42 protein-coding genes (2 of these 42 running past the window's edge) are annotated in these 57,671 nt (G+C 67.8%); 22 read left to right on the top strand and 20 right to left on the bottom strand.

From position 1 onward, the window contains the following. The 5 genes from NI1_RS07985 to NI1_RS07965 all read right to left on the bottom strand — a co-directional run. Positions 1–7,691: the 5' portion of a non-ribosomal peptide synthetase gene (locus NI1_RS07985; RefSeq protein ID WP_067816266.1), read on the bottom strand. It extends 36,895 nt beyond the left edge of the window; 7,691 of the gene's 44,586 nt are visible here — the first part of the coding sequence; its start codon is at positions 7,689–7,691; its stop codon lies beyond the left edge, outside the window. A 305-nt stretch (positions 7,692–7,996) separates the two neighbouring features. Beyond that, positions 7,997–8,755, bottom strand: a complete 759-nt coding sequence (cobM, locus tag NI1_RS07980; RefSeq protein WP_067816263.1) for a precorrin-4 C(11)-methyltransferase — start codon at positions 8,753–8,755, stop codon at positions 7,997–7,999. A gap of 285 nt (positions 8,756–9,040) precedes the next feature. Then, positions 9,041–9,466, bottom strand: coding sequence for a PPOX class F420-dependent oxidoreductase (locus tag NI1_RS07975; RefSeq protein WP_067816260.1), 426 nt, complete (start codon positions 9,464–9,466; stop codon positions 9,041–9,043). 490 nt (positions 9,467–9,956) lie between these two features. Further along, a complete protein-coding gene (locus tag NI1_RS07970) occupies positions 9,957–10,592 on the bottom strand; it encodes a LuxR C-terminal-related transcriptional regulator (protein WP_067816257.1) in 636 nt (211 codons plus the stop codon). After that, positions 10,589–11,782, bottom strand: a complete 1,194-nt coding sequence (locus NI1_RS07965; RefSeq protein WP_067816255.1) for a sensor histidine kinase — start codon at positions 11,780–11,782, stop codon at positions 10,589–10,591. Before NI1_RS07965 ends, NI1_RS07970 begins: the two co-directional genes overlap by 4 nt. A 92-nt stretch (positions 11,783–11,874) precedes the next feature. Between NI1_RS07965 and NI1_RS07960 the strand changes: the two genes are divergently transcribed. The 3 genes from NI1_RS07960 (at position 11,875) to NI1_RS07950 (ending at position 14,615) form a co-directional block, all read left to right on the top strand. Next, complete coding sequence (locus NI1_RS07960) at positions 11,875–12,924, top strand: ABC transporter permease (RefSeq protein WP_067816252.1); 1,050 nt, start codon at positions 11,875–11,877, stop codon at positions 12,922–12,924. Between the two features lie 25 nt (positions 12,925–12,949). After that, a complete protein-coding gene (locus NI1_RS07955) occupies positions 12,950–13,675 on the top strand; it encodes an ABC transporter ATP-binding protein (protein ID WP_067816249.1) in 726 nt (241 codons plus the stop codon). 118 nt (positions 13,676–13,793) lie between these two features. Further along, positions 13,794–14,615: an endonuclease domain-containing protein gene (locus tag NI1_RS07950; protein ID WP_245663126.1), complete on the top strand. Its 822-nt coding sequence runs from the start codon at positions 13,794–13,796 to the stop codon at positions 14,613–14,615. Positions 14,616–14,676: 61 nt separating this feature from the next. On the opposite strand, the gene NI1_RS37030 is transcribed toward NI1_RS07950, so the two are convergent. Together NI1_RS37030 and NI1_RS07945 are read right to left on the bottom strand one after the other, a co-directional pair. Continuing rightward, positions 14,677–15,090: a DUF4254 domain-containing protein gene (locus tag NI1_RS37030; RefSeq protein ID WP_245663164.1), complete on the bottom strand. Its 414-nt coding sequence runs from the start codon at positions 15,088–15,090 to the stop codon at positions 14,677–14,679. 140 nt (positions 15,091–15,230) lie between these two features. After that, entirely contained in the window at positions 15,231–16,367 is a 1,137-nt protein-coding gene (locus NI1_RS07945; RefSeq protein WP_067816244.1) for an epoxide hydrolase family protein, read from the bottom strand. 63 nt (positions 16,368–16,430) lie between these two features. On the opposite strand from NI1_RS07945, the gene NI1_RS07940 reads away from it, so the two are divergent. Next, positions 16,431–17,393 (top strand): helix-turn-helix transcriptional regulator, encoded by a 963-nt coding sequence (locus NI1_RS07940; RefSeq protein ID WP_067816240.1) that lies wholly within the window; start codon positions 16,431–16,433, stop codon positions 17,391–17,393. Between the two features lie 37 nt (positions 17,394–17,430). Then, positions 17,431–18,453, top strand: a complete 1,023-nt coding sequence (locus tag NI1_RS07935; protein WP_067816236.1) for a TIGR03617 family F420-dependent LLM class oxidoreductase — start codon at positions 17,431–17,433, stop codon at positions 18,451–18,453. A 6-nt stretch (positions 18,454–18,459) separates the two neighbouring features. On the opposite strand, the gene NI1_RS07930 is transcribed toward NI1_RS07935, so the two are convergent. Genes NI1_RS07930 through NI1_RS07905 form a run of 6 tightly spaced genes read right to left on the bottom strand, consistent with a single transcriptional unit; the run spans position 18,460 to position 26,564 of the window. Then, the gene (locus NI1_RS07930) at positions 18,460–20,352 is read right to left on the bottom strand and encodes an acetoacetate--CoA ligase (protein ID WP_067816234.1); all 1,893 of its coding nucleotides are present in this window, start codon (positions 20,350–20,352) and stop codon (positions 18,460–18,462) included. 12 nt (positions 20,353–20,364) lie between these two features. Beyond that, entirely contained in the window at positions 20,365–21,174 is an 810-nt protein-coding gene (locus NI1_RS07925) for an HpcH/HpaI aldolase/citrate lyase family protein (protein WP_067816231.1), read from the bottom strand. Beyond that, a complete protein-coding gene (locus NI1_RS07920; RefSeq protein ID WP_067816228.1) occupies positions 21,171–21,656 on the bottom strand; it encodes a MaoC family dehydratase in 486 nt (161 codons plus the stop codon). The genes NI1_RS07925 and NI1_RS07920 overlap by 4 nt, the downstream gene beginning before the upstream one ends. Beyond that, positions 21,653–22,813: an acyl-CoA dehydrogenase family protein gene (locus NI1_RS07915; protein WP_067816225.1), complete on the bottom strand. Its 1,161-nt coding sequence runs from the start codon at positions 22,811–22,813 to the stop codon at positions 21,653–21,655. Before NI1_RS07915 ends, NI1_RS07920 begins: the two co-directional genes overlap by 4 nt. Then, entirely contained in the window at positions 22,810–24,972 is a 2,163-nt protein-coding gene (locus tag NI1_RS07910) for an acetyl/propionyl/methylcrotonyl-CoA carboxylase subunit alpha (protein WP_245663125.1), read from the bottom strand. Before NI1_RS07910 ends, NI1_RS07915 begins: the two co-directional genes overlap by 4 nt. A 5-nt stretch (positions 24,973–24,977) precedes the next feature. After that, positions 24,978–26,564, bottom strand: a complete 1,587-nt coding sequence (locus NI1_RS07905; protein ID WP_067816218.1) for a carboxyl transferase domain-containing protein — start codon at positions 26,562–26,564, stop codon at positions 24,978–24,980. Between the two features lie 95 nt (positions 26,565–26,659). On the opposite strand from NI1_RS07905, the gene NI1_RS07900 reads away from it, so the two are divergent. Next, positions 26,660–27,265, top strand: coding sequence for an SACE_7040 family transcriptional regulator (locus tag NI1_RS07900; RefSeq protein WP_157535005.1), 606 nt, complete (start codon positions 26,660–26,662; stop codon positions 27,263–27,265). A 24-nt stretch (positions 27,266–27,289) separates the two neighbouring features. Here NI1_RS07900 and NI1_RS07895 read toward each other — a convergent pair whose 3' ends face one another. The 3 genes from NI1_RS07895 to NI1_RS07885 form a co-directional block, all read right to left on the bottom strand. Continuing rightward, entirely contained in the window at positions 27,290–28,492 is a 1,203-nt protein-coding gene (locus NI1_RS07895) for an MFS transporter (protein WP_067816212.1), read from the bottom strand. 65 nt (positions 28,493–28,557) lie between these two features. Next, a complete protein-coding gene (locus tag NI1_RS07890) occupies positions 28,558–29,034 on the bottom strand; it encodes an RrF2 family transcriptional regulator (protein WP_067817903.1) in 477 nt (158 codons plus the stop codon). Positions 29,035–29,122: 88 nt separating this feature from the next. Next, positions 29,123–29,575, bottom strand: coding sequence for a MarR family winged helix-turn-helix transcriptional regulator (locus NI1_RS07885; RefSeq protein ID WP_067816209.1), 453 nt, complete (start codon positions 29,573–29,575; stop codon positions 29,123–29,125). A gap of 103 nt (positions 29,576–29,678) precedes the next feature. On the opposite strand from NI1_RS07885, the gene NI1_RS07880 reads away from it, so the two are divergent. Continuing rightward, positions 29,679–30,038 carry a DMT family transporter gene (locus NI1_RS07880; protein ID WP_067816206.1) on the top strand — a complete coding sequence of 120 codons (360 nt, stop codon included), beginning with the start codon at positions 29,679–29,681 and terminating at the stop codon, positions 30,036–30,038. Between the two features lie 38 nt (positions 30,039–30,076). After that, on the top strand, positions 30,077–30,397 hold the full coding sequence (locus NI1_RS07875; protein WP_067816203.1) for a DMT family transporter: 321 nt from the start codon (positions 30,077–30,079) through the stop codon (positions 30,395–30,397). Positions 30,398–30,424: 27 nt separating this feature from the next. Here the strand turns inward: NI1_RS07875 and NI1_RS07870 are convergent, their stop codons facing one another. Next, positions 30,425–30,868: an SRPBCC family protein gene (locus NI1_RS07870; protein WP_067816200.1), complete on the bottom strand. Its 444-nt coding sequence runs from the start codon at positions 30,866–30,868 to the stop codon at positions 30,425–30,427. Positions 30,869–31,092: 224 nt separating this feature from the next. On the opposite strand from NI1_RS07870, the gene NI1_RS07865 reads away from it, so the two are divergent. From NI1_RS07865 to NI1_RS07810, 12 genes are read left to right on the top strand one after another with little or no spacing between them, the layout of a single operon-like run. Further along, positions 31,093–31,317 (top strand): hypothetical protein, encoded by a 225-nt coding sequence (locus NI1_RS07865; protein ID WP_067816197.1) that lies wholly within the window; start codon positions 31,093–31,095, stop codon positions 31,315–31,317. Next, entirely contained in the window at positions 31,317–31,505 is a 189-nt protein-coding gene (locus NI1_RS07860; RefSeq protein WP_067816194.1) for a hypothetical protein, read from the top strand. Before NI1_RS07865 ends, NI1_RS07860 begins: the two co-directional genes overlap by 1 nt. A 10-nt stretch (positions 31,506–31,515) precedes the next feature. Then, positions 31,516–32,358, top strand: a complete 843-nt coding sequence (locus tag NI1_RS07855; protein ID WP_067816191.1) for an MlaE family ABC transporter permease — start codon at positions 31,516–31,518, stop codon at positions 32,356–32,358. 1 nt (position 32,359) lies between these two features. Next, the gene (locus NI1_RS07850) at positions 32,360–33,223 is read left to right on the top strand and encodes an ABC transporter permease (protein ID WP_067816188.1); all 864 of its coding nucleotides are present in this window, start codon (positions 32,360–32,362) and stop codon (positions 33,221–33,223) included. A 5-nt stretch (positions 33,224–33,228) separates the two neighbouring features. After that, positions 33,229–34,293 carry an MlaD family protein gene (locus NI1_RS07845; protein ID WP_084522780.1) on the top strand — a complete coding sequence of 355 codons (1,065 nt, stop codon included), beginning with the start codon at positions 33,229–33,231 and terminating at the stop codon, positions 34,291–34,293. Further along, on the top strand, positions 34,290–35,312 hold the full coding sequence (locus NI1_RS07840) for an MlaD family protein (RefSeq protein ID WP_067816185.1): 1,023 nt from the start codon (positions 34,290–34,292) through the stop codon (positions 35,310–35,312). Before NI1_RS07845 ends, NI1_RS07840 begins: the two co-directional genes overlap by 4 nt. Continuing rightward, on the top strand, positions 35,309–36,292 hold the full coding sequence (locus tag NI1_RS07835; protein WP_067817900.1) for an MCE family protein: 984 nt from the start codon (positions 35,309–35,311) through the stop codon (positions 36,290–36,292). The genes NI1_RS07840 and NI1_RS07835 overlap by 4 nt, the downstream gene beginning before the upstream one ends. Continuing rightward, positions 36,289–37,398 (top strand): MCE family protein, encoded by a 1,110-nt coding sequence (locus NI1_RS07830; protein WP_067816182.1) that lies wholly within the window; start codon positions 36,289–36,291, stop codon positions 37,396–37,398. Before NI1_RS07835 ends, NI1_RS07830 begins: the two co-directional genes overlap by 4 nt. After that, positions 37,395–38,546, top strand: a complete 1,152-nt coding sequence (locus NI1_RS07825; protein ID WP_067816179.1) for an MCE family protein — start codon at positions 37,395–37,397, stop codon at positions 38,544–38,546. The genes NI1_RS07830 and NI1_RS07825 overlap by 4 nt, the downstream gene beginning before the upstream one ends. Then, positions 38,543–39,721 carry an MCE family protein gene (locus NI1_RS07820; protein WP_067816177.1) on the top strand — a complete coding sequence of 393 codons (1,179 nt, stop codon included), beginning with the start codon at positions 38,543–38,545 and terminating at the stop codon, positions 39,719–39,721. Before NI1_RS07825 ends, NI1_RS07820 begins: the two co-directional genes overlap by 4 nt. A gap of 12 nt (positions 39,722–39,733) precedes the next feature. Beyond that, on the top strand, positions 39,734–40,450 hold the full coding sequence (locus NI1_RS07815) for a hypothetical protein (RefSeq protein ID WP_067816174.1): 717 nt from the start codon (positions 39,734–39,736) through the stop codon (positions 40,448–40,450). 56 nt (positions 40,451–40,506) lie between these two features. Continuing rightward, a complete protein-coding gene (locus tag NI1_RS07810; RefSeq protein ID WP_067816171.1) occupies positions 40,507–41,724 on the top strand; it encodes a TetR/AcrR family transcriptional regulator in 1,218 nt (405 codons plus the stop codon). A gap of 115 nt (positions 41,725–41,839) precedes the next feature. Here NI1_RS07810 and NI1_RS07805 read toward each other — a convergent pair whose 3' ends face one another. Then, positions 41,840–42,127, bottom strand: coding sequence for a hypothetical protein (locus tag NI1_RS07805; RefSeq protein WP_067816168.1), 288 nt, complete (start codon positions 42,125–42,127; stop codon positions 41,840–41,842). Positions 42,128–42,384: 257 nt separating this feature from the next. Between NI1_RS07805 and NI1_RS07800 the strand changes: the two genes are divergently transcribed. Together NI1_RS07800 and NI1_RS07795 are read left to right on the top strand one after the other, a co-directional pair. Beyond that, positions 42,385–45,840, top strand: a complete 3,456-nt coding sequence (locus NI1_RS07800; RefSeq protein WP_169815551.1) for an ATP-binding protein — start codon at positions 42,385–42,387, stop codon at positions 45,838–45,840. A gap of 122 nt (positions 45,841–45,962) precedes the next feature. Further along, positions 45,963–47,732 carry a hydroxysqualene dehydroxylase gene (locus NI1_RS07795; protein ID WP_067816162.1) on the top strand — a complete coding sequence of 590 codons (1,770 nt, stop codon included), beginning with the start codon at positions 45,963–45,965 and terminating at the stop codon, positions 47,730–47,732. A 443-nt stretch (positions 47,733–48,175) separates the two neighbouring features. Here the strand turns inward: NI1_RS07795 and NI1_RS07790 are convergent, their stop codons facing one another. Together NI1_RS07790 and NI1_RS07785 are read right to left on the bottom strand one after the other, a co-directional pair. Then, on the bottom strand, positions 48,176–48,391 hold the full coding sequence (locus NI1_RS07790) for an MbtH family protein (protein WP_067817897.1): 216 nt from the start codon (positions 48,389–48,391) through the stop codon (positions 48,176–48,178). A 102-nt stretch (positions 48,392–48,493) separates the two neighbouring features. Then, positions 48,494–57,671: the end of a non-ribosomal peptide synthetase gene (locus NI1_RS07785; RefSeq protein WP_067816159.1), read on the bottom strand. 9,938 nt of this gene lie beyond the right edge of the window; only the last 9,178 of its 19,116 coding nucleotides appear in the window; its start codon lies off the right edge, out of view; the stop codon is at positions 48,494–48,496.

Genomic DNA, 57,671 nt, shown 5'->3' with positions numbered 1-57,671 from the left:
GCATAGGAGAACTCGGCGGACATGCCCGCGTTCTCACCGCGCGCGTCCAGGGTCTCCTGCAAGGTCAGCTGGAGATCGAACTTGGCCAGCTGGGCATCGTATTCGATGCCGTTGACCGACAGCCCGGGCAGTTCCAGGCTGGCCTGCCGGGTGTTCTGGAAGGTCAGCATGACCTGGAACAGCGGGTGGCGGGCCTGCGAGCGCGCCGGGTTGAGCACCTCGACCAGCCGCTCGAACGGCACATCCGCGTGCGCGAAGGCGTGCAGGTCGGTGTCGCGGGTCTCGGCGAGGATATCGGCGAAGGTCTTCTCCGCCTCCACCTCGGTGCGCAGCACCAGGGTGTTGACGAACATGCCGATCAGGTCGTCCAGCGCGGCCTCACCGCGACCGTGCACCGGGGTGCCGATGGCGATATCGCTGGTGCCGGAGAGCCGCGCCAGCAGTACGGCCAGCGCCGAGTGCAGCACCATGAACAGCGAGGCATTGTGCCGGCGGCCCAGGTCCATCAGCGCCTGCTGGGTTTCGGCGGAGATGGCGAACGGGTAGGTGCCGCCGCGGTAGCTGGCCACGGCGGGCCGCTGCCGGTCGGCGGGGAGCACCAATTCGTCGGGCAGGTCGGCGAGTTCGTCGGCCCAGTAGCGAATCTGCTTGGAGATCAGCGATTCCGGATCGTCCTCGGAGCCGAGCACCTCGCGCTGCCACAGCGCGTAATCCGCGTACTGCACCGGCAGTTCGGCCCACGCCGGGGCCTCCCACGAGGTGCGCGCCGCGTAGGCGACCATGACGTCGCGGGCCAGCGGGCCCATGGACCAGCCGTCGGCGGAGATGTGGTGCACCACCATGCCGAGTACGTACTCGGTCTCGGAGACCTCGAAAAGCCGGGCGTGCAAAGGCACTTCACGCGTCACGTCGAAGGCCATCGAGGCCAGCTCGATCAGGTGATCGAGAAGGTTGGACTCGGTGACCGGGACCGGGGTGAGGTCCGGCACGATCTGCGCCGCGCTCTCCACCTGCTGCACGGGGCCGTGCGCGCGTTCGGGGAACACGGTGCGCAGCGATTCGTGCCGATCGATCACGTCGATGACGGCGACCTGGAGCGCGGCCACATCCAGTTCACCCGAGAGGCGGATGGCGACCGGGATGTTGTTGACCGCGGAGGCGGTGTCGAAGCGGTTGAGGAACCACATGCGCTGCTGCGCGAGGGAAAGCGGGATCTCCTCGGGCCGCTCGCGAGCGACGAGGGCCTTGCGCGCACCGTCACCGGCGTGCGATTCCACGCGGGCCGCGAGCGCGGCCACGGTGGCGGCCTCGAACAGCATGCGCACGGGGACACGGGTGTTCAGCGCGGTGCCGAGGCGGGTGGCGACCTGGGTGGCGATCAGCGAGTTGCCGCCCAGTTCGAAGAAGTCGTCGTCGACGCCGACCCGCGCGATGCCGAGCACCTCGCCGAAGATCTGGGCGACGATCTCTTCGATCGGCGTTGTGGGAGCACGGAATTCGCGCACCTCGAAGCGCGGCGCGGGCAGCGCCTTGCGATCGAGTTTGCCGGAGGCGTTGAGCGGGAAGGCATCCAGCACCACGAACGCGCCGGGCACCATGTACGCGGGCAGCGTGCGATGCAGCAGCGTCTTCACGCTGTCCAGGTCGATCGGGCCCTTCGGCACCAGGTAGGCGACCAGCTGGTCACCGGCCACGGTGTCGATGACCAGCACGACGGCCTGGTTGACCGTCGGATGGTCGAGCAGCGCGGTCTCGATCTCGCCGAGCTCGATGCGCTGTCCGCGGAACTTCACCTGGAAGTCGGTGCGGCCGATGTAGTCGATGACGCCGGGATCGTTCTGGTTCCAGCGCACCAGGTCACCGGTGCGGTACAGGCGCGAGCCCGGCTCGCCGAACGGGTTGGCGACGAAGCGTTCCGCGCTCAGGTCGGGGCGGCCGTAGTAGCCGCGCGCGACCTGCGCGCCACCCAGGTACAGCTCACCGGGCACGCCGGCGGGCACCGGGCGCAGGCCCTCGTCCAGCACGTAGGTCTGCGCGTTCCACACCGGGCGGCCGATGGGCACCGAGGTGACCACGGGCGCGTCGATGGGCGCGTAGGTGGCGTGCACGGTGAACTCGGTCGGGCCGTACAGGTTGTGCACGGCCGCGGTGGAGAACTTGCGGAAGGCGGTCACGGTGGCGGGCGGCAGCGCCTCACCGGCGACCAGCACCGCACGCAGGGACAGGCATTCGGCGGCCGAGGCGCTGGAGGCGAAGACGCTCAGCATGGACGGCACGAAGGAGGTCATGGTGACCCGGTGCCGGCCGATGACCTCGGACAGGTAGATGGGATCGCGATGCCCGTCCGGGGCGGCGATGACCTGCTGCGCGCCCACGGCCAGGGATCCGAAGAGCTCCCATACCGACACGTCGAAGGTGACGGGGGTCTTCTGGAGGATCACATCGGTGTCGTCGATGCCGTATTCGGCGGTGATCCAGGCGATCTGGTTGAGCACCGAGGCGTGCGAGACGGCCACGCCCTTGGGGCGGCCGGTCGAGCCCGAGGTGTAGAGCACGTAGGCGGCGTTGGCCGGCCGCAGCGGGGCGAGGCGATCGGCATCGGTGACCGGGGCGGCGTCGAACTCTTCTAGGTCCAGGGTGTCCAGGTACAGCATCGGGCAGTCCTGGCTGGTCACGTCATCGTCGCTGGTGGTCAGCAGCACCACCGGGCGGGCGCTGGCGAGCACGTAGTCGGTGCGCTCGGCCGGGTGATCCGGGTCGACCGGCACGTAGCCGCCGCCCGCGGTGAGGGTGGCGTAGATGGCGACCAGCATGTCCACCGAGCGGCGAATACCCACCGCCACCAAGGACTCCGGGCCGACGCCTTCGTCGATCAGCTTGCGCGCCAGGCGATTCACCCGGGCGGAGAACTCGGCGTAGCTGAGTTCCGCTGCCGCGCCGAAGATTCCGCTGCTGCGCTCGCCCGGATCGAAGATCAGGGCGGTGCCGTGCGGACGAACCCGGACCTGCTGCTCGAACAGGTCCAGCACGGTGGCGGCGGCGGGCAGCGCGCGAGCGGTGCCGTTCCACGCCTCCAGGACGGTGGCGCGTTCGCCCTCGCCCAGGATGTCGATATCGCGCACCACGGTTTCCGGTGCGGCGACGGCGGTTTCCAGGACCCGCAGGTACCGGTTGCCGAATTCGGTGACGGTCTGCGCGTCGAACAGATCTGTGGCGTAGGACAGCACCACGGACAAGCCGTCGGGGCTGCCGTTGAACGCGCGGTGCTCGGTCAGCGTCCACTGGAGATCGAACTTGGCGATATCGACGTCGAGTTCGTCGGCCGAGACGGTGAGACCGGGCAGCTCCATGGAGCCGTGCGACATCTCCTGGAACGACAGCATGACCTGGAACAGCGGGTGCCGGGCCTGCGAGCGGGTCGGGTTGATGACCTCGACCAGGCGCTCGAACGGCACATCGGTGTTGGCGAAGGCCGCCAGATCCGATTCCCGGGTGCGGCCCAGGAAATCGGTGAAGCGTTCGGCCCCATCGACTTCCGAGCGCAGCACCAGGGTGTTGACGAACATGCCGATCAGGTCGTCCAGGGCCTGCTCACCACGACCGGCGACCGGGGTGCCGATGGCGATATCGCTGGTGCCCGAGAGCCGGGCCAGCAGCACCGCGAGCGCGGAGTGCATGACCATGAACAGCGAAACACCCTGGGCGCGAGCCAGACCCGCGAGCCGGGCGTGCAGTTCGGCCGGGATGTCGAAGGTGACGCGGGAGCCGTGGAAGGACTGCACCGGCGGGCGCGGGCGATCGGCGGGCAGGTCCAGCTGATCGGGCAGCCCCGCCAGCGCGCCCTTCCAGTAGGCGATTTCGCGGGCGGCCATGGAATCGGCATCCGATTCCGAGCCGAGCACCTCGCGCTGCCAGATGCTGAAGTCCTGGTACTGCACCGGCAGCGGCGCCCAGCCGGGCTCGGTGCCGGCGACGCGCGCCAGGTAGGCGGCGGTCATATCGCGCGAGAGCGGCCCGAACGAGAAACCGTCCGCGGCGATGTGATGCACCACGAAGGCGACCGCGAGATCGAGTTCGCCCGCGGGCAGGTCGGCGTCGGAGACGCGGAAGACCCGCACCCGGATGGGCAGCTCGGTGGAGACGTCGAAGCCGGTCGAGGCGAAAGCCGCCAGCGCCGAAGGCAATTCGGCCGCGGTGATATCCGCGACGTCGATGCCGAGATCGACCTCCGACATGGGCAGTACGCGCTGGAAACCGCCGTCCCCGGATTCGGGGAAGATGGTGCGCAGCGATTCCTGCCGCGCCACCACATCGGTCAGCGCGATCTGTAGCGCGTCCATCTCGACCTGACCGCGCAGGCGCACCACGAACGGCAGGTTGTAGGTGGGGACGGTGGGGTCGAACTGGTTGAGGAACCACATGCGCTGCTGAGCCAGCGACAGCGGCACCCGCTCCGGGCGCGGCTGGGCGACCAGCGGCGGACGCGAAACATCGGAGGCGTCAAGGGCTTCCACGCGCGCGGCGAGACCGGCGACGGTGGGGGTCTCGAACAGTGCGCGCACACCCAGGCGGGTGTTGAACGCCGCCGAGATGCGGGCTACCACCTGGGTGGCGACCAGCGAGTTGCCGCCGAGGTCGAAGAAGTTGTCGTCGACGCCGACGCGTTCGTGGCCGAGGACGTCGGCGAAGACGCCCGCCACGATCTCCTCGGCGGCGGTGCGCGGCGCGCGGTAGCCGGCGGCGTCCACGCTGAACACCGGATCCGGCAGCGCCTTGCGGTCGAGCTTGCCGGAGGTGTTGAGCGGGAAGGCATCCAGCACCATGATCGCCGCCGGGACCATGTAGCTCGGCAGCTTCTCGGCCACGAAACGGGTCAGCTCGGCCGGGTCGACGGACTGGCCGGGGACCGGGACCACGTAGGAGACCAGCTGCTGGCCGGTCGCGGTGTCCATCACCAGCACCACGGCCTGGCTGACGGCCGGATGGGCGAGCAGATCGGTCTCGATCTCGCCCAGCTCGATGCGCTGACCGCGGAACTTGACCTGGAAGTCGGTACGGCCGATGTACTCCAGCGCGCCGACGGTGCCTGATTCGTCGCCCGCGACGGTGTTCCAGCGCACCAGGTCACCGGTGCGGTACATGCGTTCGCCGTGCGTCCCGAACGGGTTGGCGACGAAACGATCCGAGGTCAGGTCCGGGCGGCCCTTGTAGCCGCGCGCCAGCTGACGGCCGCCGAGGTAGAGCTCACCCGAGGCACCGATGGCGGCCGGGCGCAGGCGCGAATCCAGTACGAAGACTTCGACATTCCACTCGGGCACACCGATCGGCACCGTGGTGGTGTCGGCCGCGGTGTTCTCCCAGTAGGTCACCGAGACCGCGGCCTCGGTCGGACCGTAGAGGTTGTGCAGCCCGGCGTCGGTGAGCTGACGGAAGCTCGCGCCGGTCTCCGGCGGCAGTGCCTCGCCGATCACGAAAACGTACTTCAGCGAGGCACATTGGGCCCGCGTGGCGTGCGCGACGAAGACCGTCAGCATGGACGGCACGAAGTCGGTGACGGTGACGCCGTGCCGTTCGATCATGTCGGCGACATACAGCGGGTCGCGGTGCCCGTCGGGGGTCGCGACCAGCAGCTTCGCGCCGACCAGCAGCGGCATGAAGTAACCCCAGAGCGACACGTCGAAGGTGGTCGCGGTCTTCTGGAGATATACGTCGTCGGCGGTCATCGGATACTCGTCGAGCATCCAGAGTTCCTGGTTGACGATGGCGTGGTGGGTGACCGCGACGCCCTTGGGGCGGCCGGTGGAACCCGAGGTGTAGATGACGTAGGCGGTGTTGTCCGGGCGCAGCGGGGCGATGCGGTCGCCGTCGGTCACCGGCTCCGAGGAGTAGCCGGTCACGTCCAGGACGTCGATCTCCAAGCGCCGCACCGACTCCGGCAGCTCCAGGCCGTCACGCGTGGTGGTCAGTACACAGACCGGTGCCGCGGACTCGAGGATGTAGGCGGTGCGATCGGCCGGATGGTCCGGGTCGATCGGCACGTACGCGCCACCGGCGCGCAGCACCGCGTGCATACCCACGACCAGATCCAGCGAACGGCGCATACCCAGCGCCACAAGCGATTCCGGGCCCACGCCATCGGCGATGAGGTAGCGGGCCAAGCGGTTGACCTTCGCACCGAACTCGGCGTAGGTCAGCTGCTCGCCCTCGAACTCGACGGCGATGTTGTCCGGGGTGAGCGGAATCTGCTTGTCCAGCAACGCCGGCAGCGTCGTGACCGGCACATCGTGCCCGGATTCGTTCCACTCCAGCACCGTTCGGGTGCGCTCGGCGTCCGTGGTGATGGGCAGACCCCACACCCGCTGCTGATCCCCCGCCGCCAGGAAGCGATCGAAGAACTCCAGGAAGCGCGAATGATGCTGCTGCGCCTCGGTTTCGGTGTACAGGTTCGGGTTGGTCTCGAAATCGATGTGATTCCGGGTGCCCTTGACCGACTGGTAGAAGTTGACGCCCAGGTCCTCGATGGAACCGGTGGAGAGCACGCTGTACTCGCCGGTGAGATCGCCGAGCACGACCTCGTTGTGGAACAGCATGATGTTGACCCAGGGACCGAAGAACTCCCGGGTCACCACACCGTCGCCGGCGCTGTCGCGGCGAATGTCCTCGTGCCGGTAGCGCTGATGGCGCAGCGCGCCCGACACCTCGACGGCGACGGACTCGAGCAGCTCGCGCACCGTGGTGTCGTAGCCGACGCGCAGGCGCAGCGGCACGATGTTCGAGGTCGCGCCGCCCGCCCGCTTCATGGCCGCGGTGGTGCGCGCGGTCACCGGCAGCGACAGGATGACGTCCTCGGAGCCGGTCCACTGCGCCAGGTAGGCGGCGAAACCGGCGAGCAGCAGACCGGCGGGCGACGAATCATGCTTCGCCACCGCATCATCCAGCAGCGAGTTCTGATCGCTGCTCAGGTAGCCGGCGGCGATCCGGTTGAGCGCGGCCGGGGGCGCGGACCGCCCGGCCAGGCTGGTGCCGTCCTCGAGCCCGGCGACCCGCTCGGCCCAGTACTCCTTGGCCGCGGTGAAACGGCTGGTGTCGCGGTAGGCGAATTCCTGCTCGACCAGAGTGCGCAGCTCGGTCAGCTTGGCGGGCTTGGGTTCTTCGCCGCGCACGTAGGCGGTGTACAGCTCGGCCACGCGCTGCATGTAGGTCATCGCGCCGAAACCGTCGAGCACGATGTGGTGGATGCGGGCGTACCAGAAGTAGTGCCCGTCGGCCAGCTTCACCATGGCCGACTTGATCAGTCGATCCTTGACGATGTCGATCGGCGCGGAGTAGTCGGCGCGCATCCACGCCTGGGCCGCGGCGGCCGGATCCTCGGCGTCACTGACGTCGACGTGGTAGATGGTGCGGTCCAGCGAGGTGTCGACCACCTGCATGGGCTCGCCGTCGCGCTCGACTATGCGCAGGAAGCCCGAGCCGAACTCGATCGAGCCGTCGACCATGGCCCGCTCGAGGAGCTCCATATCGAGTTCCCCGCGCAGCTCCACGTACTGGGCGATATTGATCGGCACCTGGGGGTCCAGGTGCTGGGCGTACCAGATGCCGAGCTGCGCAGGCGACAGCGGGAAGAGCGCCCCCGAGCCCGGTGCGATTTCGCTGCCAGCACTGCCGTCGCTGCCGAAATCCAGCCGGTCCAACCCAAACCTCGTTTCCGGAACACTCTGCGCAGCGCTCCCCGCCGAAAACCCGAACCGGACGCCACGCCGCTTTTAGCGTGACGTCCGAGGTTCGGGGCTCACTTCACGTAACAATCAGACAAAAATGTTCTCTTGGCTAAGCGTTCAGCCCGATGCTCCCGTTACATGGGCCTGCCCACACCCGTCGGGCACGACGGGGCCTGGGTTGCGATCCTGCTGCTGAACACTCGGTCCAATCTACCGTCCGGGTGCAAGCCGGAACCAGAAAGGGCCATAGGGCTCGGCTATCACCCCATTTCACGCAGTCAGCGCGTGATATGCGTCCTGTCGCGACCCGGGTCGTAGAGGTGCGATTGGGCGCAATCGAGGGTTTCGGCGAGGGCGCGGCCGACCAGAATCACGGCGGCTTGCCGCAATCCGGCGGCCTCGACGCGGTCCGCGATATCGGCGAGAGTGCCCCGCAAGACGAGCTGTTCGGGCTGGCTCGCGCGGTAGACGACGGCGACCGGGCAGTCGGATCCGTAGTCGGCGGCGAGCTCCTCCGCCAAACCGCGGATGCGGGTGATAGCGAGGTGCAATACCAAAGTGGCTCGGGTGCGGGCGAAGTTGGCGAGCGACTCCGATTCGGGCATCGCCGTGGAGCGGGCCTGTGTGCGCGTCAACACGACCGACTGCACTTGCTCGGGGACGGTCAGTTCTACGCCCAGGACGGCCGCGGCGGCCGCGTAGGCGGGGACGCCGGGGGTGACATCCCAGGGGATGCCGAGGGCGTCCAGGCGGCGCTTCTGCTCGGTGAGGGCCGAATAAATGGACGGGTCGCCCGAACACAGCCGGGCCACGTCTTTGCCGGCCCGCTGCGCACGGGCACAGTGCTCGATGATCTCGTCCAGATCCAGGCCCTGGGTGTCGATCAGCTCGGCATCGGGCGCGCAGTGCGCGAGCACTTCCGGATCCAGATACGTGCCCGCGTACAGGCAGACGGGCGAGGTCCGCAGCAACTCCACCGCCCGCACGGTCAGCAGCCCCGCCGACCCGGGTCCCGCCCCGATGAAGTGCACAGTCATGCCCGCGAGTCTCGCATACCGGCTCAGGCGAACCGGTTTCCATGCAGCCAGGTCGCGGCCACGGAGCCGGCGACCCGGTCGATCAGTTCTCGATCGCCGTCGCCGCCGAGCAGGTTGAGCCCCGGCCCGCACAGCCACGTCCTGGACCCGCAGCCCGGTGTAACCGACCTCTTCGAGCAGGGCCAGGGTGCCCGAGAGTGGCCTTCCCGGGCGCGGGGTAGATTCGGAACTCACAGTTCCGAATTTGGCACGAAACGGAACTCACGGTTCCGCAAAGGGAGTCGACTAGCCGGTGACGTCGAAGTCGGCGATGACCTTGGTCGGCTTGATGCGGACGACCAGCTCGCCGGGCACGCCGTTGCGCTTGCCGAACTCCTCGGCACGATCCGCGCCCATGTAGCGGCCGCCGATGAGGGTGGCGGTGCGGACCAGTTCGTCCAGATCCTCGGAGACTTCGGCGATGCCTTGGACCTGGACGAAGGCGTACGGCGGGGCTTCCAGATCCACCAGCAGGGCCATGCGGCCGTCACGGACCGCGGCCTTGCCCTTGGCGGAGGTTCGGCCGGTGTTGAAGACCACTGCGTCGCCGTCGACCACGAACCAGACGGGGGTCACCAGTGGGCGGCCGTCGGAGGCGGTGAAGGCGAGTTTGCCGGTGCGGGTGCCTTCGGAGAGGAAATCGCGGACGTGGGGATCACTCAGGGAGGCCATGGGCCAAACGGTACGGCTCCGACTCCGGCATTCCAGGCAACGCGCTGGTCTGGCTATCGGGATAAACGAAATAGTGTGGCCACTTCGTGTGCCGTCCCCGACGTTGGTCCCCCGCCGTGTGCCGTTACCTCACCTTCCGGCGTCGTTCCGGTCGTTGTCACCTTTTCGGGCGAAAACGACACGCGCGCAGGTGAAACCGGGAACTGGTAATGGTGGTTTCGGCGTGTCGCCGCAGCAGATTCCCGGTTTCAAGCAGACCAGGCGGTCAGTGGGAACTGGTTGCGGCGACACGCCGTGAAACCCCGCAACCATTTCCCACTGACCGATGAGTCTGTTTTTTGTTCTTGGTTTTTCCGCTCGAGAAGGTGACAACGGCCGGAACGACGCCGGGAGGCGAGGTGACGGCACACGGCGGGGGGACCAACGTCGGGGACGGCAGGCGAAGTGGCCACACTATTTCGTTTATCTCTTCTCCCGAGCCGGGGACGCTCTAGATCGCACCGCGCTCACGAGCACGCGCCACTGCGGAAGTGCGGGACTTGACGCCCAGCTTCGAATAGATGTGCACCAGATGGGATTTGACCGTCGTCTCACTCAGGAAGAGGCGCTTGCCGATCTCGCGGTTGGAGTGACCGTCAGCGACCAGGCGCAGGACCTCGATCTCGCGGGGGCTCAATGTGGTGTCGGGTTTACGAACCCGCGTCATGAGTTTCGATGCGACAGAGGGAGATAGGACACTTTCTCCCGCCGCGGCCGAACGCACCGCCGCCAGGAGTTCGGCAGGCGGGGTGTCCTTCAGGATGTAGCCGGATGCGCCCGCCTCGATCGCGCCGAGGATGTCGGCGTCGGTGTCATAGTTGGTGACCACCAGGACATTCGGCGGGGCGGGGAGTTCGCGGACGGCGGCCGTCGCTTGCGCGCCCGATTGGCCGGGGCCGAAGCGGAGGTCCATCAGGACCAGGTCTACGGGGGTGGTGGCGCAGAAGGCTACGGCTTCTTCGGCGGTGGCTACCTCGCCGATCACCTCGATGTCGGCGGAATCGCTTTCGGCCACACCGGAATCCAGGAGGGCGCGCAGGCCCGCGCGGACGATGGCGTGATCGTCGGCGAGCAGGATGCGGATCATTGGTCCTCCAGGGGGAAGGAGACGGTGACCGCGGTGTGGCCGGGTTCGGACTCCACGTTCATGGTGCCGCCCTGCTGTTCCACTCGATTGCGCATGGCGGTGAGGCCGAAGCTGCCGGAGGGAGCGTGGTCGAGGACCGCGGGGGCGATGCCGATGCCATTGTCGACGACGTCCAGGTGGACCGCGTCGTCGGCGTAGGTGAGGGTGATGCGCATGGCCTCGGCGTGGGCGTGGCGCTCCACATTCGAGACCGCGCTCTGGGCGATGCGGACCAGGGCGGCCTCGGTGGACATGGGGAGGCGCTGTGGTTCGCCCTCCACCAGGACCTGGGCGTCGAGGCCGGGAGTGGCGACGCGTTGTGCGATGCGGGTCAGGGCCTCGGTCAGGGATTGGCCGTCGAGGGGGGCGGGGGTGAGTTCGGCTATCAGATTGCGGGTTTCGACCAGGCCCTCGGCGGCGGTTTCGCGGGCCAGCCGGATCTTCTCCAGCGCGGGATGTTCCGGGGCGGCGCGTTCCACGGCGTGCAGCAGCATCTGAATACTGCTGAGGCCCTGGGCGACCGTGTCGTGGATCTCCTGGGCCAGGCGTTCGCGTTCGGCCATCTTGCCGGCGGTGCGTTCCTGTTCGGCGAGAGTGGTTCTGGTGGCCAGCAATTCGTCGATGAGCTGCTGGCGGTCGGCGGCCTCGCGGAACAGCGCCTCGTAGCCGAGGCCGATCGCGACCGCGACGAGCGCGCCCAGCAGCGGGCCGATCACGCCGCCGAAGGTCCAGCCCTTGTGCAGCGCGAACCCCACCACCGAAACCGCGGTCGCGGCGGTGACGGCCAGCAGGCCCCAACCGCGCGGCAGTAGATGCAGATACAGGAAGAACAGGCCGAAAACGAGGTAGACGGCGAACGGTGCGACGCAGACAAGTCCGAGCCACAGCACGGTCAACGCGCCCAGCCACACCCGTGCGGCGAGCAGGCGGCGCCGGAAGCGGGTGCCGGCGAAGTAGACCCCGAGGAACGCGCCCGCCAGCAGCACCACCACCACGCGATGCTCATCCGATACGACGGCCTGCCCGACCACGATCGCGGTCAGCACCACCAGCAGCACATGCAGGCCCACCTGCATGGCGGCGAAGACGGGGGTCAGCGGCGATCGATGCACGCCGACCAGCTTATGCCCGGCTATTCGAGCGGCATCCATCGAAAGGAGTAAACGCTCACCCACCGTTGGCTGGGCCGATCTTCGTTCGGCGGCGCGATGGAATCCGGGCCCGCCGGCGACAAGGTGTAAGTATGTTCGTCGCACTCCGGGATCTGCGGGCCGCCCGCGGCCGCTTCCTCCTCATCAGCCTGGTGGTCACGCTGGTCGCGCTGCTGGTCAGCTTTCTCAGCGGGTTGACCGCCGGGCTGGCTCATCAGAACATCTCGGCCATCGAGTCGTTGCACACCTCCACGGTGGTCTTCGCCGACACCGGCGCCAAACCCTCCTACGATTCCTCCACCCTCGGCATCGATCAGGTACAGACCTGGCAGCAGGCCGGCGGCACCGTCGATCCGATCGGCATCAGCCGGACGCGGGCCACCGTCAATGGCGCCTCCCCGACCCAGGTGGCCCTGTTCGGCGTCGAGGGAACACCTTTCGGCAATCGCACCGCAACCCAACCCGGTTCAGTCATTCTGAGCAGCGCCGCCGCGAAAGACCTGGACGCGAAGACCGGTGACACCGTGGACCTCGGCTCCGGCAACTTCACCGTGCAGGGGGTGACCGGCGACGACTGGTACGCCCACACCCCCGTCGTCTGGATGACGCTCACCGACTGGCAAACCCTCAACCCGCGCGCGGGCGCGGCCACCATCCTCGCGGTCTCCGGCGTCAGCGACACCTCCGCGGTCAACGCCGCCGCCCACACCACCACGACCACCACCAAGGGTTCGTTGTCGGCGATGAGTTCCTATCAGGCCGAGAACGGTTCACTCACCCTCATGACGGTCATGCTCTTCGCCATCTCCGCCTTGGTGATCGGCGCGTTCTTCACCGTCTGGACCGTGCAACGCCAACCCGACATCGCCACCCTGAAAGCGCTCGGCGCGACCACGGGTTCGCTGGTCCGAGATGCCTTGAGCCAGGCCCTGATCGTCCTCACCCTGGGCGTCGGCGCCGGCGTCGGCGCGACCACCGTGGCGGGCCTGTTCATCGGCGACGCAGTGCCTTTCGTCCTCACCGCGGCCACCACCCTGGTTCCCGCCGCCGCCCTGATCCTGCTCGGCCTGCTCGGCGCGGCCTTCGCCCTGCGCTTCCTCGCCACCACCGACCCGCTCACCGCCCTCAACCAGGCGCGCTGAACCTCCACTCCCCCAGGAGCTTTCGATGACCAACACGCTCACGGTCGCCGACCTCGTACTGACCTTCCCCGACGGCGCGGACCGCATCACCGCCCTCGATCACGTGAACCTTCAGGTCCGCGGCGGCGAGATAGCCGCCATCACCGGCCCGTCCGGCTCCGGCAAATCCACCCTGCTGGCCGTCTCCTCCACCCTGCTGCGCCCCGACTCGGGCCAGGTGGAACTCGAAACCGCCACCGGCACAGCCGACCTCGCCGCCCTCTCCCGCAAAGACGCCGCCACCCTCCGCCGCGACTCCATCGGCATCGTCTTCCAGCAGTCCAACCTGATCCCCGCCCTCACCGCACTGGAACAGCTCGAGGCCATGTCCCACCTGGGCCAATCCTGGTTCGTCTCCCCCGCCCGCCGCCGCGAAACTCGTTCCCGTGCCGCCGATCTCCTCGACGCCGTGGGCCTGGCCGACCACGCGACCAAACGCCCCGCTCAACTCTCCGGCGGCCAGCGCCAGCGCGTGAACATCGCCCGCGCCCTCATGAACAACCCCTCCCTCCTGGTCATCGACGAACCCACCAGCGCCCTCGACCAGGAACGCGGCGCGGCAATCATCGACCTCATCGTCGGCATCGTCCGCGAACACCAGGCGGCAACCCTCCTCGTCACCCACGACCGCACCCACCTCCACCAGATGACCTCCGTCCACCGCATGGTCGACGGCGTCCTCACCGAGGAGCCCGCCACCCTCGCCGCCTGAGCGTGTCGCGCGCGAAGTCCCACTTTTCTTGCACCCCACCGAATCCCATCCCCACCCTTGATCGGTGGGGGTACTCGACGAACCGTTCCCGGGAACATACGCACGAGCCGCCGGAGTCGTGACGCTATGGGAACTGCGCCACGACTACGAGCGGATCTTCCCCGATGTCTATGTGCGGAAAGGCATCTCGCTCGACGCCGCGGGTAGAGCGCGAGCAGCCGCGCACTGGGCGAAGGGCGCGGCCATCATCACCGGCCATTCCGCAGCCGCCATGCACGGCACCCGCTGGCTCGATCCCACTCGCCCCGCCGAACTCGCCCACCCGAACCGCCTGAAGCCTCCCGCCGGGATAAGCGCCGTACGCGATACCATCCCGCCGCACGAAACCTGCGATATCGACGGGTTCCGAGTAACCACTCCTGCCCGCACCGCCTTCGACATCGGCCGCCGCACGCCACGAGATCAAGCGATCCCAGTCCTCGACTCCCTCTGTGCCGCAACAGGACTACACCCGAACGAAATATCCAGCCTGACCCGCCACCACATCGGGGCCCGCGGCATCCGGCACCTAACCTCACTAATCCCACTTATAGACGGCAGCGCCGAGTCACCCCCGGAATCGACGACCCGCCTCCTCCTCATAGACAGCGGCTTTCCCACCCCCACCACCCAATTCGTCATCCGCGACCCATCCGGGAACTTCATAGCCCGCGTCGACATGGCCTGGGAACCCTGGCGTGTAGCAGTCGAATACGACGGCGCCCACCACTGGACCGACAAATCCCAGCGCACCCGAGACATAGACCGCTACGCCCTACTCGAATCCCTCGGCTGGCGAGTAATCCGAGTAGGCGCCGACCTCCTCCGAAACCGCCCCCACATCATCGTGGACCGAGCCCACTCCGCCCTCCGCGCCGCCGGCGCCCACCTGGACGCATGATCACCGGGAAACTGTTGCGGCATTTCGCGAGTAACCCCCGCAACCAGTTCCCGCTCGGCGGTTAGTGGCAGCCGGGGAGGCGGCGGCGGCCGGTTCGGACTTCGGAGGTTAGGTCTTCGTAGCCTATGGCCAGCTCGGCTAGGTGTTGCCAGATGGTGGTGAGGTCTCTGGTGGTGGCGCTGGCTAAGGCTGCGTAGGCGTGGGCGGTTAGGGCGGCTAGGCGGTCTATTACTGCGCCTAGGGTTTCGGTGTGGACTCTGGCGCCGCCGTGGCTTGGGGGGAGTTGGGAGGTTATCCAGACGTCTATTTCGTGGACCAGGTCGGTGCGGATTTGTTCTAGGGCTTGGAACTGGTCGGGGGGTGCGGATAGGCGGCGTTCGTGGATTTCGGCTAGGTCGTGGGCGGCGCGGAGTAGGGGGTGGCCGGGGAAACCGCTGCCTCGGCAGGCTCGGAGTACTTGGCTTTTGGTTGGCATCGGGTCCCGCATGGTGAACGCTCCTCATACCGCGCACTAGCTAATTCGGAGCACGATAGTTAGCGGAGATGACCGGGGAATGTCCGGGACGGAACCAATCCGCTGCCGTTCTGCGACTGGGGGTTTCGTTTCGGGAACTGTTACGAAATGATCTTGGTGAAGAAGGTTGCGATATCGGTGGTGTGGGCTTGTGGAACGTCCATGGCCAGGAAATGGTTGCCGGTATTTCCGGTGGGCCAATAGGCGATGAGATTGTCGCGGTCGGCCAGGCGGCGCATGAGGGGGGAGCCGCCGGCGTAGACACCGGCCGGGACCAGTTTTTGGCCGGTGGGCCAGGCGAAACCATTGTCGCCGAGGCCGTTGTACATGGGCCAGGAGGAGGTGGCGGCGGTGTTTGTGAACCAGTAGAGCGCCACATTGGTGAGGAGTTGGTCGCGGTCGTAGGCGTCTTCGAAATTGTCTGCCGAGTAGGCGAATTCGTTGAATTTGTGGACGAGCCAGGCGAGCAACCCTACGGGGGAATCGGTCCAGGCGTGGGCGAAGGTCTGAGGGGCGGCATTCAGCAGGACGTGGTGATTCACGCCGGACTGCCACTTCTGCATCATCTCCCATTCGATCAGTTCGTCCGTATTCATGTCGGGCACATCGGATGCGGACGGCATGCCGAGTCCGCCGTCGATGTGCACGCCGACAATGCGGCCCGGGGCGACTAGGGCCATCTCCTGGACTACGTATGCGCCGAGGTCGCCGCCTTGTACGCCGTAGCGGTCGTAGCCGAGGCGGGCCATGAGTTCGATCCACATGGTGGCGACCATGCGCGGCTTCATGCCCGGTTCGCGCGGTCCGTCGGAGAATGCGAAGCCGGGTACCGACGGGATGATCACGTGGAATGCCTGCTGGTTCAGGCCGTGGGCGCGCGGGTTCGTCAGTAGCGGAATGGTTTTCGTGAATTCGACGAAAGTGTTCGGCCAGCCGTGGGTGAGGATCAGCGGGAGTGCGTCCGGCTCGGGGGAACGGACGTGCAGGAAGTGCACGTCCAGGCCGTCGATCTCGGTGATGAACTGCGGGAACTCGTTCAACGCGGCTTCCTGTGCGCGCCAGTCGAATTCGGTCCGCCAGTACTCGGCCAGTTCGCGCAGCGCTTCCACCGGCACGCCGCGCTCCCAGCCCTGGCCGGGCAGCTGTGCCGACCAGCGGGTGCGGGCCAGGCGGTCGTTCAGGTCATCGAGATCGGACTGCGGGACGGCGATGCGGAAGGGGCGGATCTCTGTGCTCATGGGAACTACGTTAGAAATGATATAGGTCAGGTTCGGTCCTAATTGCGGAGGAGAGTTTTCGATATGAGCGATACCCCCGCACGGCTCTTACGCCTGCTGTCCCTGTTGCAGACCCCGCGCGAATGGCCGGGCAGTGAACTGGCCGACCGGCTCGGCGTCTCCGACCGCACGGTGCGCCGCGATATCGACCGGCTCCGCGAGCTCGGCTATCCGGTAGCGGCGACCATGGGCACGACCGGGGGGTATCGCCTGGTCGCCGGGGCCGCCATGCCGCCGCTGCTGGTGGATGACGAAGAGGCCGTGGCTATCGCTGTCGGCTTACGCGCGGCCGCGGGCTCGGCGGTGACCGGTATCGAGGAGGCGTCGGTGCGGGCGCTGACCAAGCTGGAGCAGGTGCTGCCCGCCAAACTGCGCCGGCGAGTGCGGGTGCTGAACATCGCGACCGTGACGCCCAGCGCGAATGCCGAGCCGGTCGATCCCGAGGTGCTGACCGCGCTGGCCGCCGCCATCACCAATCGCGAACGGGTGCGGTTCGCGTATCGCTCCGGAACCGGTGAGGAAACCCGCCGCAATATCGAACCGGTCGGACTCGTTCCCTCGCACCGCCGTTGGTATCTGGTGGGCTTCGATATCGACCGCGCCGATTGGCGAACCTTCCGGGTGGACCGTGTCGAACGCCCGCAACCCACCGGAGCCCGCTTCACCCCCCGTGACCTCCCCGCCGCGGATCCCGCCGCTTTCGTCGGCGGCGCGCGCACCGACTGGGGCGCACCGGCCATCCGGATTCACGTGACCATCGCCGCCCCCACGGGCCGCATCGCCGGCAAACTGGGTGACGCCCCGGGCGAACTCACCGCCCTCGGCAACGACTCCTGCCTGCTCGATATGACCCGCGAAGACAACCCGGACTGGCTGGCGGTGCGCCTGCTCGACCTCGGCGTCCCGTTCGAAGTGCACGATTCCCCGGAACTCCGAGCCGCCCTGGACGCGGTACGCCAACGCATCAACGGTGCACTGCGGGCGTAGGACTCACGCCTCGAACCGGTATGCGAGGGTGGGAGGGGTGGAGATAGTTACGTCGCTGGCGGCACCGACGCCGCTCGCCGAGGTGGGCGCGGGCGTGCGGCGGATCGAGCGGCTCGGGTTCGATACCGTGCATGTTTCGGAGACGGTGCGGGATCCGTTCTCGGTGTGTGCGCTGGCGGTGGAGCACAGCGGGCGGCTGACGGTACGGACCAGCATGGTGGTGGCGTTCGCCCGCAGTCCGATGGTGACCGCTTGTGCGGCTTGGGATTTGGCGCATTTCTCCGGCGGGCGGTTTCAGTTGGGGCTGGCCTCGCAGGTGCGGGGGAATATCGTGGGGCGGTATTCGGTGGAGTGGGCGGATCCGGTCGCGCGATTGGGCGATTACGTGGGCGCGGTGCGGGCGATCTTCGCGGCGTTCCAGGACGGCGGCCCGCTGGATTATCGGGGCGAGCACTACACGTTCACGCGGCTCCAGCCGTATTTCGATCCCGGCCCGTTGGATGTGGGAGCGCCGTCGATCTGGCTGGGCGGGGTGAATCGGCGGATGTGCGAGCTGGCGGGCGGGGTCGCGGACGGGTTCGTCGCGCATCCGACCGGATCGCATCCGGTTTCCTTGCGGGAGCGGGTGTTTCCGGCGCTGTCGGCCGGGTGCGAGGGGGCCGGGCGGGCTGATGGCGGGCCCCGGGTGGTCGTGGTGCCGAAGGTGATCACCGGGCGCGATGATGCCGCTTTGGCGGTGAAACGGGAGGCGGTCCGTTCGGAATTGGCGTTCCTGTACTCGACGCCGGCCTATCGCGGCACCTTGGATCTGCTGGGATTGCAGGAGACGGCGGATCGGCTCATCGCCGCTGCGGCGGTCAAGGCTTGGGACAGTCTGCCCCGGCTCTTGGACGATGCAGCGCTGGCCGTCCTGGTCCCGCAAGGCACGTACGCGGAGCTGCCGAAGGTGTTGCGTGAGTGGTATTCCGGTCTGTGCCAAGGGATTTCCCTCGCCGTCCCCGAGGATGCCGGGGACGACGAGGAGTTCGCGGACATGCTGGCGGCACTGCGCGCGAAGTGAACTCGATCAGTCGCGAACCGTGGCGAACCAGTCCAGCAGGTCCGGATTGTCGATGGCGGTGCGGGCCACCACCGTGGTCGGGTCCGCGCCCTGGAACAGTTTCTTGAGCGGCACTTCGAGTTTCTTGCCGGTGCGGGTGTGGGGAATGCCCGGGGCCTGGATGATCTCGTCGGGGACGTGGCGGGGTGAGACCTCGGAGCGAATCGCGGTATTGATGCGGTTCTTCAGCTCGTCGGTGAGTTCCACGCCCGGCACGGGGACCACGAACAGTGGCATCCAATACCCGCCGTCGGGTTGTTCGACGCCCAGGACCAGGGCTTCGGCGATCTCGGGCAACGCCTCTACGGTCTGGTAGATGTCGGCGCTGCCCATGCGGATGCCGTGGCGGTTCAAGGTCGAGTCGGAGCGGCCGTGGACGACGATGCTGCCGTGTTCGGTCAGGGTGATCCAGTCGCCGTGCCGCCAGACGCCGGGGAACATATCGAAATAGGCGTCGTGGTAACGGGATCCGTCGGGGTCGTTCCAGAACCGCACCGGCATGGACGGCATGGGCTCGGTGATGACCAGTTCGCCGACCTCGCCGCGCACGGGTTTGCCGTTCTCGTCCCAGGCGTCCAGGGCTACGCCGAGATAGGGGGCGGAGAGTTCGCCGGGCCAGACGGGGACGGTGCGGACGCCGCCGATGAAGGCGGAGACCACATCGGTACCGCCGCTGATGGATGCCACCGGCACGTGCTCACCTACGTTGTCGCGCAACCAGAGTGACGACGAGGGTGGCAGTGAGGAGCCGGTGATGCCGACCAGACGCAGGGCCGAAAGATCATGGTCGCGACGCGGGACGGCACCCGCTTTGGCGCAGGCGAGCACGTAGCCGGGGCTGGTGCCGACGATGGTCGCGCCGACCCGAGAGGCGATGGACCACAGGGCATCCGTGGTGGGCGCGGACGGACTGCCCGGATAGCAGACGATGGTCGCGCCGACCAGCAGGCCGGAGAGCTGAAAATTCCACATCATCCAGCTGGGGCTGGTGTACCAGAAGAAGGTGTCTTCCCGACCGATATCCGATTGCAGGGCAACGGCTTTCAGATGTTCCAGCAGAACACCGCCGTGGCCGTGCACGATGCCCTTGGGTTTGCCGGTGGTGCCGGAGGAGTAGAGCACCCAGAGCGGATGGTCGAAAGCGACCTGCTCCGTGGTGATTTCACCGTCGGACGCACCGGCGGCGATCTCCGCAGCCGTGACGGTGGCGACCAGGCCGGGCAGACCGGCTTGCAGCGCGGCCACATCGGCGGACTTGTCGTGAGTCTTGCCGCCGAAGACATAACCATCGGTGGTGACCAGCACTTTGGGTTCGAGCTGTCCGAGCCGATCCAGGGCGGCCTGCGCGGAATAGTCCATGCCGCAAGCACTCCAGATGGCCCCGATGCTCGCGGTGGCGAGAAAGGCGATGACGGCTTCGGGAATATTCGGCAGATAGCCCGCCACCCGGTCGCCCGGCTCGACGCCGAGGCCGCGCAGGGTTTCGGCGCACGCCTTCGTCTTGCCGAGCAACTCCGCCCAGGACAGTTCGGTCAGCGCGCCCGTCTCGTCCACCGAGATGAGGGCGGGCCGGTCGGCGCGCGCCTGCCGCACCACCTGGTCGACGAAGTTGAGCCGGGTACCCGGGAACCACTGCGCGCCCGGCATTTCCGCCGATGCGAGCACCTCTTCACCCCGCTCGCCGAGCTCGAAGTAGTCCCACAGCGCACCCCAGAATCCGGGCAGGTCGTCCACCGACCATTGCCACAGCTCCTGATAGCCGTCGGTCCGTACCCCGTTGCGCCGCTGCACGAACCGCGCGAAATCCGTCACCCGCGCCGACGCGATATCCGCTTCGCTCGGCACCCATTGTGGCTCCACCGCCCAAACCTCCTAGCTCAGTGCCCGCGCCACAATGCGCTCGGCGTGCCGGATGACCGGCATATCCACCATGCGGCCTTCGAAGGTGAAGACGCCGCGATGATTCGGCACCTCCGCCAAAAGCCGCTGCGCCCAATCGACTTCGGCAGCCGCCGGGGCGTACGCGCGCCGGATGACCGGGACCTGCGACGGGTGAATGGCCACTTTGGCGTCGAAGCCGACGGCCACGGCGTCCAGCGACTCAGCCGCCAGACCATCCAGATCCGGGATGTTCAGGAAGACCGAGTCCAGCGCGAACTTCCCGTAAGCCTTTGCCGCCAACAGGGATTGGGACCGCACGTGCCGCGCCACATCCCGATACGACCCGTCCGCGTGCCGGCTGGAGTTGCCGCCGAGCGCGGCGACGAGGTCCTCCGCGCCCCACATGACGCCGATGGCATTGCGCGCCATCACGGCCCGGCCCACGCCCATCGCGCCCAGCGGGGATTCGATGAGCGCGATCACCTCGTACTCGGTCAATCGCGTGATCTGCTCCGCCGACTCGCATTTCGGCAGCATGATGCGCCGGTAGTCGGTGCGCAGCAGCGCTTCCAGATCCAGCACGTGGTCCAGGGTGCCCGCCGCATTGACCCGCACCACGGTGCGGTCCGGATCCTGCGGGGTGTCGATGAGCGCCTTGCGCGCGCTCGCCTTGTCCGCCTCGGCGACCCCGTCCTCCAGGTCGATGATCACCACATCGGCGGCGTCGAGGGCCTTGCCGTAGCGCTCCGGTCGATCGGCCGGGCAGAACAGCCAGGCCGGTCCGGGCATCTCCCAGTTCATGCCGCCGGGGCCTTGCGGACGAGGGTTTTGCGGACGGCCGTGGCCACCACATCCCCGTGCTGATTACGGCCGGTGTGCGCGAATGTCACGATGCCCTCTCCCGGGCGGCTCTTGGATTCCCGCAGCTCGGTCACCACGGTCTCCGCGTACAGGGTGTCACCGTGGAACAGCGGCTTCGGGAAGGCGATTTCGGAAAAGCCGAGATTGGCGACGATGGTGCCCTGGGTCAGCTGCGCCACCGACAATCCGACCAGTGTGGAAAGCGTGAACATGGAATTCACCAGCCGCTGATGAAACGGCGGCAGCGCGTCGGCGAAGGCCGCGTCCAGGTGCAGCGCCTGGGTGTTCATGGTCAGCGTCGTGAACAGCACATTGTCGGCTTCGGTAATGGTTCGGCCGGGCCGGTGCTCGTACACCACACCGGTCTCGAATTCGTCGAACCACAAGCCGCGCTGGACGACTCGGCGCTGGGTGTCGGTCACAGGCCCAGCTCCCGCCCGATCAGCATCAACTGCACCTCCGTGGTGCCCTCACCGATTTCCAGGATCTTGCTGTCTCGATAGTGCCGGGCCACAGCATATTCGTTCATGAAGCCGTAGCCGCCGAAAATCTGGGTGGCGTCGCGGGCATTGTCCATGGCGGCCTCGGAGGCGACGAGTTTGGCGATGGCGGCCTGCTTCTTGAACGGCTTGCCGGAGAGCAGCAAGGCCGCCGCGTCGTAGTAGGCGGTGCGGGCCGCGTGAGCGCGCGCCTCCATGCGGGCGATCTTGAAGGCGATGGCCTGGTTGGAGCCGATCGGACGCCCGAATGCCTCACGCTCCTTGGCGTATTTGACGCTCTCGTCCACACAGCCCTGCGCCGCGCCGACCGACAGCGCCGCGATGGCGATCCGGCCCTCGTCCAGAATCCGCAGGAAGTTGGCGTAGCCGCGCCCGCGCTCGCCGAGCAGGTTCTCCGCCGGCACCCGCACATCGGTGAAGCTCAGCGGGTGCGTGTCGGAGGCGTTCCAGCCGACCTTGTTGTAGGCGGGTTCGGCCACGAAACCGGGCGTGTCGGCGGGCACGATAATGGTCGAGATCTCCTTCTTGCCATCCGTCGAGCCGGTGACGGCGGTGACGGTGACCAGACGGGTGATATCGGTGCCCGAGTTGGTGATGAACTGCTTGGAGCCGTTGATGATCCAGCTGTCGCCGTCCTGCACGGCGGTGGTGCGGGTGCCGCCCGCATCGCTGCCCGCGCCCGGTTCGGTGAGCCCGAACGCGCCCAGCGCCCGGCCGCTCGCCAACAGCGGCAGCCATTCCTGCTTCTGCTTGTCGTTGCCGAAGCGGTAGATCGGCATGGCGCCGAGCGACACACCGGCCTCGAGGGTGATGGCGACGCTCTGGTCGATCTTGCCGAGCTCTTCGAGCGCCAGGCAGAGCGCGAAATAGTCGCCGCCCATGCCGCCGAACTCCTCGGGGAACGGCAGGCCGAACAGGCCCATATCCGCCATGCCCGCGATCACTTCGTACGGGAAGCTGTGCTCGGCATCGTGCTTGGCGGCGACCGGGGCCACCACCTGGTTGGCGAAATCGCGGACGGTGAGGGCGAGTTCGCGGTACTCGTCGGGCAGCTGCCCGGTGGAGAGGAAGTCGGTCATGCGGGCTGGTTCTCCTCGGAAGCGGCCTGGGCGGCCGAGTCGGCGGTTTCGGCGATGATGCGGGCCAGGGGCTGTTCCAGCTTCACCTGTGCGCCCGGCTGGACGAGCAGTTCGACGCGGCCCGCGACGGGGGCGGTCAGGGTGTGTTCCATCTTCATGGCCTCGACCACGACGATGGGCGCGCCGGCGGCCACCAGCGCACCGGATTCGACCGGCGTGGCGATGACGGAACCCGGCATGGGGCTGAGGATTTCGGCATCACCCTCGTGTGCGCCGCCGCCGCGGGTATCGGCTTCGGCGACCTCGCGGAGCTGGGCGACGCCCGTGCGGTCGGCGACCCAGAGCTGACCGCCGTCGACAGCGACGGTGTAGCGGCTGCGGACCCCGTCCAGCACCAGCGCCAGCTCCCCACCCCCGTCATTCCGGCGGGCTATCGGCCGGAATCTCACGTCGGTAGCGGCATTTCCAGCGGGGAGATCCCGGCCAAAAGCATGCCGGGATGACGAGACGTGGGGTTCGGCGATGAAATCGACGGTGAGCGTGCGCGTTTCTCCGCCTTCGACCCGGACGACTGCGTTTTCGGGCGTGCCGCTGAGTGCGACGTGTGCGGTGCGGTCTCCCCCGGTGAGCCGGAAGACGGTCGGGGCGTGTGCGCCGACGCGCCAGCCGGTGGGGACCTGCCAGGGATCGGCGGGGCCCGTCGGCCAGTTGCGCAGCCAGAGTTCCGCGGCGGCCGCGATGAACTGTTCGTCGGTGACCGGGGTGGAGGTGAAATCGACGACGCGGCGGTCCAGCAGGCCGGTATCGAGGTGTCCGGCGCGGACGTCGGGATCGGCGAGCAGGAAGCGCAGGAAATCGGTGTTGATGCGTACGCCGAGGACCTGGGTATCCCGTAGCGCCGCATCGAGTTTCGTGATGGCGGTGGCGCGATCGGACGCGTGGGTGATGACCTTCGACAGCATGGGGTCGTAGTCCGTGCCGACCACGGTGCCGATGCGCAGGCCCGAATCCACCCGGACGCCGGGACCTTCCGGCTCGGACAGGCCGAGCACGGTGCCGCCGGTGGGCAGGAAGTCGCGGCCCGGATCCTCGGCGTACACGCGTGCCTCGATGGCGTGGCCGGTGAGGCGGATGTCGTCCTGGTCCGCGGTCAGTTTCTGACCGGCGGCGATGCGCACCTGGCATTCCACCAGGTCCACGCCGGTGACGAGTTCGGTCACCGGGTGTTCGACCTGGAGGCGGGTGTTCATCTCCATGAAGAAGAACTCGCCGGGATTGTCTGCGGAGACGATGAATTCGACGGTGCCCGCGCCGACGTAGTTCACGCTGCGCGCGGTATTGCAGGCCGCCGCGCCGATCCGGGCGCGGGTCTCGGCGTCCAGGAGCGGTGACGGCGCTTCCTCGATCACCTTCTGATGGCGGCGCTGCAAGCTGCATTCGCGCTCGCCCAGGTGCAGAACGTGGCCGAACTGGTCGGCGAGGATCTGCACCTCGATATGCCTGGGGCGGTTGACGAATCGCTCCAGGAACAGGGTGTCGTCACCGAAGGCCGCACCGGCTTCACGCCGGGCACTGGCGAGGGCGGCGGGCAGCTGGGCCGGGTCTTCCACTCGGCGCATGCCCTTGCCGCCACCACCTGCGGATGGCTTGACCAGCACCGGGTAGCCGATTTCGGTTGCGGCGTCGATCAATTCGGCATCGGTGAGGCCGGGTTTGGCGATACCGGGGACCACGGGGACGCCGTAGGCCGAGACCGCGTTCTTGGCGGTGATCTTGTCGCCCATGACCTCGATTGCCCGTGCGGGCGGTCCGAGGAACACGATGCCCGCCGCTTCGAGGGCCGCAGCGAAGGCCGAATTCTCCGACAGGAAGCCGTATCCCGGGTGCACGGCCTGTGCGCCACTTCGTACACAGGCATCCACAACCTTGTGGATATCCAGGTACGACTCGCGGGCGGGCGCCGGGCCGAGCCGGACGGCGACATCCGCTTCGTGCACGTGGCGGGCATCGGCGTCGGCATCGCTGTACACCGCGACCGAGCGAATCCCCATGGCGCGCAGGGTGCGGATGACCCGCACCGCGATCTCGCCGCGATTGGCGACCAGCACGGTGTCGAAGGCGACGGCCTGGTCGTCCTTCATCAAAGGTGTGTTCGTCATTGTCATCACATCCGGAAGACGCCGTAGGAGACGGGCTCGACGGGGGCCTGGGCGCACACCGAGAGCGCCAGGCCGACAACGGTTCTGGTGTCGGCTGGATCGATCACGCCGTCATCCCAGAGGCGGGCGGTGGAGTAGTACGGGTTGCCCTGCGCCTCATACTGGTCGCGGATCGGGGCTTTGAAGGCTTCCTGATCCTCGGCCGACCAAGGCTTGCCATTGCCGTCGAGCTGGTCGCCGCGCACGGTCGCCAGCACCGACGCGGCCTGCTCGCCGCCCATCACCGAGATGCGGGCGTTCGGCCACATCCACAGGAAGCGCGGCGAATACGCGCGCCCGCACATGGAGTAGTTACCCGCGCCGTAGGAGCCGCCGATGACCACGGTCAGCTTCGGCACTCGCGCACAGGCCACCGCGGTGACCATTTTCGCGCCGTGCTTGGCGATGCCGCCGGCCTCGTAGTCGCGGCCGACCATGAAGCCGGTGATGTTCTGGAGGAACAGCAGCGGGATGGTGCGCTTGTCGCACAATTCGATGAAATGCGCGCCCTTCATGGCGGATTCGCCGAAGAGCACACCGTTGTTGGCGACGATGCCGACCGGGTGGCCGTGGATGCGCGCGAACCCGGTGACCAGGGTCTTGCCGTATTCGGCCTTGAACTCCTGGAATTCGCCACCGTCCACCATGCGGGTGATGACCTCGCGGACGTCGTACGGGGTGCGCAGGTCCACCGGCACCACGTCGTACAACTCGTCTTGCGGGGCAATGGGATCCACGGTGGGCGCGATCTCCCACGGCGTCGGCGTCTTCGGGCCGAGCGTGGCCACGATATTGCGCACGATGCGCAGCGCGTCCTGGTCGCTCTCGGCCAGGTGATCGGTGACACCGGAAGTGCGGGAATGCAATTCGCCGCCGCCCAGCTCCTCGGCCGTCACGATCTCACCGGTGGCGGCCTTCACCAGCGGCGGACCGCCCAGGAAGATGGTGCCCTGATCACGCACGATGACGGTCTCGTCGCTCATGGCGGGCACGTACGCGCCGCCGGCCGTGCACGAGCCCATGACCGCGGAGATCTGCGCGATTCCCTTGGCGCTCAGGTTCGCCTGATTGAAGAAGATGCGCCCGAAGTGCTCGCGGTCCGGGAACACCTCGTCCTGTTTGGGCAGGAACGCGCCGCCCGAGTCGACCAGGTAGATGCAGGGCAGATTGTTCTGCAACGCCACTTCCTGCGCGCGCAGATGCTTCTTCACCGTCATCGGGTAGTAGGTGCCGCCCTTGACCGTGGCATCGTTCGCCACGATCACGCACTCGCGCCCCGACACCCGGCCGATACCGCCGATCACGCTGGCGCCCGGGCACTCGTCGTCGTACATGCCGTCGGCGGCCAGCGGCGACAGCTCCAGGAACGGCGACCCCGGATCCAGCAGTTGATCCACCCGCTGCCGGGGCAATAGCTTGCCCCGCGCCAGATGCCGTTCCCGCGCCTTCTCCGGCCCGCCCAGCGCGGCCTTGGCCAGCTTCTCGCGCAACTCGTCGACCAGCGCGAGATGCGCGGCCCGGTTCCCGGTGCGCACGTCCCCAGTCAGCGTCATGCCGCCATCCCAGTTCGCTCGGTTAATACCCAATAACTGGAATTTAAGATAATCTTCACTAACTGAGTTGTCCAGGACCGCGAAGGGAGAGCCGCGTGAGCAGCGCAGATACCGTCACGCAGACGCGCCGCGAACAGCTCAAGGCCCAACGGCGGGAGCAACTGCTCGATGCGGGAGCCCGCTTGATCGCCGATCGCGGCTTCCTCGGGGTGCGGTTGGACGACCTGGGCGCGGCGGTCGGCATCTCCGGCCCGGCGGTCTACCGCCACTTCCCCAACAAGGAAGCCCTGCTGGTGGAGCTGCTGGTCGGCATCAGTCAGCGCCTGCTCGACGGCGGCCGCGCGGTGATCGACGCCGCCCCCGCCCCCGCCGAGGCGCTCACCGGCCTGGTCGACTTCCACCTCGACTTCGCCTTCGGCGAGCCGGAACTCATCCGCATCCAGGACCGAGACCTCGAAAACCTCCCCGAATCCGCACGCCGCCAGGTTCGCCGCACCCAGCGTCAATACGTCGAACTCTGGGTCGGCGTGCTCCGCGACCTCCATCCGGACCTTCCTGAACCAGCCGCCCGGGTACAGGCGCACGCCACCTTCGGCCTCATCAACTCGACTCCGCACAGCGCACCCGCCGCCCTCGCCACCCGCGCCCGCCCGGTCCTACGCCGAATGGCCCTCGCCGCGCTGGAACAGCCGGAGCCGTAACCCGCGACAGCAGTTCGCAGTCGGTCAGCGGAGGAGGCGTAGGTAGGTGAGGGCCAGGGTGGCGAGGGCCGCCGCGACGGCGAACATCGAGGCCGGGTGGGCGACCGTCAGGCCGCCGAGGATGGTGCCCGCGCCGATGCCCAGATAGGTGGCGGACGCGTTGAGGGCGACGACCAGGCCGGATTCGGCTGGGGCAGCGGCGATCAGGCGATGTTGCTGGGCCGGGGTCTGTGACCACGTGGATGCGCCCCAGGTCAGGCAGAGCAGGGCGGTTGCCGGGAGCAGGGTGGTGTGGGTGGCGGCGCACACGGCCATGAGTGCCAAGGTCGCGGACATGACGGCGTAGGCGAGGGTCAGGATGCGGACGGGGCCCCAGCGGTCGGTCGCGTAGCCGGAGTAGAGGTTGCCGGCGATCGCGCCGACGCCGTACAGGAGCAGAAGCCATGCGGTCGAGGATGTTTCGATGCCGAGGGCAGCGAGGGCCGGAACGCTGTAGGCGTAGACGACGTAGGACGCGCCCATGCCGAGCACGGTCAGCGGCAGTACGGCGGCCACGGAGCGATCGCGCAGCACCGAGAGACGTTTCGACAGTGGCACGCTCGCACTGCCGGGCAATGCGGGGAGCGATGCCGCCGTACCCGCCGCGGCGATTACGCACAGGGCCGCGACGCCGACCAGCGCCATGCGCCAGCCGAACCACTCCCCCGCCAGATCACCCAGCGGCACGCCGAGCGCCGTGGCGACGGTCAGTCCGCCGATCACCACCGCCAGCGCGCGGGCGCGTATTTCGGGTCGCACCAGCGTCGCCGCCACCGCGCCCGCGTTCGGCGTGAAGGCGGCGGCCCCGGCGGCGGCGAGCACCCGGGTGACGAGCAGAACCGCCAGGTTCGGCGCCGCTGCCGAGGCGAGATTGGCCACGCCCAAGATCACGAGCGCGGTCACCAGCAAGGCCCGGCGCGGCAGGCGCGCCGTCAGTGTCGCCACCACGGGCGACAGCAGGGCATACGCGGCAGCGAACACGGTCACCGCGTAACCCGCTGCGGCAGTGGAGACTTGGAGCGACATCGCCAGGTTGGGCAAGAATCCCGCGAGGATGAAGGCGTCGGTGCCGACCGCGAAGGTTCCCAGGGCCAGGATCAAGATGCGCCGCAGTCCGGCGGGGCGATCGCCGACGGTATTCGTGGTCGAGGCCGGCCGATGTGCTGCAATATTCGGGATATTTGACATCCCGATACTCCTTTCGAAAAAGCCCGGTTGGGGAGCCGGCCGGGCTGGTTATGCGGTTGCGGGAGTTATGAACTCACGCGGTCGTGGGTGCGGCGGGCACGGAGGGGGGCGTCGGCGGGGGCGTCGCGGATGAGGTCGGCGAGGGTTTGGGCGGTCAGTTCACGACGCCAGGCGAGGTCGGCTCGGCGCATGGCGGTGGCGATGCCACAGGGTTTGGTGAAGTCGGATTTGGTGGGGGCCACCGGGCCGCGTTGCCGGATTTCGGTGCAGCGGAAGGGGTTTTCGCGGCCTTCGATGGCGGCGACCACGTCCATGAGGGTGATGCGGGCGGGGGTGCGGGCCAGGCGGTAGCCGCCGCGGGCTCCGGGGAGTGATTCGAGGATGCCTTCACGGACCAGGGGCTGGAGGCGCTTCTTGAGGTATTCGGGCGGCAGTTCGAACATGGCCGCCAGGCGGGCGGTGGGGATGGGGGTGAGGTCCTCCAGCCAGGCCAGGGCCAGGCAACAGTGCAGGCTCCATTCGACGCCTTCGCCCATCAACATGATTCGCCCTCTTCGCCATCCGGGTGCGCGGGCGCGCACCATCGCCGATGAATAGGGATAGTACATGTCCCGATTAGGGTCGGCACCCTCATTCGGTGGCGGCGCGAGCGGCCCCGAGCAGGGCAGCCAGCGCCGGATCACCCTCGGCGACCTCGCTCAAGGCCGCGGCCAGGGTGGATTCATAGGTCGGGCGGGCTTCGCGGTAGCGGGTGCGGCCGGCGTCGGTGAGCACGGTGTAGACGCCGCGTTTGTCGTCGGGGCAGAGGTCTCGGTAGGTGAGCTCGGCGGAGTTGAGGCGGCCGACCAGACGGGTCACCGAGCTTTGATTGAGACCGACCTTCGCGGCGAGGTCCTGCATGCGGAGTTCGTTGTCGGGTGCTTCGTCGAGGAAGACCAAGGCGCGGTACTCCGACAATCCGAGGCCGTGCTTGCGTTGCAGGGCGGTGGCCAGGCGGGTTTCGACGTGGGCGTGCAGGGTCAGGATGTTGTTCCACATCCGGGTGTCGACCGCCGCGCCGCGAGTGCTGACCTTGGTTGCCATCGAAAATCTCCTTCGCTCTTGACAACACCTTACATGTACATGCAAGCTTTTGTTCGTCATCAAGTACTTGCATATACATGCAACTACAGTTCAGGAGTCTCCCATGGCCTGGGTATATCTGCTCGTCGCTTCCGTTTTCGAGATCGTGTTCGCACTGGCCACCAATGCCACACACGGCTTCACGGTGCTGGGACCGTCACTGCTGACCGCGGGCGCGGCGGCGGGCGGGATCTTCTTCCTCAGCCTGGCGCTGAAGTCGCTCGACGTGGGCGTCGGCTACACGGTGTGGACCGGCATCGGATCGGTGGGCACCGTGGTGTTCGGCTCGGTGGTGTTCCACGAAACCTTCACCGCCGTCAAGGCTCTCGCCTTCGTACTGATCATCGGCGGGGTGCTCGGGTTGAAGATCGCCGACAAACTGGCGCAACCCGAATCCGCAACGGCCGAGCCCGTCGCCGCCTGAAATCTCGTTCACCGCAATATTTTTCAAAGGAGTTCATCATGGCTTGGGGCTGGCTTCTGATCGCGGCGGTCTTCGAGATCGCCTTCGCACTCGGCACGAACGCCACCAAGGGTTTCACCCGCCTGTGGCCGTCGGTCTTCACCCTGCTCGCCGCGGCGGGCGGCATCTTCACCCTCAGCCTGGCGCTGCGCACCCTGGATGTCGGTGTGGGATACACGGTTTGGACCGGCATCGGAGCGATCGGCACGGTGGTGCTGGGAGCGCTCATCTACAAAGAGAAGATCACCGCGCCGAAACTGGTTGCCTTCGCAGCCATCCTGGCCGGGGTGATCACCCTGCGACTCGGGGCGTCGGTCTGAACGAAACCCGGTCACGCACAGCGCTGTTCACGCACCGCGGAGCTCACGCTCCGCGGTGCGAAACACCATGACGAACCCGCCGTGAATTGCAGGGGCGAATACGGCGGTGAAGAATCCCGCCAGCACCGGCGAGGCGATCTCGAAGGTGGAGAACCAGCGCACCTTGGTGCCGCCGGAGACCTCCGTGAAGGACATGTACCCCTCTTGATGCCGCAGCGGCGGAACGGAATTCAGCAGGCGGTAGCGCATCAGCTCCGGCGGGGAGTATTCGACGATCTCCTCGGTGATCCGCAGCAGCGGGGTGACGATGAGCCGTACGGCGCCGGCGCCGTGACTTCTGGCATCACCCGGTCGCACCAGCGTGACGCGCCGGACGAACGGAACCCGTTGGTAATTGGTGGCATCGGTGAACCAGTCGAAGACATCGGGTCGCGGGGCGTGGATGGTGCGTTCGATGACCACCGTGCGCATACCGGCTCCGTTCCGTTCCCGCTCGAACCTCTGCGCAGCCTACGAGATCGGCGGCCGATCGGGGCGCGAATGCGCGGCGGCCGCGTTGCCCCCACCGCCGCGCGGATTCGCATCCAAATATGAATTCTCCATAACTTAGGACCCTAATCGAGCAGGGTCAAGTACCAAAATAACTTCGGCAAACCCTTCAGAACCGACGAGAATGGTGAGTAACATACGTCACCATGCTCCGACGACTCGATCGCATACTGAGTTACGAGATGAAGGTGTCCGAGTTCCTCGGCACGCTGATCCTGCTCGGCATCCCCTACGGGATCGCCGGCGTCATCTGGACGCTCACCCACACCTCGCACCTGAAACAGCTGCACGGGATCGACGTGATCGTCTCGTTCCTCGGATCGATCGTGTGCTGGCCGGTGCTCACCTTCTCGAATGTGTGCATGACGTAATGATGATTCTGGTCTGGCTCATCGACCTGCTCGTCGAGGGCATCAAGGTGCTCGGTGGGCGCAAGCGGGTGAATCCCGTTTTCCGGGTGGCGCTCTGGGTCGCGGTGCTGAGCACCGTCGCGGCCGGTATCGCGGTGCTCGGCGTCGCATTGGTGCTGTTGCAGCGGCAGCTCGTGGACCCGGCTTAGGGGGACAGGCATGGCGACCATCGAAAATGGTGAACTACAAAGGATTTCCGAGAGCGTGGGCGGGCTGTGGAAACGGCATCCGCAGCGCTCGCTCGAGACCCTCGGCCGGCAGGTGCTGCTGGGGCGGGAGGCCATCGCGCAATTGGTGCTGGCGCTGGTGCGGCGGCGGTTCCCGTATCGGGAGTTCATCAAGCAGTGCGCGTTCATGACCAGTGTGTCGGCCGCGCCGACGGTGCTGGTGGCCATCCCGATCGCGGTGGTGGTGTCGATCCAGGTCGGGGCGCTGGTCAATCAGGTCGGCGCGACGACCTTCATCGGCGCGGTCGCGGGACTGGGCATCATCCGGCAGGGCGCGCCGCTGGTCACCTCGCTGATGATCGCGGGAGCGGTCGGGTCGGCCATCACCGCGGATCTGGGGTCGCGGACCATTCGCGAGGAGATCGACGCCATGCGGGTGATGGGCGTGGATCCGGTGCGGCGCTTGGTGACCCCGCGCCTGGTGGCGGCGGTGCTGGTGAGCATGCTGTTGTGCGGATTCATCGTGTTCGTGGGGTTCGCGACCGCGTATCTGTTCAATGTGTATGCCCAGCAAGGGACTCCGGGCTCGTTCATCGGCTCGTTCGCCTCGTTCGCGGTGGCCAACGACCTGGTCATCGCGCTGATCAAGGCCGCGATCTTCGGGGTGATCACCGCGATCATCGCCTGCGACACCGGATTACACGCGCACGGCGGGCCGGGCGGGGTGGCCAATGCGGTGAACTCGGCGGTGGTCTCCTCGGCGCTCATGCTCTTCGCCACCAACATCATTCTCACCCAGCTGTACAACACGCTGTTCCCGACGAAGGTGATCTGAGATGGGCAGCACGTACACCCCGCCCGCGCTGAAACCCGTTCGGGTGGTGAGCAATGCGATCGCGGTCCCGGTTCAGGCCAATCAGCGGCTGGGACATCAGACCATCACGTTCTTCCAGGCCCTCATCGCGATCCCGTTCGTGCTGAAGCACTATCGCAAGGAGGTGCTGCGGCTGACCGCGGATGTCGGCTGGGGCAACGGCTCGCTCATCGTGGGCGGCGGCACCATCGGCGTGGTGGTCGCGCTCTGCGGGTTCGGCGGGATCACCGTGGGGATGGAGTCCTTCACGGCGTTGAACCTGCTCACCATGAGCCCGCTCACCGGGGCCATCTCGGGGTTCGCGACCACGCGGGAGCTCGCGCCGATCATCGCCACGCTGGCCTTCGCCATTCAGGCCGGCTGCCGGTTCACCGCGCAGCTGGGGTCCATGCGCATCTCCGAGGAGATCGACGCGCTGGAATCCATTGCCATCCGGCCGCTTCCGTACCTGGTGAGCACCCGGATGATCGCGGCGACGCTGACCATCGTGCCGCTCTACAGCGTGGGGCTGGCGGTGGCGTACCTGGCCACCAAGCTGTCGGTGCTGCTGCTCGGCGGGACCACGGCCGGCACCTACGACCACTACTTCTTCCAATTCCTGCTGGGGCCGGACGTGTTCTGGTCACTGCTGAAGGTCATGTTGTTCGTGATGATCTCGACGTTCATCCAGTGCTACTACGGCTATGTCGCCACCGGCGGGCCCGAAGGCGTGGGGGTGGCGGCGGGGCGGGCCATCAAGATGGTCATCGTCGTCATGGTCTTCACCAATCTCTGCATGACCCTTGCCATTTGGGGCATCGACCCCGGCTTCCGGATCTCGGGGTAGGCGCGATGATTCTCGATCCGAACGGGCGCGGGGCGACCGCGCGGCAATTGACCCTGGCCGGGCTGGCCATGATCAGCGCGGTGGCGCTGCTGCTGTATCTGCTGGCGCTGCGCTACAACGGGCGCTTCGAAGACAAGGTGCCGGTCACCGCGGTGCTCACCAGTACCGGGGACGGGCTGCCCGCGCGGGCGGACGTGAAGTTCCGGGGCATGGTGGTGGGCCGGGTGGAGGAGGTCGCGGTCGTCGCCAAGGGTGAGCGGCAGGAGGCGGCCATCGCCTTGAAACCCGGTGTGGCGGCGATGATTCCGGACACGGTGGCCGCGCGGGTGATTCCGAACAATATCTTCGGTGTCACCGCGGTCGAGCTGGTGGACACCACGCCGGCCCGCACCACCCTGCGCGCGGGCGCGACCATTCCGGAGGACACCAGCGCCGCGACCGTGCAGTTGCAGACCACACTGAACGTGCTGCGCCGGGTGATCGACAATATTCAGCCCGAGAAGCTGGGGCGGGTGCTGGGGACCTTCGCGGCGGCGCTGGATCCGCAGTCGCGGGTGCCGGGGTCCACCATCGAGCGGTTGAACACCTGGCTGACCGAGGTGCATGCGATACCCGGGATCGGCGGCCTGCTGGGCGATCTGGGGCAGGCGGCCACCGCGCTCAGCCGATCCGCGCCGCAGCTGGTGGATGTGCTGTCGGATTCGGTGACCACCGCGCGGACCCTGACCGAGCGGCGCACCGAACTGGTCGCCCTGCTCACCGGCGGTTCGGGGGCGGTGGATTCGGTGAACGCGCTCTTCGCGCGCAATCCCGATTCCGGCAAGTACCTGGTCGCGGGCTTGGACGAACTGTTCGCCGGCCTCGCCAAGGATCCGCAGGCGATTCCGTACACGGCGGCCAACCTGAACACCGCGCTGCAACGCTTGCAGGGCGCGTTCGGATTCGGGCCGCACAACCAGATGGTGTGGCGCATGAACGTGTCCTTCACGCCGTTCCAGCAGTACACGGCCGCGGACTGCCCGCACTACGGCGAACTGGCCGGGCCGCGCTGCGGTGGGGGTGGCAATTGAGATCGGGAAAGGCCCTGGCGGGCTTCGGGTTGTTCGCGGTGATCGCGGTGCTGCTGACGTACACCATCTGGTCGACGCTGCAACGGTCGGTGCCGGGACGGACGGACACCTATTCGGCGGTCTTCTCCGACGTGCTCGGATTGCGAGTCGGGGACGACATCCGGATGGCGGGGGTGCGGGTCGGGCGGGTCGACAAGATCGACTTCACCGACGACTACCGGGCCCGGGTGGACTTCCGGATCGAGGCCGATCAGCATCTGACCACCACGACCAAAGCGCTGGTGCGGTATCAGAATCTGATCGGGCAGCGGTATGTGGCGCTGATGCCGGGCAAGGACGCCGGGCAGACGCTGGCGGCGGGCGGGGAGATCCCGTTCGAGCACACCGAGCCGTCGTTCGACGTGTCGGCGCTGCTGTCCGGGTTCGAGCCGCTGTTCAGCGTGTTGCAGCCGGATCAGGTGAACTCGTTGTCGGAGACGCTGATTCAGGCGTTGCAGGGCAACGGGGTGTCGCTGAGCGCGCTGATCACGCAGGCGGCGCAACTGGCCGGGACGTTCGGACAGCGGGATCAGATCCTCGGGGATGTGGTCGGCAATCTGAGCAGCGTGATCGCCGGGCTGGCCAATCGCAGTGGTGAGCTGGAAACGCTTATCACGCAGGCACGTTCGCTGACCGAGGCGCTGTACGCGCAGGGCGATGCCCTCAAAGGCGCGGTCACGCACGTCGCCACCGCCACGGATTCGCTGGTGAACATTATCGCGCAGGTGAAACCCGGTGTGGCCCAGGCGCAGAACGACGCGACGGCGGGAATCGCCCTACTGCTGCTGAACGGCGCTTCGCTGGATCAGGCGGCGATCGAACTGCCCGATGTGCTGAACGGCATCGCGCGGTTCAGCAGTTACGGGACCTACGGCAATGCCTACATCTGCCGGCTGGACGTCTCGCTGTGGGGTGTGGCCCTGCCGCCGGGAGTGTTCTCGCAGGTGGGCGGCCCGGCGCAATCGGAGGTGTGCCGATGAGGAATCGGTATCTACGGGTGGGTGTACTCGCGGCGGGCTTCGTGGTGCTGCTGCTGGTGGGCTCCACCACCATCAAGCAGGCCCAGCTGGGGTCGAAAACCGTTCAGGTGGAGTTCGCGCAGGCAGCCGGATTACGTTCCGGCGCAACGGTGGACGTCTCCGGCATCGAGGTCGGCACGGTGTCGGCGGTCAAGCTGGCCGGGGACAAGGTGCGGGTGGATCTGAAGGTGCGCAAGGATCTGCGCCTGGGGCCGGATGCCAAGGCGGCCATCAAGATGTCCACCATTCTGGGTCGCTTGCACGTGGATCTCACGCCGGGGGACGGCAAGGGACTGCCGGGGGACAAGATCAAGATCGAGAACACCACCGTGCCCTACAACCTGGGCAAGGTGGTGCAGGACCCGAAGTACAAGTCGTCCTTCGAGCACATCGAGCGGATCGATGCGCAGAAGCTGCGGCAGGCGCTGGATCTGGTGAACAAGCAGATGGGCGACTCCCCCGAACTCGCGGTGCAGGCCCTGGACAGCGTGGGCGCGCTGGCCAAGGTCATCAATGAGCGGCGTGACGAGGTGGACTCGCTGCTCAAAGGCATGGATACGGTGGCGCAGCTGGCCGCCGACAATCAGAACGGCGTACTGCTGCTGCTCACCCGCGGTGAGGCGATCGGCAGTGCGGTGCAGCAACGCCAGACCCTGCTGCGGCAATTGCTCGACAACGTGGCCTCGCTCTCGCGGCTGTTGCAGGAGATGGGCTTGGAGAACCAGGGTCAGCTCGCGCCCTTGATCGGCGACCTCAACACCATGTCCGAGGGGCTGACCAAGAACAACGACAACCTGTCCCGCCTCTACGAGATCATGCCGGTCACCCTGCGCCAGTTCAACAACGTGCTGGGCAACGGCCCCTACGGCGAGGTGTACGCGCCGTGGATCTTCCCGGACAACTGGCTCTGCTTCGCGCAGGCCGTAAAGGGGTGCCAATGAACAGGATTCGCGCACTGGCGAAGATGGCGGCGCTGTGCTGCGTGGCGACCATCGGGTCGGGGTGCTCGCTGTTGCCGGGCAGCCTGACCGCATTGCCGGAGCAGTATCTCGGGGATCGGATGCGGATCAGCGCCGACTTCGAGAATGTGGCGGGACTGTACGCGGGCAATGAGGTGGATGTGCTGGGGGTCCCGGTGGGGACCGTCGAATCCGTCACGCCCAGAGGCAGTTACGTCGAGGTCGTGATGTCGGTGGATCGGGAGGTACGAATACCGGCCGATGCCATCGCGGCGCTGGTGAATCCGCAGTTGATCACCAACCGGCACGTGGAGCTCGCGCCGGCCTACAGCGGGCAGGGCGACACCCTTGCGCCGAATTCGCATATTCCGTTGCAGCGCACCAGGGTTCCGGTGGAGCTGGATCGGATTCTGGCGAATTTCGATCAGCTCGGGGCGGCGTTGAAGGGGGACAACGACACCGGGCCGATGGCCAGCCGGGTGCTGTTCCCGCTGTTGAACGGGAACGGTGACCGGCTGCGAGAGACCTTGGACTCGCTGTCGTCGGCGTTCGAGGTGACCCTCGCCAACAAGGACCAGATCGCCAACACCATCATCAAATTGAACGAGATCACCCAGATCATCGCCGGTAACGACCAGACGGTGCGGGACTTCAGCGGGCGGCTCACCGAGCTGGTGAACCTGATGGGTGAGCAGGCGCCGGGGTTGCAGGCGGTGCTGACCCAGCTCGACGACTTCGTCACCAATACCGCGACGCTGGTGGGCGAGAACAAGGATCAGCTGGCGGGCGCGCTGACCCGGTTCGTGGCGATCAGCAATCAGATGCGGGCCAATGCCAGAGGGCTCACCGAGATCGTGGATGTCGGGCCGCTCATGTTCCAGAACCTGTCCAATGCCACCAGCCGGGAAGAACAGGCGCTGCGGCTGCACGGGTTGCTGGACAAGAGCGTGCTCGACGGCGAAGCGCTCGCGCTGTTCTGCGAGCGGATTCAGTTGCGGCTGGACGGGTGCCGGACCGGGAAGATCGCCGACTTCGGACCCGATTTCGGGCTGACGGCGGCGCTGCTGGGAATCACGGGGACGAAATGAGCAGGAGCACACGGACTTTCGCGATGGCGGCGCTGGTGACAGCCGCCGCGCTCACCGGGGCGACCAGCTGTTCGGTCACGGTGTCGAACATGCCCATGCCCAAGCCGGGCATCGGCGGGCCGGGGTACACCATTCACGCCTCCTTCACCGATGCGCTGAACCTGCCGGATCGGGCGCACGTGAAGATCGGCGGGACCGATATCGGCGTGGTGACCGGGATCAAGACCACCAACTTCATCGCCGACGTGGAAATGCTCATCCGCGAGGATATTCGGCTGCCGCACGGCACCACCGCGGAGCTGCGGCAGGGGACGCCGCTGGGCGACATGTTCGTGGCCATGACGCTGCCGGCCACGCAGGAGGCCGGCGCGGAGTTGCGCGAAGGCGACACGCTCGGCACCGACAGGACCTCGGCGGGGGCGTCGGTGGAACAGCTCATGATGTCGATCTCGCTGCTGATCAACGGCGGCGGGATCAATCAGGCGGCGCGGATCACCTCGGAGATGGACTCCATGTTCGCGGGGCGCGCGCCGGAGCTACAACACCTGATCACCGAAATGACCGGTGTCATAGCGGCTTTGAACCAGCGCACCGGTGACATCGACCGGATGCTGGGCGGCATGAACACGCTGGCCGGGGAATTGGCGCGGCGCAAGGCCGAGCTCGGCACCGCCGCCGATACCTTTCCGGCGCTCATCGGGCTGTTCAACGATAACAATCAGCAGATCGTGGATCTGCTGACCAAGGTCTCCACCACCATGAGCGCGCTCGGAGACTTCAGCGACACCACGGGCACCGAATTCGTCAGCCTGTTCGGCAGCATTCAGGCGCTCATGTCCGGGTTCTCGCAGATGGGCGACAACCTGACGGGGGCGCTGACCGGGCTGCACACCATCTATCCGTCGCTGATGGCGAGTCTGAAGGGGCCGGCGCTGGCCGTCGCGGCGACGGTGTCGTACCTGAGCGTGGGCGCGCTCACCGACCCCGGCGGCAGCCGATGGCCCGAGGTCGGGGATGCGGGGCAGTTCATCGGCAGCCTCACCCAGGTGCTGGAGAAGGTGTTCGGGCGGCTCACCAGCCCGCCGCAGCAACCCGGCGGTACGGCACCGGCCGCGCCGGGCGGCCCGGAGCAAGGCGGTGAACGGTGAATTCGCCACTGTGGCAATGGATTGTGCGGCAGCGCATCGCGGTCGCGAATGTGGGACTGATCGTGGTGCTGATCATCGGCAGCGGGTATATCGGCGGATACGTGTTGCGGTTCAACCCGATTCCGCACACCTATCGGGTGACCGTGGAGCTGGCGGCATCGGGCGGGCTGGCCGCCGGGAACGATGTGAGCTTCCGGGGCAGCCGGATCGGGCGGGTGGACGAGGTGCGGGTGTCCGGGGACGGGGTGGCCGCCATCGCCGAAATCGACGACGCGGCAAGGATTCCGGTGGGCGGGACGGTAGCGGTGGGGCGGTTGTCGGCGGCCGGGGAGCAGTATCTGGACTTCCGGCCCGATACCGACGGCGGGCCGTATCTGCGGGACGGGTCGGTGGTGGAGCGGGCCGCCACCAGCGTGCCGGTGAGCATGCAGTCGGTCTTCGCCAACCTCAGCGATTTCATCGGCGGGATGAATCCGGACCGGCTCGATGTGATCATCGACGAGCTGGACAAGGCCCTGGCAGGTGGGCCGGATCGGTTGCGCAATATGGTTTCCGGGATCAGCCGGGCCATGTCGGGGCTGACCGATCTGCTGCCGCAGACACGGCAGCTCATCGCGAATCTCGAGGTCATCGCCGGTACCACCGCGCACGCGCAACCCGATCTGGGGACGCTGACGCGGGCGGGGAGCGCGCTGTTCAACCAATTCGCCGCCGCCGATCAGGAATTGCGCAAGCTGCTGAACCAGGGGCCGGGGCAGCTGGCGACGCTGAGCGGGTTCCTGAGCGAAACCCAGGACCCCATCACCGATCTGGTGACGAACTTCGTGGCCATCACCAAGGCGGCGAAGCTGCGGGCGCCCGCCATCGCCGCGCTGTTCCCCGCGCTACGGGTCGGCTCCGAGGCGCTCGGCATTCCGGCGCACGACGGCGGGTACAACACCCTGGTCGATCCGTGGCCCCGGCCGACCTGCGAATACGACACCATCCCGGTGGTGCCGACCGAGGCGACCGTGGACAAGCGGGTGCGGCTCTACAACTACTGCGTCACCAATAATCCGGCGATCCAGATGCGTGGGTCGGCCAATGCGCCGCGGCCGAATGTGCCGGACAACGGCGCCACCGCTCCCCCGGGCGTGACCGGAAACGAACTCTCCCAACCAGCTGTGCCGCGATAGGAGCGACGGACCATGAGTGAGATCGAGCTGACGAAGCAGGTCGCGGACGAACCCGGCGAGGACGTCGCGGACGAAGCAACGCCGGCCGAAACGGCAGGAGTGGCAACAGCCGCACCCGAAGCGGTCGAAGTGACGGCAGCCGAACCCGAAGCGGCCGAGACCACGGCAACCGAACCCGAAGCGGCGGAGACGACGACGGCCAGGTTGATGGGGTGGGCCGCGGCCAAGCGCCGGGCGGTCGCCGTGGGGGTCGCGGCGGCGGCCGTGCTCGGAGCTGCGATCGGGTCCAGCGTGTTCTTCTTCGTGCAGGGCCAGCACAAGCAGGCGTTGCTCGACGCGCACGAGTCCGCGCGGACCGCAGCCTGTGAATACGCGCCCGTCCTCGCCACCTACGACGCGAAGAATCTGGACACGTACTTCGCCGGGGTACTCGAGGGCGCGACCGGGGATTGGCGCAAGCAGTTCGATTCGACCAGCAAGGATCTGCGTGAGGTGCTGACCGCCGGGCAGGTGACCTCCGCCAGCACGGATGTGCAGTGCGCGATTCGCACCGGCGACCAGGATTCCGCCGAAGCCATTGTGGTGATCGGGCAGACCATCACCAGTCTGGGTACCCAGAACAAACCGCAGCCGGGGCAGTTGTCGATGGTCATGCGGCTGGAGCGGCAGGGGGATCGGTGGCTGGTGAACAAGGTGAACTCGCCGCTGCTTTCGCAGGCCCGCCCGTGACGCGAGGTCCCCAACCCGGCAGGGACGCAAAAGACCTGGTGACTACCATTACCGACATGAGTGCCGAGCCCCAGCAGCGTGTGATCCGCCGCCGTCCGAAGAACCGGCGCGCCCAGATCGCCGCCACTTCGGCCGCCGCGTTCGGGTCGCTGGGGTATCACGGCGTGAGCATGGAGGACATCGCCGCCAAGCTCGGAATCTCCTCGGCCGCACTGTATCGGCACTACCCGAGCAAGTACGCGCTGTTCCGGGAGGAAGTGCTGCGGCTCGGCGCGCTGACCGTGGCCTCGGCGACGCCGTCCGAGGAGGCCGCGGAGCTGCCGCCGCGCGAGCGGTTGGACGCGGTGCTGGATCGGATCATCGCCGAGACCATCGCGAATCGGGCGACCGTGACGCTGGTGCGGTGGGAGCTGCGGTATCTCGACGAGACCGACCGGGCGACCCTCGACGGACAGTTCGCGGCGGCGCTGAGCTCGCTGCGCAAGCTGATCGCGGCGGTGCGGCCGGAGCTGGAGGAGACCGATCGGGCGGTGCGGGCGGTCACCCTGATGTCGGTGATCTCCAGTGTCGGCGATCATCATGCGGCGCTGCCGGTGAAAACGCTGACCGCACTGCTGCATTCGGCCTGCGATGCGGTGCTGGACGCGGAACTGCCGCCGCCGGGGACGAATTCGGACGCACCGCGCGCGGTGGAGATCCCGCTCTCGTTCAAGCACGAGCTGCTGCTCAAGAAGGCCGTGGAGCTGTTCCACCAGCGCGGATATCCGAATGTGAGCGTGGAGGACATCGCCGCGGCGGCGGATCTGTCGGCGGCCTCGGCGGTCTACCGCTACTACCGCAGCAAGGGCGATCTGCTGGCGGCGGCTTTCCGGCGCGCGGCCGACCGGGTGTCGGGGGCGATCGGCCCGGCGGTGGCCTCCTCGTCGAGTCCCGCCGAAGCCTTGACCAAGCTGGTCGACCTCTATGTCGCCGGCTCGTTCGCCGAACGCGAGCTCACCTACGTCTACTACGCCGAATTCGGCCATGTCTCAGCCGAAGAGCGCACCATGCTCCGCAATGTCCAGCGCCTGATCGTCGCCGAATGGGTCCGCCTGCTCGTCGCGGTCCGCCCCGACCTCTCCGACGGCGAAGCGCGCATCCTGGTCCAGGCCGCGTTCGGCCTGGTCGTCGACCTCGGCCGGGTCTTCGGCGACGACCAGCGCATCTGCCCGCAACAGCGCGTGATCCGCCTGATGGAGGTCATCCTCTTCGGCAACGCGCCGCGTCAGAACTGACACCGCTGGGGGTTCGGGGGCTTGCCCGAGTCTTGCTCTCTCGGTTGGAAACCGAGCGCCGGTTACCCGGCGCTCGGTCCGCCGCCGCCCGTCTGCTGGAGGCATCGGGCACTTACTACCCCCCGGCGGCGGCAATCGTGGACACGGGGGTGAACGGGGCGTAGTCCCGTACGTGTCCGCTTTCCCAGTCCCACAACGAGATCGGATCGACAGAGACGCCGCTCTGGAGGATCAGGCGCCAACCGGCGTCCTCGCGCTGCCAGATGTCGCCATCGCGGTCCCAGTAGAGACCGATGGTGTGCGGCTCGACCGTGTCACTCCGGCTCATGCTGTTCCTCTCCGCTAAGTAGCAATCGCACAGCGATTCCATGGAGATGAGCGTGTCCGCCAGTGCCGTCACCATTGGCAATCCCTTCGTCGTGCTGGTGACGAAAAGTATTCGCGCTCACACTTCCGGGACTCTTTCGCGGCGATTAAGGCTGTTCTTCTGAACAAATATATTTGCCAAACATTCGCGGATGCAGGAAGCGCAGGGGGCGAGTTGAATTCGGGCACCGAGTTCGGCCCGAACGGCCCGGCTGGCGGTGGAATAATCTCTGTGATTTCCACAACCACACTGCGGGCCCGAATCACGCATTGGCCGGGAGGATGTCGCGGATCATGGCTGAACCGCAAGTCCAGATACTCGGGCCGATCCAACTCGGTGTCGCAGACCAACCGGTTGGGCTGGGCGCCACCATGTTGCGCGCCGTGCTCGCCCGATTGGTCGCCGCCGGCGGCCGGGCTACCGGTCCGGAACGTCTCATCGACGATCTGTGGGAAGGCAATCCGCCACCGACCGCCGCCTCGGTGCTCCAGGTGCACATTCACAATCTGCGCCGGCTGATCGAACCGGATCGCCCGCGCCGCGCGCCATCTCGCTACCTCGTGTCCGAATCGTCCGGTTACGCACTGAAACTCGCGCCCGGCTCGGTGGACGCCTGGCGCTTCGAGGCACTGCTGCGCGAGTACGACCATCGCGCGCAATCCCCCGGCGGCATTCCCGACCTGCTCGAACGCCGCCGCCTGCTGGACGCGGTCCTGGCCTGCTGGACCGGCGACGCGTACGAGGGCCTCACCACCTTCGGCTGGGCCGCACAGGAAGCCGACCGGCTCACCGATTTACGCCTCACCGCCGCCGAATTACGCGCGGACATCGAACTTCGGCTCAATCGGCCCGCCGAAGTCGCCATCGAACTCCGCACCCTCTTCGACGAACATCCCGAACGCGAGGAAATCGCCCGCCTGCTCGCCACCGCGCAATATCGCATCGGCCAGCAGGCCCAAGCACTTGCTACGCTCCGCCGCTCTCGCGAATATCTCGGCGCGGAATACGGAATCGACCCGAGCCCGGCACTGCGCGAACTCGAGACCGCGATCCTCGCGCACTCCGAGACCCTCGGCCACGGCTATCCCCCGGCCCCGGCCGCCGGTCCGGATTCCGCGGGCGGTCCGGCGCCCGTGCGGATCGCCGCGGCCCGACCGGATACCGGCCCGGGCCGATCGCGCGGTGGTCCGGACGCCGCGACGGGCGAACGGCACGCGGGGCCCGCCGTGCGGCGGTCGGCGCTGGCCGAACCGCACAGCGGCTATACCCGCGAGCACGCCGCGATCCGGGCGGCCGCCGCGCAGGCGCGCGGCGGCCGGCTGCAATTGGTGTGGCTGGCCGGCGAAGCGGGGGCCGGCAAGACCACCGCCGCCGAGGCCGCACTCGCCGCGCTCGGGGACGATTCCTGGATCACGGTGCGCGGCGGCTGTCCGGAAGTGGATGGGGCGCCGCCGGCTTGGGCCTGGGCCGAGATCTTGGGCGCACTGGCGCCGGGTACCGCCGGCGGTCTCAGCGGATCCGATGCCTTCACCATCGCCCGCGCGGTGGTGGAATTGTGCCGCCAGCGCACCCCGACCGGTCCGGTGGCGATGCTGCTCGAGGATGCGCATCGCGCCGATACCGCGACCTTGCAGGTGCTGCGGCAGGTGGTGAGCTGGCTGCGCGAAGAGCCGGTATTCCTGGTGATCACGCTGCGCGGATCGGAGGCGGGGCCGAACCTGCACGGCACGGCCGCGGCGCTGGCCCATCACACGGCGGAATGGCTGGAATTGACCGGGCTGGATCTGGAAGCCACCCGGAATCTGGTGCGGGACAGCGGGATAACCGAGTTCGACGCGGCGGCGGTGGAACTGCTGCACCGCCGCACCGGCGGAAATCCGCTGTTCGTCCGGGAGCTGGCCAAACTGCTCGCCGCGCGGCACGGCAGCGATGACCGCGGCGAACTCCCGGACTCGATCCGGGAACTGATCACCGTCCGGCTGCGGCGGCTGCCCGCCGAAGTGGTCCCGGTACTGGGACATCTGGCCATCTGGGGCGATGGGGCGGATCTGCGCATCCTCAGCCGCGCCTGCGCGGTCCCCGAGGACGATCTCATCGATCTGATCGCCGAGGCCGAGGTGGCGGCGCTGGTGCGCACCGATCGCACCGGCCGGATCACCTTCGATCACGCGCTCATCCAGGACGCCGTCTACCTGAGCATTCCGCGGCTGCGCCGGGTGCGGATGCATTGGGCCGCACTGGAATTGCTGGAGCAGCACGCCGACGAGTTCCCGGGGCTGGCCCGGGATCCGGATATGCTGGCCCATCACGCCATTCTCGGCGCGCGCCCCGAAACCGCCATGCGCGCCGTCGAATACGCGCTGCTCGCGGCCCGCCGCAGCACCGAGCGGGGCATGGCGGGCGATACGGTGCGGCTGTGGCAGGCGGTCATCGAGTTGCATGAACTGGCCGGGCATGTCGGCGAGCACACCGCACGCGGGGACCGCATCGCCCTGCTGGACGCGCATTGCCGGTTGGTGGATGCGCTCGCCTATCAGGGCAGGTGGATCGAGGCCAGTGCGGTGCGCCGGCACGCGGTGAAACTCGCTCGCGGACTGGATGATCGGTCGTTGCTGATCCGGGCGCTCACCTGCTGGCATGCGCCGATGCTCTACCCGGCCCCGCAGTGGCCCGATCCGGAACATCGGGTGCTGCGGGCCGTGCAGAGCTGTCTCGACGGCCCGCTGCCGGATGCCGATCGTATTCGCCTGCTGGCCGTGGCCGCCGCCGAAACCGCCGGTGACTATCGTGATCCGCTCGCCAGCCAGCGCTACGCACGCCAGGCGCTGGCCCTGGCCCGCGACGCCGGCGATCCCGAACTGCTCTGCATCGCCTTGAATGTCTGTACGCTGCTGCGCTTCTCGGTCGCCGAGGACGGACCGCTGCTGCGGGAACTGTTCGACGTCGCCGACCGCAGCGATCTCAATCACTACCGGACCGCCGGGCACTACGGCCTGTTCCGGTGCGCGCTCGCCGCGCTGGACCTACCGGAGGCGTGCCGTCGCATCGATCTCACCCTGAGCACGGCCGCCGATTCCGAACTGCCGCAACTGATGCTGGTCTTCGGCGCCTTCACCGCCCTGCTCGCCCTGCTGCGCGGTGAAGTGGACGAAGCGGAGCGGCTGTATCTGGCGTTCGACCGGCAGGCCGATCGGCTGAAGTTCCCCAGCAACAACAGCTTCCGGACGGTGAACCTGCTGGCGGTGGCCTGGGCGCGCGGCGAGGTCGCCACCGAACGGGACCGCTGCCGGCAGATGTACGAGGCGGCCCCGTTGGTCGGCGCCCCGCTCTACGGCCTCACCCTGGTGGCGAGTGGCGAAATCGACCGCGCCCGAGCGGTTTACCACGAAGCCGCGCACGTCCCGCCCGGTATCGCCCCCACCCTCGAGTACGCCGGTCGCGCCTACCTCGCCCTCGGCCTCGGTCTGGCCGAGGAGTACGAGGACCTCTACCGCATTCTCGCGCCCCACACCGGCACCATCGTCGGCTTCGAAGCCACCGGCTGCACCTTCGATCCCATGGACACCCTGCTCGGCCTGCTCGCCGCGGCCCGCGGTGACACCGAACGCGCGGCCGCCCACCACGAAGCCGCCGACCGGCTCATGCGCCGTCTGCGCACCCAGCTCGCCGAACTCGAGGTACCCGAGCTGGATCCGACCGGCCCCCGCCACCGACAGTCCGGGATTTTAGGAGAACCAGCGCCAACATAAAGTGGCTCATGGAGTCTTAAAACCCACATGTCAGCAAGAATGTTCATTAACATAGCTGCCAGTCAGGCAAGGCCGCCGGCGGCTGTTCGCCGATGCCGCCGGCCGGACAGCGGGAGGCTCGCATGCACCGGCGATCACGACGAGAATTCATCAAAACCGCGGCGGCCGGAGGGGTGGCGGCGGCTCTGACCTTCGCACCCACCAGTGGCCGCGCCTTCGCGCAGCCGGGGCGCGCGGTGGCGGTATTCGGGGCGGGACCGGCGGGTCTGACCGTCGCGCACGAGCTGGCCGAAAGAGGTTTCAGCGTAACGGTTTTCGAAAAACTCGGTGATTTCGGCGGTAAGACGCGGAGTATCTACTCCCCCGACGGGCTGCCCGGCGAGCACGGGTTCCGGAGCACTTTCGGGTTCTATCACAATCTGCCGGATACGCTGCGGCGCATACCTTTTCCGGGCAACTCGCACGGAGTCTGGGAGAACCTGGTGCGCTTGAACGCCGCCATGATCGCGGGGATGAACCGGCACAATCTCACCGTTCCGCTGCCATTTCCGCTGCCGTTCAGTCAGTTCCCCATGACGCCCAAGGGATTCATCGATTCGGTGGCCTCGGTATTCGAGACGCTGTTCCGGCTGCCGCTGTACGAGGCGGTCTTCGCGGCCGAGCGGCTGGCGGTGTACGTATCGAGCTGCGGTGAACGGAAACTCGGGCAGTGGGAACGCATGACCTGGACCGATTTCGCCCGGTTGGATGCTTCTTCGGCGGAGTACAACCGCTTTCTCGGGGACGGGTTCATCCGGGAACTGGTGGCCACCAAATCGGCGAATTGCAGTGCGCATTCGATCGGGCTGGTGGGTGAGGAGTACGTCTGGTCGCTGCTGAATCTCGACAATGACAGTGACGGCAAGGGCAATGACCGGGTGCTGAACGGGCCGACCAGCGAGACCTGGATCAATCCGTGGGTGGATTACCTGCGCTCGATCGGCGTCACCTTTCACCAGGGGTATCAGCTCACCGGATTCGCGACCGACGGCGCACACCTCACCTCGGCGACGGTCACCGATGCGAACGGCGGCAGGCAGACGGTGGAGGCCGACTACTACGTGTCCGCCATTCCGCTGGACAAAGTTTCGCGGGTGCTGTCCGAGGAGATGACGGCCGCGGATCCGAAGCTGGATCGCATCCGGAACCTGGAGGCGGCGTGGATGGTCGGGATCCAATTCTTCCTGACGCAGCGGGTGGATCTGGCGAACGGCCACGTCGGGTACAACGACGCACCCTGGGGGCTGACCTCCATCAGCGAGGCGCAATTCTGGCGGCGGCCGGTGTCGAGTTACGGCGACGGCACCGCGCGAGAAGTATTGTCGGCCATCATTTCCGAATGGGACGAACCCGGGACGTTCAACGGCAAGACCGCCAAGCAATGCGCCCCCGAGGAAATCGCACGGGAGACCTGGGCGCAGATCAAAGCACACGTGAACGACGACGGTGAGATCCAGCTGACCGACGAGGTGCTGCATTCCTGGATGATCGATCCGGCGCTCAGCAATGCGGGCACGCCCGAAATCGACTACGACGATCCTATTTTCGTACAGAATCCGGGTTCCTGGTACGACCGGCCCGACGCCTGGACCGGCATCGACAACCTGTTTCTGGCCGGTGACTGGATCAAGACCCAGATGAATGTGGCCTGCATGGAGGGCGCGAACGAGGGCGGGCGGCTGGCCGCCAACGCGGTGCTGCACGCCTCGGGGTCCGGTCAGGCCGAGGCCACCATCACCCCGCGTTTCACGATGCCTTTGTGGGAGCCGCTGAAATTGGTCGATCGCGAGCTGTACAAGGCAGGACAGCCGAATATGTTCGACGTCATCGACCGCCGTTATCCGGTGCGCTGAGCAATGAAACCCGGCCGCCAGGGCGTGAAATACCTGGCGGCCGGAAGCTTCGGATCGATCTATCCCGTAGGCAGGGTGATCGGGGGGAACGCGAACGACGAGCCGGTGCCCAGCATCTTCCCCAGCATTCCCAAGAAGTTGTCTACGGCGCTACCACTTTGCATGGCGAGCCTCAGACGGTGGGGGTGGGTGTCGGAGTGGGCTGGGTGACCGACAGGCCCGAACCGGAGGTGAGCAGGTGGGCGATTGCCGCCAGCAGGGTGTTGAAACCGGAGCTACCGAGATCCATGGTGCGTTTATTCCTTTACAGCGCAGTGCGTTTCAGTGGATCAGGCGACCCGGGGGTTGTAATTGATCGACGATCCGTTGGAGAGGAAACCGAGGATCTGGGTGAGGATGGCTGCAATGTCGACGCCTTCCATGACGTCTCCTTTCGTGAGGGGTTATTCGGATTCCGACATCGCCTCGACCAGCGAGGCCGGTCGCATGTCGGTCCAGTGCGACTCCACATAGTCGAGGCATTCGGCTCGACGTGCGGGTCCGGCGGCAATGGTCCAGCCGCCCGGGACGGCGGCGAAGACCGGCCAGAGGGAATGCTGCGCTTCCTCATTGACCAGCACGTAGAACTGAGCGTCTTCGTCATCGAACGGATTGCTCATCGAATTGCCTTTCTTCACCGACACAGCACACTGTGAAAACGATGTATTTCAGAATCTACCTCAGGGCTCGCGCGGACGCATCGCATTCCGCGAATCGCGGGGCTACCGCTCCTCGTCCCGCCGGCGCAGGGCATTCAGTACCCGGGTGACCTGGGCCAGTGAATCCGGGGACGCCATCTGCCAGTGGGTGGCCGGGACGGCATAGCTGTGCACCATGCCGTCGATGGCCGCACGCCAGCCCGAGACACCGACCGTCGAGCTCGGATCGTCCAGGGCCGCCGCGAAATAGAGCAGGTCGCCCTTGAACGGGCGCGGCTCGTAGCCCGCGATGAGGTGCAGCGAGGCGACGCCCGAATCGATGATGCGGGTGACCCGTTCGGCGCTCATGGACGCGAACGGCTCCGGCAGGCCGGCCAGCCGCTCGGCCAGGGCCGCCGGTTCCAGGGCCGCCGGATCCAGGCCGGCCGCGTCCGGCAGCAGGCCGCCGAGCAGCTCCGCCACCGGCAGCGCGGCCTGATCGCCGGCCGGGTCCACCTCCAGGGAACTGTCCAGCATCGCCAGGGTGGCGACCTGCTGGCCCTGCTCCTGCAACTGGACCGCGACGGCGTGCGCGATGACGCCGCCCAGCGACCAGCCCAGCAGATGGTACGGGCCTTCCGGTTGCACCGCGCGGATCTCCGCGGCGTAGAGCCGCGCCCAGGATTCGATGGAATCCGGCAGTGGCGCATCTGCTTTCAGCGCGGGCGATTGCAGGCCGTAGATCGGCCGGTCCTGATCCAGGCCGGCGACCAGGCCCGCGAAGGACCAGGAGACGCCGCCGACCGGGTGGATACAGAACAGCGGCGCGCCGGAACCGTAGGGGCGCAGCGGAAGCAGCACGTCGAACGCGGAACCGGCATCGAGTGCACCTGCTGCCCGCGACAATTCGGCGACCAGGTTCGCCGGCGTCGGGGCGGTGAACAACAGCACCACCGGAATCCGCTGTCCGAGTTCGGCACTCAGTTCGGTGACCAGTCGCACCGCGATCAGGGAGTTGCCGCCGAGCTCGAAGAAGTTGTCGTCGAGGCCGGCCCGCTCCACGCCCAGCACCGTGGCGAAGGCCCGGCACACTGCCGTCTCCAATCCGGTTTCCGGAGCGCGGAATTCGCGGGGCGCGAACTCCGGTTCGGGCAGTGCGCCGCGATCCAGCTTGCCGTTGGCGTTCAACGGCAGTTCGGTGAGCGCCACGTAGGCCGCCGGCACCATGTAGGAGGGCAGCCGGTCCGCCAGCGCCGACCGCAGCCGGGCCGGATCGAGGTCGGTGCCGACCAGGTAGGCGACCAGGCGGTCCCCGGAGCGGCCGTCCGACTTCGCCAGCACCGCCACCCGTTCGACGCCGGGCTGCGCCAGCAGCGCCGCCTCGATCTCGCCGAGTTCGATGCGGAAGCCGCGGATCTTCACCTGGAAGTCGGTGCGGCCCCGGTACTCCAGCTCTCCGTCGGCACGCCAGGCCACCAGGTCGCCGGTGCGGTACATGCGCTGCCCCGGCTCGAAGGGATTGGCCACGAAGCGATCCGAGGTCAGGTCGGGCCGCCCGAAGTAACCGCGCGCCAGCTGCGCGCCAGCCAGGTACAGCTCACCGGAGACCCCGGCGGGCACCGGCCGCAACCGCGCGTCGAGCACGTAGACCCGGCTGTTCCACTCCGGCGCGCCGATCGGCACGGAGATCCGGTCCGCGTCCGTGACACGGTGATTGGTGATGGAGACCGCGGCCTCGGTCGGGCCGTACAGGTTGTACAGCTCGGCCGCCGGGTACGCGGCCCGGAACCGTTGCGCGAGCGCGCCGGGCAGGGCTTCGCCGATGGCGAGCACGCGCAGCAGCGGCGGGACGGGGCGATCGGCCCCGGCGGTGAGCAGCGCGTCCAGCATGGACGGTACGGCGTGCAGGGTGGTGACGCCCTCGCGGACCATGAGGTCGCCGAGGTAGTCCGGATCGCGATGCCCGTCGGCGTCCGCGATGACCAGCCGGCCGCCGCATACCGCCGCCGACCAGAACTCCCACACCGACAGGTCGAAGGTGGCGGCGGTCTTGAGCAGCACCGCGTCGTCCGCGCTGAGCGCGAATTCCGCCGTCTTCCACTGCAATTGGTTGGCGATCGCCGCGTGCGGGACGGCCACGCCCTTGGGGCGGCCGGTGGAACCGGACGTGAAGATCACGTACGCCGTGTGTTCCGGCCGCAGTGGCGCCCGCCGGTCCGTGTCGGTGACCGGATCCTCGGGGTAGCTGATCAGATCCAGCAGATCGATGCGCACCTGCGCGATATCGAGCGGCAGATCGATCCCGGCGGTCAGCACCGTCACCGGATCCGCCGTCGCCAGGATGTATTCGATCCGCTCGGCCGGCTGATCGGGATCCACCGGCACATACGCGCCGCCCGCCACCGACACCGCGTACATGGCCACCACCAGATCGACCGAGCGCCGCATGGCCAGCGCGACCCGCGACTCCGGGCCGACGCCGAGCGAGATCAGATGCCGCGCCAGGCGGTTCACCCGTGCGGACAGCTCGCCGTATGTCACTTCGACGCGCGACTCGGCAAGTTCGCCGGCACTTGCCGAACGGTTCAGGTATCCACCCGCACGGGCCGAATCGACCGGATGGCTTTCGCCCGCCGTCGATACGGCCCGGTGCTCACCGTCGTAAGTCGGCGCGGCCTGCCGCTCGTGCGCGGCTGTGGCGATGCGATGGACGTCGTCGCCGATCGGCTCGCGGAGGTATCCGCCATCTCCGACCAGGGCGATGCGGGTCGGTGCGGCGGCCGCGAAGGTGCGTTCCAGCAGACTGGGCAGCGTGGCGGTGGTGTCCACCGCGTGCGCGGTGTGGTTCCAGAATCCGAGGATTCGTTTGCGTTCGGCCGTGGCGAGGAGTTCGTAGGAGCCGACCGGGAGGGACGGTTCCACCACGACGGCGTTCAGCAGGCGGCGGAGGCGTTCGGTGAAGCCGGCCGCGGTGGCCTCGTCGTAGAGGGCGGTGGCGTAGGTGAGCTGGGCCGAGATGCCGTCGGGGGTGCCGTCGGCGGTGTAGCGGTCCACCAGCACCAGGTGCAGGTCGAATTGGGAGATGGTGGTCTCGAAATCGGCCGCGCCGACCCGCAATCCGTCGAGTTCGAGTTCGGCGGTCTCGGTGTTGTTGAAGGAGAAGCCGACCTGGAACAGCGGATGGCGGGCGGTGGAGCGGACCGGGTCGAGGGCTTCGACCAAGCGCTCGAAGGGGACGTCGGCGTGCGAGAGCGCGGCCAGGTCGGCTTCGCGCACCGCGGCCAGCAGGGTGTCGAACCCGGCGGCCGGGTCGATCACGGTGCGCAGCACCAGGGTGTTGACGAACATGCCGACCAGATCGTCGAGCGCGTCGTCGCCGCGCCCCGCCACCGGGGTGCCGACCGCGATGTCGGAGCTGCCGGACAGGCGGGACAGCAGCAGCGCCCAGGCGGCATGCATCACCATGAAAAGGGTTGCGCCGCTGTTGCGTCCGAGCGCGACCAGGCGCTGATGCAGATCGGGGTCGAGGTCGAATTCGACCGCGCCGCCCGCCGTGGAGAGCACCGCCGGGCGGGGCCGATCGGCCGGGAGTTCCAGCTGATCGGGGAGTCCGGCCAGGGTTTCGGTCCAGAACGCCAGCTGCCGGGAGAGCAGCGAGCGCGGATCGTCCTCGCTGCCCAGGCGTTCCCGCTGCCAGAGCGCGTAGTCGGCGTACTGCACCGGCAGCGGCGTCCACTCCGGGGCGTGCCCGGCGTGACGGGCGGCGTAGGCGACCATGACGTCGCGGGCCAGCGGGGCCATCGACGCGCCGTCACCCGCGATGTGGTGCACGACCACCACGAGCACGTACTCGTCGGCGGATCCGGCGAGGGCGAACAGGCGGCCGCGCAGCGGGACGGCGGCGGTCACGTCGAACCCGGCGGAGACGAATTCGGTGAGGACGCCGAACAATTCGGCGGTCTCGACCGGGACCGGGGTGAGCGCCGGGAGCTCCACCTGCGATACCGGCAGGATCACCTGCACCGGGCCGGAGTCGGTGAGCGGGTAGACGGTGCGCAGCACCTCGTGCCGCGCCACCAGGTCCGCCATCGCGGCCTCCAGCGCGGGAATGTCCAGCGCACCGGTGAGCCGGATGGCCATCGGCATGTTGTAGGCCGAGGATTCACCGTCGAAGCGGTTCAGGAACCACATCCGCTGCTGCGCGAGCGACAGCGGCACGGGGCCGTCACCGGTGCGCGGGACCAGCGGCGGCGCGGCCGCGAACAAGACCGCGTCGGCGTCCACGGTCGCGGCCAGCGCGGCGACCGTCGGGTGTTCGAACACGGTCCGCATGGCCACTTCGACGCCGAGGCGCGCCGAGAGCCGGGCCGAGAGCTTCACCGCGCTCAGCGAATTGCCGCCGAGGGCGAAGAAGTCGTCGTCGAGGCCGATGCGTTCGGCGCCGAGCAGTTCGGCGATGGTGTCGGCGACCGTCGTCTCGATCGCGGTCTCCGGGGCACGGAACTCCGCGGTGCGGAAGATCGGTTCCGGCAACGCTTTCCGATCCAGTTTGGCCATCGGGTTGAGCGGGATGGCATCGATCACCATGATCACCGCGGGCACCATGTAGGCGATGAGCGAGCGGCCCGCGAAGGCGCGTAGCTCCTCCGGATCCACCACGGCGCCGGCGGCGGGCACCACGTAGGAGACCAACGAGACGTCGCCATTGCGCCCGGTGTGACCGACGGTGACCGCGAACTCCACGCTCTCGTGGGCGATCAGCGCGGAATCGATCTCGCCGAGTTCGATGCGCAGGCCGCGCACCTTCACCTGATCGTCGGTGCGGCCCAGGTATTCGATGGTCGGCTCGGTCTGTCCGGCAATGGGATTGCGCACCCAGCGCACCAGGTCACCGGTGCGGTACATCCGCCCACCGGGCGCGCCGTACGGGTCGGCCACGAAGCGGTCGGCGCTCAATGCCGCGCGCCCGTGATAGCCGCGGGCCAGACCGGGACCGCGCAGGTACAGCTCACCGGCGGCCCCGTCCGGCACCGGCCGCAGCCGGGCGTCGAGCACCACGGCGGATTGGCCGGGCACCAGATCGCCGAGCACCACCCGGCCGTCCGGCCGCAGCGGGTAGCTCTGGTGGCTGATGATGGTGATCTCGGTCGGTCCGTAGCCGTTGTACAGCTCGCGGGTGCCGCCCCAGCGGTCCACCAGATCCTGGCCGAAGCCCTCCCCGCCGACGATCAGATACGGCATGCCGCGCAGGGTTTCCGGATCGAGGGTATTGATCACGGCCGGGGTGAAGACGCCGTGCGTGACGCCCTCGGATTCGATGAGCTGCTTCAGCTCCGCGCCGCCGATGATCTCGACCGGCGAGACGACCAGCGCCGCGCCGACCGGGAAGGCCATCAGGATTTCCAGGATATTGGCGTCGAAGCTCGGCGAAGTACGGTGCAGCACACGCGATTCGGCGGTGGTCGGCGAATGCGTGTGGTGCACGGCCGCGATGCCGATGATGCCCGCGCTGCCGACCACCACGCCCTTGGGGCGGCCGGTGGAGCCGGAGGTGTAGACCATCCAGGCGGCATTGGCGATGTGCACCGGGCGCACCAGTTCGGCGGGATCGATCCGGCCGGCCGGCAGCTCGTCCAGCCGCCGCGCGGTCTCCGGATCGTCGAGCACGATCCAGTGGCAGGTGTCGGCGGGCAAGCGGTCGGTGTACGCGGCGATCGTGATGCCCACGGGCGCAGCGGAATCCGAGAGCATGAAGCCGATGCGGTCGGCCGGATAGGTGGGGTCGACCGGCAGGAAGGCGGCACCGGTCTTGGCCACCGCGAACAGCGCCACCACCGATTCCACCGAGCGCGGCACCGACAGCGCCACGAAATCCTCCGGCCCGACGCCGAGTTCGATGAGCATGCGGGCGATCCGGGAGGACCGGGCGTCGAGTTCCGCGTAGCTGACCTGCTCGCCGCGATAGATCAGGGCGGGCGCGGCCGGATCGATATCGACCGCGGCGGTGAGGATCTCGGCCAGCGACCGCGGTGCCAGCGCCTCGGGGCCCCGGCGGGCCAGAATCGCGGACCGCTCCCCCGGCGACAGCACTTCGACGCTGCCGATGGTCCGGCTCGGGTCCTCGGTGACGGTGCCCAGTACCCGGCCGAAGCGGCGCAGCAGATCCCGCGCGGTGGACTCGTCGTAGAGATCGGTGGCGTAGACCAGTTCCACGACCAGGTTGCCGTCCGCGTCCAGCTCCTCACCCACCGAGAAGGTGAGATCGAATTTCGCTACGGTGTCCTCGAATTCGACCGGCTCCAGCACCAGGCCCGGCACCGCGTGGGTGCCGTTCTCCAGATCCAGGTAGTTGAGGGTGACCGTGAACAGCGGGTGGCGGGACTGGTCGACCGGCACCCCGAGCGCGGTCACGACCTGCTCGAACGGCACCGTGGCGTGCGCGAAGGCGGCCAGGTCGACCGCGCGGCTCTCGGCCAGCAGTTCGGCGAAGGTGCGATCGGTGGCCGGGCGGGTGCGCAGGGCCAGGGTATTGACGAACATGCCGACCAGGCCGTCCAGCACCGGCTCGTCGCGACCCACCACGGGGGTGCCGATGGCGATGTCGTCGGTGCCGGACAGGCGCGCCAGCAGGGTGGAGAGCGCCGCGTGCAGCACCATGAACGGGGTGGCGTGATGCCGCTTGGCGACCTCGCGCAACCGTTCGCCGACACCGCCGCCGATCCGGCCGCGCACCACCGCGCCCCGGAAGGACGGCGCGGGCGGCCGCACCCGGTCCATCGGCAAGGTCAGCTCATCGGGCAGGCCGGTGAGATTCGCCCGCCAGTACTCCAATTCGGCCGCGCCGACGGTGTCGAGCACCTGTTCCCGCCACAGCGTGTAATCGGCGTACTGCACCGGCAGCGGTTCCCAGGCCGGGGCGCTGCCCGCGGCGCGGGACAGGTAGGCCAGCACCACGTCGCGCAGCAGCGGATCGGTGGAGGCGCCGTCGCCGGCGATATGGTGCACCACCGCCGCCAGCACGTGGCTGGAGTCGGATTCGCGCAGCAGCATGGCGCGCAGCGGCAATTCGCTGGTGACGTCGAAACCCGCGGCGGCGAATTCGTAGAAGCGCTCCACCACCGAGCCGGTCACCGTCTCGACCGGCAGGTCGATGACCGTGTCCGGCGGCAGGATCACCTGGTGGCCTTCGCCTTCGGCGTCCATCGGGTAGACGGTGCGCAGCACCTCGTGCCGTGCCATGACGTCGGCGAGCGCGGCACGCAGGGCATCGTGGTCCAGATCGCCGATGAGCCGCACCGCGAACGGCATGTTGTAGGCGGGCGAGGCCGGATCCAGCCGGTTCAGCAGCCAGATGCGAGTCTGCGCGGCGGACAACGGAATTCGCTCCGGCCGCGCCCCGGCCACCAGTGGCGGCAGGCTGCGCGCCGCGGACCCGGTGACCAGCGCCGCCAGCGCGGCGACGGTCGGCGCGTCGAAGATCGCCCGCACCCCGAGGTCGCGATCGAAGGCGGCGTTGACGCGCGCCACCAGGCGCATGGCCAGCAGCGAGTTGCCGCCGCGATCGAAGAAGTCGTCGTCCGCGCCGATCGGCGCACCGCCCAGCAGCTCGCCGATCATGGCGGCCAGCATGGCCTCCGCACCCGGGCGGGGCGCCCGGAATGCCGTTGCGGCGGCGGTGAATTCGACCTTCGGCAGGGCCGCGCGGTCGAGCTTGCCGACGCTGGTGCGCGGCATATCCGCCAGCACCACCAGGTGCGCGGGCACCATGTACGCGGGCAGCAGCGTCCGGGCGTGCGCGAGCACGGCGTCGCCGGAAACCTCGGTGCCGGAGACGTATCCGACCAGGCATTCGGTGCCGGCGCTGTCACGGTCGAGCACCACCACGGCATTGGCGACGCCATTGCCCGCCAGCAGCGCCGCCTCGATCTCACCGAGCTCGACGCGCTGACCGCGCAGCTTCACCTGGAAGTCGTTGCGGCCCAAGTAGACCAGGTCACCGGCGCGGTTCCAGCGCACCAGGTCGCCGGTGCGGTACATGCGCGCGCCGGGCACCCCGAACGGATCGGCGACGAAACGTTCCGCGGTGAGCCCGCCGCGATCGGTGTAGCCGCGGGCCAGCTGCGCACCGGCCAGATACAGTTCGCCGACCACGCCGGTGGGCACCGGGCGCATGCGGGCGTCCAGCACGTAGGCGCGGGTGTTCCAGTTCGGCAGGCCGATGGCGACCTCGTAATCCGGGTCGGCATCGGAGAATTCGTGATAGATCGCCGAAATGGCGGCCTCGGTCGGACCGTAGGCATTGTGCACCGCGCCGCCCACCTCGGCCCGCAACGCACCCAGCAGTTCGGCGGGCAGCGCCTCGCCGCCGGTGTGCAGATGCCGGAACGAGCGCAGCGCATCGCCGTGGCCCTCCGCCAGCAGAGCGGCCAGCAGTGACGGCACATGCTCGGCGATGGTGACGCCGTGCGCGCGCATGCGCGCCGCCAGGTAGTCGAGGTCCTGGTGACCGCCGGGCCGCAGCAGGGCCAGCGGCGCACCGGTCAGCGCGGGCAGGAAGCACTCCCACACCGAGACGTCGAAGGCCAGCGGCGCGCGCTGCATGATCCGGTCGTCGGCGGTCACGCCGTAGCGGTACTCGAGCCAGCGCAGCTGGTTCATGATGGCGCGATGGCTGGTGCCGACGCCCTTGGGCTTGCCGGTGGAGCCGGAGGTGAACAGCACGTATGCGAGATTGTCCGGCCGCAGCGCACAGACCCGTTCGGCATCGGTGATGGGCGCGGGCGAGAACTCGGCGGTATCCAGCTCGGCGACAGCGACCGTACGCACCCCGTACAGGGTCGGCACGGTGGCCCCGCCGACGGCGAGCACCAGCCAGGCGTCGGAGGTGGTGAGCACGTGGGCGATACGGTCGGCCGGATGCGCCGGATCGACCGGCACGTAGGCCGCGCCCGCGTGCGCGATGGCGTAGAGGGCCACCATCAGGTCGAGGCTGCGTTCGGCGGTGACGCCGACCACGTCGTCGGGCCCGATGCCTTCGCGAATCATCCAGCGCGCCAACCGGTTCGCCCGCTCGGCGAGCTGTGACCAGGTCATCGTCGCGCCGTCGAGCTCCACCGCGACGCGGTCGCCGTCGGTGGCGGCGCGCCGATCCAGCAGATCCGCGAGGGTCTCCTCGGGCAGCTCGCGCCCGGTGGCATTGCGATCGGCCAGCAGCAGCCCGCGTTCGGCCACCGACATCAGCTCCACGTCGGCGACCGTGACG

This window comes from Nocardia inohanensis NBRC 100128, assembly GCF_001612945.1.
Classification (GTDB): Bacteria; Actinomycetota; Actinomycetes; order Mycobacteriales; family Mycobacteriaceae; genus Nocardia; species Nocardia inohanensis.
Note: the sequence above shows the minus strand (reverse complement) of the source record. Positions and strands in the feature narration are given on the sequence as shown.

What these genes read in the sequence shown, in the direction of transcription:
- cobM (WP_067816263.1), bottom strand. Translation starts at nt 8,755, where the DNA reads ATGACTGTGCACTTCATCGGGGCGGGACCCGGGTCGGCGGGGCTGCTG.
- NI1_RS07975 (WP_067816260.1), bottom strand. Translation starts at nt 9,466, where the DNA reads ATGGCCTCCCTGAGTGATCCCCACGTCCGCGATTTCCTCTCCGAAGGC.
- NI1_RS07970 (WP_067816257.1), bottom strand. Translation starts at nt 10,592, where the DNA reads ATGATCCGCATCCTGCTCGCCGACGATCACGCCATCGTCCGCGCGGGC.
- NI1_RS07965 (WP_067816255.1), bottom strand. Translation starts at nt 11,782, where the DNA reads ATGGATGCCGCTCGAATAGCCGGGCATAAGCTGGTCGGCGTGCATCGA.
- NI1_RS07960 (WP_067816252.1), top strand. Translation starts at nt 11,875, where the DNA reads ATGTTCGTCGCACTCCGGGATCTGCGGGCCGCCCGCGGCCGCTTCCTC.
- NI1_RS07955 (WP_067816249.1), top strand. Translation starts at nt 12,950, where the DNA reads ATGACCAACACGCTCACGGTCGCCGACCTCGTACTGACCTTCCCCGAC.
- NI1_RS37030 (WP_245663164.1), bottom strand. Translation starts at nt 15,090, where the DNA reads ATGCCAACCAAAAGCCAAGTACTCCGAGCCTGCCGAGGCAGCGGTTTC.
- NI1_RS07945 (WP_067816244.1), bottom strand. Translation starts at nt 16,367, where the DNA reads ATGAGCACAGAGATCCGCCCCTTCCGCATCGCCGTCCCGCAGTCCGAT.
- NI1_RS07940 (WP_067816240.1), top strand. Translation starts at nt 16,431, where the DNA reads ATGAGCGATACCCCCGCACGGCTCTTACGCCTGCTGTCCCTGTTGCAG.
- NI1_RS07925 (WP_067816231.1), bottom strand. Translation starts at nt 21,174, where the DNA reads ATGAACTGGGAGATGCCCGGACCGGCCTGGCTGTTCTGCCCGGCCGAT.
- NI1_RS07915 (WP_067816225.1), bottom strand. Translation starts at nt 22,813, where the DNA reads ATGACCGACTTCCTCTCCACCGGGCAGCTGCCCGACGAGTACCGCGAA.
- NI1_RS07910 (WP_245663125.1), bottom strand. Translation starts at nt 24,972, where the DNA reads ATGACGAACACACCTTTGATGAAGGACGACCAGGCCGTCGCCTTCGAC.
- NI1_RS07905 (WP_067816218.1), bottom strand. Translation starts at nt 26,564, where the DNA reads ATGACGCTGACTGGGGACGTGCGCACCGGGAACCGGGCCGCGCATCTC.
- NI1_RS07895 (WP_067816212.1), bottom strand. Translation starts at nt 28,492, where the DNA reads ATGTCAAATATCCCGAATATTGCAGCACATCGGCCGGCCTCGACCACG.
- NI1_RS07890 (WP_067817903.1), bottom strand. Translation starts at nt 29,034, where the DNA reads ATGTTGATGGGCGAAGGCGTCGAATGGAGCCTGCACTGTTGCCTGGCC.
- NI1_RS07885 (WP_067816209.1), bottom strand. Translation starts at nt 29,575, where the DNA reads ATGGCAACCAAGGTCAGCACTCGCGGCGCGGCGGTCGACACCCGGATG.
- NI1_RS07880 (WP_067816206.1), top strand. Translation starts at nt 29,679, where the DNA reads ATGGCCTGGGTATATCTGCTCGTCGCTTCCGTTTTCGAGATCGTGTTC.
- NI1_RS07875 (WP_067816203.1), top strand. Translation starts at nt 30,077, where the DNA reads ATGGCTTGGGGCTGGCTTCTGATCGCGGCGGTCTTCGAGATCGCCTTC.
- NI1_RS07870 (WP_067816200.1), bottom strand. Translation starts at nt 30,868, where the DNA reads ATGCGCACGGTGGTCATCGAACGCACCATCCACGCCCCGCGACCCGAT.
- NI1_RS07865 (WP_067816197.1), top strand. Translation starts at nt 31,093, where the DNA reads ATGCTCCGACGACTCGATCGCATACTGAGTTACGAGATGAAGGTGTCC.
- NI1_RS07860 (WP_067816194.1), top strand. Translation starts at nt 31,317, where the DNA reads ATGATGATTCTGGTCTGGCTCATCGACCTGCTCGTCGAGGGCATCAAG.
- NI1_RS07855 (WP_067816191.1), top strand. Translation starts at nt 31,516, where the DNA reads ATGGCGACCATCGAAAATGGTGAACTACAAAGGATTTCCGAGAGCGTG.
- NI1_RS07850 (WP_067816188.1), top strand. Translation starts at nt 32,360, where the DNA reads ATGGGCAGCACGTACACCCCGCCCGCGCTGAAACCCGTTCGGGTGGTG.
- NI1_RS07845 (WP_084522780.1), top strand. Translation starts at nt 33,229, where the DNA reads ATGATTCTCGATCCGAACGGGCGCGGGGCGACCGCGCGGCAATTGACC.
- NI1_RS07835 (WP_067817900.1), top strand. Translation starts at nt 35,309, where the DNA reads ATGAGGAATCGGTATCTACGGGTGGGTGTACTCGCGGCGGGCTTCGTG.
- NI1_RS07830 (WP_067816182.1), top strand. Translation starts at nt 36,289, where the DNA reads ATGAACAGGATTCGCGCACTGGCGAAGATGGCGGCGCTGTGCTGCGTG.
- NI1_RS07825 (WP_067816179.1), top strand. Translation starts at nt 37,395, where the DNA reads ATGAGCAGGAGCACACGGACTTTCGCGATGGCGGCGCTGGTGACAGCC.
- NI1_RS07815 (WP_067816174.1), top strand. Translation starts at nt 39,734, where the DNA reads ATGAGTGAGATCGAGCTGACGAAGCAGGTCGCGGACGAACCCGGCGAG.
- NI1_RS07810 (WP_067816171.1), top strand. Translation starts at nt 40,507, where the DNA reads ATGAGTGCCGAGCCCCAGCAGCGTGTGATCCGCCGCCGTCCGAAGAAC.
- NI1_RS07805 (WP_067816168.1), bottom strand. Translation starts at nt 42,127, where the DNA reads ATGGTGACGGCACTGGCGGACACGCTCATCTCCATGGAATCGCTGTGC.
- NI1_RS07800 (WP_169815551.1), top strand. Translation starts at nt 42,385, where the DNA reads ATGGCTGAACCGCAAGTCCAGATACTCGGGCCGATCCAACTCGGTGTC.
- NI1_RS07795 (WP_067816162.1), top strand. Translation starts at nt 45,963, where the DNA reads ATGCACCGGCGATCACGACGAGAATTCATCAAAACCGCGGCGGCCGGA.
- NI1_RS07790 (WP_067817897.1), bottom strand. Translation starts at nt 48,391, where the DNA reads ATGAGCAATCCGTTCGATGACGAAGACGCTCAGTTCTACGTGCTGGTC.